This is a genomic window from Paenirhizobium selenitireducens ATCC BAA-1503 (genome assembly GCF_900492185.1).
Lineage (GTDB): Bacteria > Pseudomonadota > Alphaproteobacteria > Rhizobiales > Rhizobiaceae > Allorhizobium > Allorhizobium selenitireducens_A.
In genome coordinates this window covers 55081-111525 of sequence record NZ_UEYP01000013.1, presented here as the reverse complement: position 1 = coordinate 111525, position 56445 = coordinate 55081, and the positions used below count along the sequence as shown (strand labels likewise).

General features: G+C 59.3%; 51 protein-coding genes, 2 pseudogenes and 1 other annotated feature (2 of these 54 cut by a window edge). Of the genes and pseudogenes, 19 read left to right on the top strand and 34 right to left on the bottom strand.

Annotated elements, in window-relative coordinates; translation table 11 throughout:
• Window positions 1-1428, top strand: the 3' portion of a protein-coding gene (locus tag RHIZ70P_RS18350) for a sensor histidine kinase (RefSeq protein ID WP_181904067.1). 105 nt of this gene lie to the left of the window's left edge; the window shows 1428 of its 1533 coding nt (coding positions 106-1533); its start codon lies beyond the left edge, outside the window; its stop codon occupies window positions 1426-1428.
• 55 nt (window positions 1429-1483) lie between these two features.
• Here RHIZ70P_RS18350 and RHIZ70P_RS18345 read toward each other — a convergent pair whose 3' ends face one another.
• Window positions 1484-3385 carry a diguanylate cyclase gene (locus RHIZ70P_RS18345; protein ID WP_115671927.1) on the bottom strand — a complete coding sequence of 634 codons (1902 nt, stop codon included), beginning with the start codon at window positions 3383-3385 and terminating at the stop codon, window positions 1484-1486.
• A 287-nt stretch (window positions 3386-3672) separates the two neighbouring features.
• Here RHIZ70P_RS18345 and RHIZ70P_RS18340 point away from each other — a divergent pair, with 287 nt between their 5' ends.
• Window positions 3673-3876: a cold-shock protein gene (locus RHIZ70P_RS18340; RefSeq protein ID WP_035227053.1), complete on the top strand. Its 204-nt coding sequence runs from the start codon at window positions 3673-3675 to the stop codon at window positions 3874-3876.
• A 327-nt stretch (window positions 3877-4203) separates the two neighbouring features.
• Here the strand turns inward: RHIZ70P_RS18340 and RHIZ70P_RS18335 are convergent.
• Window positions 4204-5407: pseudogene (locus RHIZ70P_RS18335) on the bottom strand (IS3 family transposase).
• Window positions 5007-5123: a sequence feature (AL1L pseudoknot), on the bottom strand. It overlaps the preceding pseudogene by 117 nt.
• 51 nt (window positions 5408-5458) lie before the next feature.
• Between RHIZ70P_RS18335 and RHIZ70P_RS23300 the strand changes: the two are divergent.
• Window positions 5459-5812 (top strand): annotated as a pseudogene (locus RHIZ70P_RS23300) (cell filamentation protein Fic); the annotation flags it as partial.
• Window positions 5813-5981: 169 nt separating this feature from the next.
• Here RHIZ70P_RS23300 and trbI read toward each other — a convergent pair.
• Genes trbI through RHIZ70P_RS18270 form a run of 12 tightly spaced genes read right to left on the bottom strand, consistent with a single transcriptional unit; the run spans window position 5982 to window position 16368 of the window.
• Window positions 5982-7349, bottom strand: coding sequence for an IncP-type conjugal transfer protein TrbI (gene trbI / locus RHIZ70P_RS18325; RefSeq protein WP_115671926.1), 1368 nt, complete (start codon window positions 7347-7349; stop codon window positions 5982-5984).
• A gap of 13 nt (window positions 7350-7362) precedes the next feature.
• Window positions 7363-7836, bottom strand: a complete 474-nt coding sequence (gene trbH / locus RHIZ70P_RS18320; RefSeq protein ID WP_115671925.1) for a conjugal transfer protein TrbH — start codon at window positions 7834-7836, stop codon at window positions 7363-7365.
• Complete coding sequence (trbG, locus tag RHIZ70P_RS18315) at window positions 7836-8690, bottom strand: P-type conjugative transfer protein TrbG (RefSeq protein WP_115671924.1); 855 nt, start codon at window positions 8688-8690, stop codon at window positions 7836-7838. The genes trbH and trbG overlap by 1 nt, the downstream gene beginning before the upstream one ends.
• A gap of 17 nt (window positions 8691-8707) precedes the next feature.
• Window positions 8708-9385, bottom strand: coding sequence for a conjugal transfer protein TrbF (locus tag RHIZ70P_RS18310; RefSeq protein WP_115671923.1), 678 nt, complete (start codon window positions 9383-9385; stop codon window positions 8708-8710).
• A gap of 17 nt (window positions 9386-9402) precedes the next feature.
• Window positions 9403-10599, bottom strand: a complete 1197-nt coding sequence (trbL, locus tag RHIZ70P_RS18305; RefSeq protein ID WP_115671922.1) for a P-type conjugative transfer protein TrbL — start codon at window positions 10597-10599, stop codon at window positions 9403-9405.
• A complete protein-coding gene (gene trbK, locus RHIZ70P_RS18300) occupies window positions 10593-10823 on the bottom strand; it encodes an entry exclusion protein TrbK (protein WP_115671921.1) in 231 nt (76 codons plus the stop codon). The genes trbL and trbK overlap by 7 nt, the downstream gene beginning before the upstream one ends.
• A complete protein-coding gene (gene trbJ / locus RHIZ70P_RS18295) occupies window positions 10820-11629 on the bottom strand; it encodes a P-type conjugative transfer protein TrbJ (RefSeq protein WP_115671920.1) in 810 nt (269 codons plus the stop codon). The genes trbK and trbJ overlap by 4 nt, the downstream gene beginning before the upstream one ends.
• Window positions 11601-14069, bottom strand: coding sequence for a conjugal transfer protein TrbE (locus RHIZ70P_RS18290; RefSeq protein WP_115671919.1), 2469 nt, complete (start codon window positions 14067-14069; stop codon window positions 11601-11603). Before RHIZ70P_RS18290 ends, trbJ begins: the two co-directional genes overlap by 29 nt.
• Window positions 14070-14078: 9 nt before the next feature.
• The gene (locus RHIZ70P_RS18285) at window positions 14079-14378 is read right to left on the bottom strand and encodes a conjugal transfer protein TrbD (protein ID WP_115671918.1); all 300 of its coding nucleotides are present in this window, start codon (window positions 14376-14378) and stop codon (window positions 14079-14081) included.
• Window positions 14371-14775: a conjugal transfer pilin TrbC gene (gene trbC / locus RHIZ70P_RS18280; protein WP_115671917.1), complete on the bottom strand. Its 405-nt coding sequence runs from the start codon at window positions 14773-14775 to the stop codon at window positions 14371-14373. Before trbC ends, RHIZ70P_RS18285 begins: the two co-directional genes overlap by 8 nt.
• A complete protein-coding gene (gene trbB / locus RHIZ70P_RS18275) occupies window positions 14765-15736 on the bottom strand; it encodes a P-type conjugative transfer ATPase TrbB (RefSeq protein ID WP_115671916.1) in 972 nt (323 codons plus the stop codon). Before trbB ends, trbC begins: the two co-directional genes overlap by 11 nt.
• Window positions 15733-16368 (bottom strand): acyl-homoserine-lactone synthase, encoded by a 636-nt coding sequence (locus RHIZ70P_RS18270; RefSeq protein WP_115671915.1) that lies wholly within the window; start codon window positions 16366-16368, stop codon window positions 15733-15735. The genes trbB and RHIZ70P_RS18270 overlap by 4 nt, the downstream gene beginning before the upstream one ends.
• A 376-nt stretch (window positions 16369-16744) precedes the next feature.
• On the opposite strand from RHIZ70P_RS18270, the gene repA reads away from it, so the two are divergent.
• The 3 genes from repA to repC all read left to right on the top strand — a co-directional run bounded on the left by repA (window position 16745) and on the right by repC (window position 20416).
• On the top strand, window positions 16745-17935 hold the full coding sequence (gene repA / locus RHIZ70P_RS18265; protein WP_064334921.1) for a plasmid partitioning protein RepA: 1191 nt from the start codon (window positions 16745-16747) through the stop codon (window positions 17933-17935).
• Window positions 17936-18019: 84 nt separating this feature from the next.
• Complete coding sequence (gene repB / locus RHIZ70P_RS18260) at window positions 18020-19015, top strand: plasmid partitioning protein RepB (RefSeq protein ID WP_115671914.1); 996 nt, start codon at window positions 18020-18022, stop codon at window positions 19013-19015.
• Between the two features lie 156 nt (window positions 19016-19171).
• The gene (gene repC, locus RHIZ70P_RS18255; RefSeq protein ID WP_115671913.1) at window positions 19172-20416 is read left to right on the top strand and encodes a plasmid replication protein RepC; all 1245 of its coding nucleotides are present in this window, start codon (window positions 19172-19174) and stop codon (window positions 20414-20416) included.
• Window positions 20417-21068: 652 nt separating this feature from the next.
• On the opposite strand, the gene RHIZ70P_RS18245 is transcribed toward repC, so the two are convergent.
• Window positions 21069-22616, bottom strand: coding sequence for a Fic family protein (locus RHIZ70P_RS18245; RefSeq protein ID WP_115671911.1), 1548 nt, complete (start codon window positions 22614-22616; stop codon window positions 21069-21071).
• Window positions 22617-22924: 308 nt separating this feature from the next.
• Between RHIZ70P_RS18245 and RHIZ70P_RS18240 the strand changes: the two genes are divergently transcribed.
• Window positions 22925-23116, top strand: a complete 192-nt coding sequence (locus tag RHIZ70P_RS18240) for a hypothetical protein (RefSeq protein ID WP_235842273.1) — start codon at window positions 22925-22927, stop codon at window positions 23114-23116.
• A gap of 25 nt (window positions 23117-23141) precedes the next feature.
• On the opposite strand, the gene RHIZ70P_RS18235 is transcribed toward RHIZ70P_RS18240, so the two are convergent.
• Window positions 23142-24218, bottom strand: coding sequence for a tyrosine-type recombinase/integrase (locus RHIZ70P_RS18235; RefSeq protein WP_115671910.1), 1077 nt, complete (start codon window positions 24216-24218; stop codon window positions 23142-23144).
• On the bottom strand, window positions 24215-25420 hold the full coding sequence (locus RHIZ70P_RS18230) for a hypothetical protein (protein WP_115671909.1): 1206 nt from the start codon (window positions 25418-25420) through the stop codon (window positions 24215-24217). The genes RHIZ70P_RS18235 and RHIZ70P_RS18230 overlap by 4 nt, the downstream gene beginning before the upstream one ends.
• Window positions 25421-25659: 239 nt before the next feature.
• Between RHIZ70P_RS18230 and RHIZ70P_RS18225 the strand changes: the two genes are divergently transcribed.
• Together RHIZ70P_RS18225 and scpB are read left to right on the top strand one after the other, a co-directional pair.
• Window positions 25660-26622 carry a DUF1403 family protein gene (locus RHIZ70P_RS18225; protein ID WP_115671908.1) on the top strand — a complete coding sequence of 321 codons (963 nt, stop codon included), beginning with the start codon at window positions 25660-25662 and terminating at the stop codon, window positions 26620-26622.
• Between the two features lie 2 nt (window positions 26623-26624).
• Complete coding sequence (gene scpB / locus RHIZ70P_RS18220; protein WP_115671907.1) at window positions 26625-27314, top strand: SMC-Scp complex subunit ScpB; 690 nt, start codon at window positions 26625-26627, stop codon at window positions 27312-27314.
• Window positions 27315-27373: 59 nt separating this feature from the next.
• Here the strand turns inward: scpB and RHIZ70P_RS18215 are convergent, their stop codons facing one another.
• The 10 genes from RHIZ70P_RS18215 to RHIZ70P_RS23500 form a co-directional block, all read right to left on the bottom strand.
• Window positions 27374-27952 carry a PIN domain-containing protein gene (locus RHIZ70P_RS18215; RefSeq protein ID WP_115671906.1) on the bottom strand — a complete coding sequence of 193 codons (579 nt, stop codon included), beginning with the start codon at window positions 27950-27952 and terminating at the stop codon, window positions 27374-27376.
• Window positions 27942-28388 (bottom strand): DNA-binding protein, encoded by a 447-nt coding sequence (locus tag RHIZ70P_RS18210; RefSeq protein ID WP_115671905.1) that lies wholly within the window; start codon window positions 28386-28388, stop codon window positions 27942-27944. Before RHIZ70P_RS18210 ends, RHIZ70P_RS18215 begins: the two co-directional genes overlap by 11 nt.
• 141 nt (window positions 28389-28529) lie before the next feature.
• Entirely contained in the window at window positions 28530-30950 is a 2421-nt protein-coding gene (locus RHIZ70P_RS18205; RefSeq protein ID WP_147294020.1) for a hypothetical protein, read from the bottom strand.
• A gap of 317 nt (window positions 30951-31267) precedes the next feature.
• Entirely contained in the window at window positions 31268-33184 is a 1917-nt protein-coding gene (locus tag RHIZ70P_RS18200; RefSeq protein ID WP_115671903.1) for a hypothetical protein, read from the bottom strand.
• A complete protein-coding gene (locus RHIZ70P_RS18195) occupies window positions 33181-35547 on the bottom strand; it encodes a sensor histidine kinase (protein ID WP_115671902.1) in 2367 nt (788 codons plus the stop codon). The genes RHIZ70P_RS18200 and RHIZ70P_RS18195 overlap by 4 nt, the downstream gene beginning before the upstream one ends.
• An 82-nt stretch (window positions 35548-35629) precedes the next feature.
• On the bottom strand, window positions 35630-36484 hold the full coding sequence (locus RHIZ70P_RS18190; protein WP_115671901.1) for a phosphoadenosine phosphosulfate reductase family protein: 855 nt from the start codon (window positions 36482-36484) through the stop codon (window positions 35630-35632).
• Window positions 36474-39932, bottom strand: a complete 3459-nt coding sequence (locus RHIZ70P_RS18185) for an ATP-binding protein (RefSeq protein WP_115671900.1) — start codon at window positions 39930-39932, stop codon at window positions 36474-36476. Before RHIZ70P_RS18185 ends, RHIZ70P_RS18190 begins: the two co-directional genes overlap by 11 nt.
• The gene (locus RHIZ70P_RS18180; RefSeq protein WP_115671899.1) at window positions 39925-40875 is read right to left on the bottom strand and encodes a DUF4007 family protein; all 951 of its coding nucleotides are present in this window, start codon (window positions 40873-40875) and stop codon (window positions 39925-39927) included. Before RHIZ70P_RS18180 ends, RHIZ70P_RS18185 begins: the two co-directional genes overlap by 8 nt.
• A complete protein-coding gene (locus tag RHIZ70P_RS18175) occupies window positions 40868-42064 on the bottom strand; it encodes a cysteine desulfurase family protein (RefSeq protein ID WP_115671898.1) in 1197 nt (398 codons plus the stop codon). The genes RHIZ70P_RS18180 and RHIZ70P_RS18175 overlap by 8 nt, the downstream gene beginning before the upstream one ends.
• Window positions 42057-42338 carry a helix-turn-helix domain-containing protein gene (locus RHIZ70P_RS23500; RefSeq protein WP_419178314.1) on the bottom strand — a complete coding sequence of 94 codons (282 nt, stop codon included), beginning with the start codon at window positions 42336-42338 and terminating at the stop codon, window positions 42057-42059. Before RHIZ70P_RS23500 ends, RHIZ70P_RS18175 begins: the two co-directional genes overlap by 8 nt.
• A gap of 386 nt (window positions 42339-42724) precedes the next feature.
• On the opposite strand from RHIZ70P_RS23500, the gene RHIZ70P_RS18165 reads away from it, so the two are divergent.
• Complete coding sequence (locus RHIZ70P_RS18165) at window positions 42725-43426, top strand: hypothetical protein (protein WP_115671896.1); 702 nt, start codon at window positions 42725-42727, stop codon at window positions 43424-43426.
• A 221-nt stretch (window positions 43427-43647) separates the two neighbouring features.
• Here RHIZ70P_RS18165 and RHIZ70P_RS18160 read toward each other — a convergent pair whose 3' ends face one another.
• Genes RHIZ70P_RS18160 through RHIZ70P_RS18135 form a run of 6 tightly spaced genes read right to left on the bottom strand, consistent with a single transcriptional unit; the run spans window position 43648 to window position 49036 of the window.
• Window positions 43648-44802 (bottom strand): aldo/keto reductase, encoded by a 1155-nt coding sequence (locus RHIZ70P_RS18160; protein ID WP_115671895.1) that lies wholly within the window; start codon window positions 44800-44802, stop codon window positions 43648-43650.
• A gap of 47 nt (window positions 44803-44849) precedes the next feature.
• Window positions 44850-45845, bottom strand: a complete 996-nt coding sequence (locus tag RHIZ70P_RS18155) for an alpha/beta hydrolase (RefSeq protein ID WP_235842272.1) — start codon at window positions 45843-45845, stop codon at window positions 44850-44852.
• Window positions 45842-46225: a hypothetical protein gene (locus RHIZ70P_RS18150; RefSeq protein ID WP_181904064.1), complete on the bottom strand. Its 384-nt coding sequence runs from the start codon at window positions 46223-46225 to the stop codon at window positions 45842-45844. The genes RHIZ70P_RS18155 and RHIZ70P_RS18150 overlap by 4 nt, the downstream gene beginning before the upstream one ends.
• Before the next feature lie 14 nt (window positions 46226-46239).
• Window positions 46240-47166 carry an FAD:protein FMN transferase gene (locus RHIZ70P_RS18145; protein WP_235842271.1) on the bottom strand — a complete coding sequence of 309 codons (927 nt, stop codon included), beginning with the start codon at window positions 47164-47166 and terminating at the stop codon, window positions 46240-46242.
• The gene (locus RHIZ70P_RS18140) at window positions 47147-48004 is read right to left on the bottom strand and encodes an aldo/keto reductase (RefSeq protein ID WP_115671893.1); all 858 of its coding nucleotides are present in this window, start codon (window positions 48002-48004) and stop codon (window positions 47147-47149) included. The genes RHIZ70P_RS18145 and RHIZ70P_RS18140 overlap by 20 nt, the downstream gene beginning before the upstream one ends.
• Window positions 48005-48052: 48 nt before the next feature.
• A complete protein-coding gene (locus RHIZ70P_RS18135) occupies window positions 48053-49036 on the bottom strand; it encodes an aldo/keto reductase (protein ID WP_115671892.1) in 984 nt (327 codons plus the stop codon).
• 168 nt (window positions 49037-49204) lie between these two features.
• On the opposite strand from RHIZ70P_RS18135, the gene RHIZ70P_RS18130 reads away from it, so the two are divergent.
• The 7 genes from RHIZ70P_RS18130 (at window position 49205) to RHIZ70P_RS18100 (ending at window position 54690) form a co-directional block, all read left to right on the top strand.
• On the top strand, window positions 49205-50098 hold the full coding sequence (locus tag RHIZ70P_RS18130; RefSeq protein WP_115671891.1) for a LysR family transcriptional regulator: 894 nt from the start codon (window positions 49205-49207) through the stop codon (window positions 50096-50098).
• Between the two features lie 121 nt (window positions 50099-50219).
• Window positions 50220-51305 carry an alpha/beta hydrolase gene (locus tag RHIZ70P_RS18125; protein ID WP_115671890.1) on the top strand — a complete coding sequence of 362 codons (1086 nt, stop codon included), beginning with the start codon at window positions 50220-50222 and terminating at the stop codon, window positions 51303-51305.
• A 62-nt stretch (window positions 51306-51367) separates the two neighbouring features.
• Entirely contained in the window at window positions 51368-52471 is a 1104-nt protein-coding gene (locus RHIZ70P_RS18120; RefSeq protein WP_115671889.1) for an alpha/beta hydrolase, read from the top strand.
• 137 nt (window positions 52472-52608) lie between these two features.
• Complete coding sequence (locus RHIZ70P_RS18115) at window positions 52609-52965, top strand: carboxymuconolactone decarboxylase family protein (RefSeq protein ID WP_318281752.1); 357 nt, start codon at window positions 52609-52611, stop codon at window positions 52963-52965.
• A 41-nt stretch (window positions 52966-53006) separates the two neighbouring features.
• Complete coding sequence (locus RHIZ70P_RS18110; protein ID WP_115671887.1) at window positions 53007-53477, top strand: cupin domain-containing protein; 471 nt, start codon at window positions 53007-53009, stop codon at window positions 53475-53477.
• Between the two features lie 32 nt (window positions 53478-53509).
• The gene (locus tag RHIZ70P_RS18105) at window positions 53510-53983 is read left to right on the top strand and encodes a cytochrome P460 family protein (RefSeq protein WP_115671886.1); all 474 of its coding nucleotides are present in this window, start codon (window positions 53510-53512) and stop codon (window positions 53981-53983) included.
• Window positions 53980-54690, top strand: a complete 711-nt coding sequence (locus RHIZ70P_RS18100) for a DUF4405 domain-containing protein (protein ID WP_115671885.1) — start codon at window positions 53980-53982, stop codon at window positions 54688-54690. The genes RHIZ70P_RS18105 and RHIZ70P_RS18100 overlap by 4 nt, the downstream gene beginning before the upstream one ends.
• Before the next feature lie 25 nt (window positions 54691-54715).
• Here RHIZ70P_RS18100 and RHIZ70P_RS23070 read toward each other — a convergent pair whose 3' ends face one another.
• Window positions 54716-55090, bottom strand: a complete 375-nt coding sequence (locus tag RHIZ70P_RS23070) for a hypothetical protein (protein WP_181904069.1) — start codon at window positions 55088-55090, stop codon at window positions 54716-54718.
• A 321-nt stretch (window positions 55091-55411) separates the two neighbouring features.
• On the opposite strand from RHIZ70P_RS23070, the gene RHIZ70P_RS18085 reads away from it, so the two are divergent.
• Window positions 55412-55594 carry a hypothetical protein gene (locus RHIZ70P_RS18085; RefSeq protein WP_003501420.1) on the top strand — a complete coding sequence of 61 codons (183 nt, stop codon included), beginning with the start codon at window positions 55412-55414 and terminating at the stop codon, window positions 55592-55594.
• Between the two features lie 273 nt (window positions 55595-55867).
• Window positions 55868-56445, top strand: the 5' portion of a protein-coding gene (locus RHIZ70P_RS18080; protein ID WP_328588196.1) for a DUF3991 and toprim domain-containing protein. It continues 331 nt past the right edge of the window; only the first 578 of its 909 coding nucleotides appear in the window; it begins with the start codon at window positions 55868-55870; its stop codon lies beyond the right edge, outside the window.

Genomic DNA, 56445 nt, shown 5'->3' with positions numbered 1-56445 from the left:
TCTTATTTTACGACGATCAGTCGGGCTGAAGAGCGCGCCATAGCTTCTGTAAAAATCGTCGCAAGCCATGTATCCTGGATCCATCAGATGGGAACCCAGACGGTTCGTCGGATCGATGATGCGCTTCGCCTCACGGATCTGAGGTTCGACGGGAACATCCGTGACATGGACGTGGCGACCCAAGGCTTGCCAACCGGCGTTCAGGCCTATGTTGTCGATGCTGAAGGCCGAATCCTTTACTCCACCGACCCTGAGATCAAGCCCGTCGACATCACGGATCGCGACTATTTCACAGCCGTCAGGGATGGACAGACAGAGTATGCTTCCTCCCTCCTCATCAGCCGTCTCAACGGCGACCAGATTTTTGTATTCAGTCGGCGCATCGTTCGCGACGGAAAGTTCATGGGCGCCATAATGGTGTCGGTTCCTGCAGACATCACGCGGCCAATCTGGGAAATGGTGGATCTCGGTGGCGATTATGCCATCAGTTTTGTTCGCGATGACGGCATGCTGGTCGCGCGCTACCCGTTGCCCGAGACGACTTTAGACATGTCCGGCTACATCCTCTTCACAAAGTATCTGAAGGAAGCGCCGGCCGGGACGTATCGTGCAGAGACATCGCCAATGGACGGAGTGAGGCGCGTGGTCGCCTATCGGCGGGTGGAAGGGACACCCTTCGTAGCCGTGGCCGCCGCAGACTACGACTTCCTCATCCAACCGTTCAGGCAAACGCTGCTGATGTTGGGTGTAGTCGCTATCATGATCATCGGCGGTGCTGCTGTTGCTGGTTTGTGGATCCTGCACCTCCTGAGGGCTCAAGAACAGCAATCGGCGCAACTCGCCAAAGCGCTAGAAACCAACGAGATGTTGTTGCGAGAGATCCATCACCGGGTGAAAAACAACCTGCAATCCGTGATGTCACTGGTCCGTCTCCAGATGCGAGGATCCGACGGATTTGAAGCGCTCAACAGCCGGATCAAATCGATGATCGCGGTTCACGAGCAGATCTATAAACATGATGCATATGCGCAGATTGATGCGGCAGAACTGATCCGCGCTGTCGTCTGCAGCGCAGTGTCGGTCCATGATGCAAAGCTTCGTGTCGAATTCGATCTGCAATCTCAACCGGTCTCGGCTGACAAGGCAACAGCGCTTGCTTTGCTGGTGAATGAAGTTGTGACGAATGCCATCAAGTACGCTTACCCTGACGGTAATGAGGACAACTTGTCAGTTGCTCTGACGGCACAAGACGAGCTGGGAAAAAGTCTCCTGACCATCAGCGATGAGGGTGTAGGCTTCGACGTCGGTGAGGTGACACCTGGCACTGGTACGCGCCTTGTCGATGGATCGGTGCGCCAATTGGATGGCAGCTACGAGTTCCATTCGCAAGGTGGGACGCGGTTCTCGGCGACCGTAACACTGGTTTGAAGAATTGCCGTGGAACGTGGCGACGTGTCGTCCCGTCCTTCCCTGTCACCGACGGTCAAGCCGGCTTCTTGACGCGCTCGTCAGCCAATCTCTGAAACCCGACGCGGTCTCTCCCGGCATCCTTCGCCTGATAGAGTGCCAGATCGGCCCGTGCCACGAGCTCGGTTGGGTTGGCTAACCTTGAGTCCCGGGTGAAGACGGTGGCTCCCAGGCTGGCGGTGACCAGCCCATACTCGCTGCCTTCATGCAGCATGCCGAGCTCCCTGATCGACGTTCTGATCTTATCACCGATCGCGATCGCCGTGTCGCTGTCCGTATTGGGCAGGAGAACCGCAAACTCCTCACCCCCGAAACGCGCTGTAATGTCACCTGACCGACGGGCTGCAGCGGCGATTGCGCCTGCAACAGACTTCAGGCAGCCGTCACCGGCGAGGTGTCCGTAGCGGTCGTTGTACGCCTTGAACCTGTCGACATCGATCAGAAGCACAGACAAAGGCCGACCGGTCTGCTTGGCTACCTCAAATTCGCGCTGCAGCCTCTCATCGAATGACCGGCGATTGGCCAGTCCGGTTAGTGCGTCTGTTTCAGCCAGACCTTTCATCCGCTCTGCAAAACTCTTGAGCGAGAGTTCGGATTCCTTCATCGCTGTGATGTCGGATACCAGCGCCAAAACGTGTTGGTCCTCGGTCACCCGGGTCCTCAGAGCCAACCAGCGACCATCTGCCATCGGGATTACTTCGTCCTTGTCGACGAAGAGCGTCTTGGCGGCGGCCTGAATGTCTTCTTCGTCTAGATCGATGGGCAGATTCTGACGCTCGCCGTTGCGCACAGTGGCCCTGACAATGTCGGTTATGTGCGCACTATCCTTGCGGGCATAGGCAGATTTTGGAAACAGCGCCCGATACTGTTCATTGCAGAATACGATTTTTCCATCAGGCCCAAACATCGCAAGCCCGTCTGACATTTCAGCCATCGCCTGCGCCATGATGTTTCTGCTAGAACGGAGTTCCTGCTCGAGGAGTTTCTTCTCGGTAATGTCGACCGTGACACCGGCCAGGCCGACCATGTCGCCTTGGCGGTTTCTTAGGGGCACTTTTGAAGTCGAGTACCAGCGCGGCGGTTTGCCGTCTTCGATCAGGAACTCCTCGAAGTGGTCGAGCGCCTGACCGGTTCGCAAGACATCGGCCTCGGCTGCCATCAACTGCTCGGCTCGCTCCCTCGGCGCGAGATCATAATCTGTCAGCCCCACCATCTCGGACGACCGAGCGCGCCCATTGTGGCGTGCAACATTCAGGTTCGCGACGACAAACCGGTGTTCCAAATCCTTGACATAGTGGTAGTCGGGAGCCTGTGTGAGAGCAGCATGAAGAATATCACGTTCCAGCGTGAACCGGCGGAAATATGCCAGAAAAAAGCCAATAGCGGCTGTCGTTGCAAAGTTCAGAACGACGATTGGCAATCCCACCTGGTCAACAGCACGTTGGAAGTCTGCCTGGGGAAGAAGCGCAAGTACCGCGATCGAAAGGCAGCCCGCAAGCACCGCAGCGCTCAGGATCGACGGCGCATTATTCATCGGCTTTTTGCCAGCGAAGAACCAAAGCGAGCTTCCTAGAACGAAAACAATGGCGATAGCGGTCAATCCAGGCGCCACCCCTGCCCCACCAAGGTAGAAGCGGAAGCCCGCAGCCATGATGGCCGTGATCAAAGCAGCCCCCGGCCCGCCAAATACAGCGGCGGACTCGATGATCGCAAGGCGGAGGTCAAAGATGACACCCACATCGAAGCGCACCGAGAGTAGCATTGAGGCGATCGCCGCCAGGCCCATAGTGACTCCGAGGCCGGCACAGCGCAGCTTGGGCGGCAACTGGTAGAAGCGATAGGAGAGATGTGTCCAGATCGAGACGATCAATGCGACTGCGGCGAGATTGCCAGCAAGAACTTTCCAGACGTCATCCATTCTCAATCACCGTCACGCTACGCCCCGAACACTCAACCGGAAGAGACGACGCTGCGCTCTCGAACGCCCCAAGGGACGCGGTGACAAGCCCAAACCGTCAACACAGTTCATCCTCAATATCTGGCAAAAAGCTAAAGCAGCCGTTTATGAACAACGACATTTAACTAAAGTCTCATCTCGTTGAGACATCGCATCCGACAGCATATCTCTGGTCACCTGACAGGAAGCCGGTTGCCGCTCAACCGCCGAGCGGTTAGAGTCAGCCTCCAACTACGAACGAGGCAGACATGGCGACCGGTACAGTGAAATTCTTTGCTCAAGACAAGGGCTTCGGCTTCATCACCCCAGATGACGGCGGTCAGGACGTCTTCGTGCACATCTCCGCGGTCGGCTTCGGCGAGGCTTTGAAGGATGGCCAAAAGGTTCGCTACGAGGTGGGCCAGGACCGCAAGACGGGCAAATCAAAGGCTGAAAACGTCTCAGTGATCTGAAACGGTAAATGGCGAAGTCGTGCGCGGCAATTTGATGGATATCAATCGTCGCGCACTTTCATTTTGTAGGTATAACAAACAATTTATTCATCGATAGCTGAACCACATTGTGTGGATTTCTAGTCCTATCAATCGAGGCGTAATAGCTAAAGCGCGCGTGAAACCCTCTCTTAGGGAAACCTCTGCCCCGTCAGCATCGCCACCAGCTGGAACCTGCTTCGGATGCCACTCTGATATAGATTTATCAGAACCTTGGCGCTCTCTTGCGCCGGCGGCGATGTCTGAAAATGAACCGCCCCGGCTTTACCGGAGACCGTTTAGTTTAAGTTATGCGGCCATGGCTGGCACGTCCAGCATAGCGTAGTATCGTTCTTCTGCCTCGGCGGGCGGTACATTTCCGATGGGTTCCAGAAGGCGACGGTTGTTGAACCAGTCGACCCATTCGAGCGTGGCGAACTCCACGGCTTCGAAGTTGCGCCATGGTCCTCGCCGATGGATGACCTCGGCCTTATAAAGACCGTTGATTGTTTCGGCGAGAGCGTTGTCATAGGAATCGCCCGCCTCCGCCAGCCGCTCAGAATAGCGAACGGACACGTATTGCGAGCCGCGGTCGGAATGATGAACCAGCCCGCCGCGTTTGACAGGCCGCCGATCATGAAGCGCCTGGTCGAGGGCATCGAGCACAAAGCTTGCGTGAGCGGTCCTGCTCGCCCGCCAGCCCACGATGCGACGGGCGAAGGCATCAATGACGAAGGCCACGTAAACGAAGCCCTGCCAGATCGCGACATAGGTGAAATCGGATAACCACAGCATGTTCGGCGCTGGAGCGAAGAACTGTCGGTTCACTCGGTCGAGCGGGCATGGAGCGGACTTGTCCGACACGGTGGTTTTGACTGGCTTGCCGCGAATGACGCCTCGAAGCCCCATCTTCTCATAAGCCGTGCGACGGTGCAGCGTGCGACGTCGAAGCCTTCTCGCTGCAACTGTCGCCACACTTTCCGCACGCCATAGACCTGGAAGTTCTCGTTGAACACCCGGCGTATCTCGACTTTCATGGCAATATCATTCCGTTCGCGGGCCGATAGGCGGTCCACGTCCGTGCGCTTGGCGATAACCTCATAATAGGTGGACGGGGCAATCGGCAGCAGCCTGCAGATCGGCTCGACCCCGAGCACCGAGCGGTGTTCGTCGATAAAGGAAATCATCGCTTCAGTGGGCGGTCGAGCTCCGCCTGGGCAAAATACGCCGAGGCTTTGCGTAAAATCTCATTCGCCTGGCGAAGCTCCCGGTTCTCCCGTTCCAAAGCCTTCATCTTCTCAGCCACGTCACTCGGCAAACCTGCACGCTTGCCGCTGTCGACCTCGGCCTTCTTCACCCATTCATGCAGCGTATGCGCCGAGCAACCGATCTTGGCCGCTATCGATGATACCGCCGCCCAGCGGGAGGGATGTTCGGCTTCATACTCCGTCACCATCCGAACGGCGCGGGCACGAACTTCAGGAGAGAATTTGTTCGTCGTTTTGCTTGTCATAGACCCTACTTCTCACGAGTTGGGGTCTCCGGCAAAGCCGGGGCGGTTCACATCGATCTGACCGTGATCACCAAGCCTCGCATGATCGAGGCATCTATCGAGACCACGAACGACCCTTCTAGTCCGGCGATGAAGCATCTCATCCAGGATGCAATGGATCCTAACCGCCGCGAGGCGATCCGCAGCGCCATGTCGGATCTTGAGCAGGCTGGCGAGAAACCGTTCGAGCACAACATCCGTACGGCCCTCTCGGGCGAAGGGATCGAAGGACAGGTTCTCGGTCATGACAATCGCGTGGCGAGCCTCGTGACCGATACGGGGATTGTAGCCGTGGATCGCGCTGATCTTCCGGAGCAGATGCCTCCCGACGACGAGGAGGTGAAGTTCACCGCCCGATCTGATTTCAGGACGCTGGGTCGGCCGGAACAGGTCCAAGATGCCCGACCGCAGCAGCCAGGCGAACAGACCGCCCAAGAGCCTCAGTCGCAGCACCACAACGCCGAGCTTAAGGCTATCGAAGCGCAGCAGCTTTCGCAAGCCAAGGAAAGCTGGTCGATGCTGATGCACCTTGTGATCAAAATCTCAGACTTCGGTCCAAATGTCTCAAAGTCTCACGAGGCTGCGCGTTACTATCAAAGGCCTTCGGAAACACCATGTCCTGATCAACCAAGACATTGAACTTGTAACCCGGTCGGATTTCGAGCGTGGGTTGGACATTGAGATTGCGGCTGATCGTCTGCTCGGCGACCCGGCCGAAGCTCTCCGCGAAATTCCGCCGCGCCGCATCGGATGCCGTGTCCTGCGTCGCAAGTGTGGAGCTCTCCGGTATGGACGCATCGATCCCGGTTCCAATCAGTGCGATCAGCGCCGCCGAGCCGAATGTTCGCCAATAGTGGTTGTTCACCTTGTCGTGGAAACCGCCATATCCTTGCGCGTCCATTCCCGCCATCCCGCCAATCTGCAGCGTTGAACCGTTCGGGAAGATGATGTCGGTCCAGACGACGAGCATGCGGCTCTGCCCGAACGACACCTTGCTGTCGTAGCGTCCGAACAACTTCGCTCCTTGCGGGATCAGCAGGCGATGCCCTGTCGCGCTGTCGTAGACGTTCTGGCTGACCTGGGCGGTAATGCGACCGGGAAGGTCCGAGTTGATGCCGGTGATCAGGGTCGCCGGGATGACGGAACCTCGCTTCAGTTCAAAGGCCGATTGCTGCGGCACCACGCGATTTGGGAGATATCCGAGGTCCTTGAGATCTGCGTTGAAGAAATCCTCCTTGGAGGACTGTCCGTTCGGATCGGCATTCTGCCCGCCAAGCCCCGCCCGCAACGCGGCTGCATAGAGATCCGAGGTGCCGCCGGGGCTCATTGACGACGCCGTGTTTGTCGTCTCTCTGGCCAAGGTGGTCTCGTCTGTTCTCGCCTCCAGTTTGCTGCGGTCGATGGCAAGCGGCGCGTCATAGGCTGCGTCATTCGCCTGTAGTCGCGCCATCCGCTGTCGATGCCGCTCGCGCAGATACTGCTCCCGTTGCTCACGCTCGAGGCGGGCGCGCCAGACCTCTTCGGATTCCAGCTGCTGCCCACGCTGCTGCACCTCGCGTTGTCCGGGCTGCGGCGTGAAGGGATTGTTCGCCTTTTCCTCGGCCTGTTTTGTGTCGACAGGTGTCGGCTGGAACGTGGTCTGCTGCTGTGGCTCGCCGATGATGCCGTCCGTCACACCGCGCTTGATCTGGTCGGCGAAGGTCGATGCTGGATTGCCCGAGCTCGTTTCCGGGCCGGTGTCCTTGCCAAAGTAGAGACCTCGGGAGGCGAGCCCATAGAAAATGACGCCAAGGAAAGCGATGACCAGCACGATCACCACGACAATCGGCAGGCGATTAATCCGCTTGATGCCGGATTCTGCTTCGTCATTTGCAGCGCCACCGAGCTTGAGGGATTGTACCATCGTTGCCCTCCCCTCAGCCGCGTCGCATCAGCGACAGAGCGCTCGCCGGCGTCGCACCGCTCGCCGTTACGTTATAAGCCCGACCCAGTTCGACGTGATCGGTCGAAAGACGCGCCAGAATCTGGCCATCGAATGGCAAGACGACATAGGCGAGCGGGATGACCTTCGTCTCGCTGTCGGTCTTCTGGTCGGTGACCACGGCATAACCCCAACCCTTCAACGCCGCCTCCAGAGCCTGTCCGAAGGGCGAGGCGTCCGGTTTGAGGGAAACGGTCGCCTTGCCCGGTCCGATCTGCTCGGCAAGCCGGCTGACCATATCGCCGGCGATGGCGCTCGCCGCCGGGCCGGAGATTTCCGGCGGCGCGTTGCTGGCGACGAGACCATCGGTCCCCATCGACTGGCATCCGGAGAGGAGGATGGCGAAGGTGCCGGCTGCGGCAAGGGCGCGGATGAGGCGCAAGAGGAGATAGTGGGCAAAAGTTCGCATCACTGCCCTCCCCTTTTGATCGTCACCTTTTCCTGTTTCCAGCCAACGCCGGAGACCAAGACCGCGCGATCGATGTGATAATCGACCACCATTATGTCGCCCTTCATCCGGTAGTTGACGATGCGGTTCTGGCCGCCTGACGTGACAAAGAGCACCGGTGCATCCTGGCCGGAGATCGAGCGCGGGAACTGGATGTAGGTTTTCAGGCCATCGGAATAGACCCGTGTCGGCCGCCAGCCGGCCCTGCCTGAGACCGAATAGGAGAAGTTCAACTGCTCGGCCGGCACGCCGGCACCCGGGATCGTGCTCGCCTCGAGACGGGCGTTGATATCGGCGAGCTTGGCCGCAACATCCTCCGGATACTCGAAACCGACACGGGCCATATATTGGCTCGAATGCGACTTGAGCTGGATATGATAGGTCCGCCGCGACGTCGTCACCACCATGGATGTAACGAGACCTGGCTCCGACGGCTTGACGATCAGATGGATCGCCTGGCCGCCCGCCGCCCCTGACGTGGCCGGTTCGACCTTCCACCGCACAGTGTCGCCAACCAACACGTCGCGAACGACCTCGCCGCCCTGAAGCTCGATATCGCAGACCTGCAGTGGTGAGCAGACGACCGAGGGCTGAACCTCACCATAGAGAAAGATCACCTTCCCGTCCGCTCCCTTGGTCACCAACCCGCGCGATCCACGCCACTGGGTGGAAATCCCCATGCCCTTCGCCTCGTTGGCGGTGACGCCGTCGGCCGCAACGGCATCGAGAGGTGCAAGGACGGAGAACGCCAGCACCGCCGAAGTGATGGTGCCGGCGGTCAACGTGGCCCGTAGTTTTATGTGACGGGTATTCATGTTCGGGGCCATGCCTTTCAAAGCTGCGCTGTCCAGTCGAAGTCGCGGAGATAGAGACCGATGGGGTTGAGACGGATGACGTCCTCGTCCTGCGGTGGCGTGAGGGTAACGGTGGCGATGCCGCGGAAACGGCGCACCGCCGTCTCCTTGCCGTGGCGGTCTCGCTCGAACTCGGTCCAGTCGACCTGATAGGACTGGTTGGACAGTGCAACGATATTGTTGACCTCGATCGCGATGGTCGCAGTCTTCGCCTTCTCGAAGGGGGAATTGGAGCGGAACCAGGCATTGACCTTCTCTGTCGCAGGATCCGAGGTCCTGAGCAGGCCGTAGGTTCGGTCGATATATTGCTTTTGCACCACCGCATCCGGCGTCACGCTACGGAAATTCGAGACGAAGCTGCCGAGGGTGGCGCGCACCACACGCGGGTCGGCATATTCGATCTGCTGCGGGAAACCGGCATTGGAGGCCGTGCCGAGCTTGTCGACCTCGACGATATAGGGAACGAGCTTGACCTGCGTGCTCTGATAAAGCGCGTAGCCGAAGCCGATCACCGCCATGACCATGCCGGTGACGCCGACGATGCGCCAGGCCGCAGCCGCCTTCACATACGAGCCATAGCGCTCGTTCCACTCGTTGCGCGCAGCGAGATAGGGATTGGCGATAGGGGAGTTATCTGACGGATTGCGTCCGGCCATGGGTGATCAGCCTCCAGCTATTTGTTCTCGTTGGGGGGCGGGGGCGGAGGGGGCGGTGTTGACCGGCCCGACTGACGCGTCTGGTCGAGCTTTGCGTTGGCGAGGCCAAGCAGCGATCCGGCATAGGCTCCAGGGGCGGCGATCGCCTTGTCCTTGGCTGCCGATCCGGCAGCGTGAGCAGCATTGCCAATGCCCGATGCCATGCCGCGAAGTGCCGCGCCGGCCATCGACGAGCCCCCTGCCCGTGCCGAGCTCGCGGTCTGCGCCCCTTTCGTTGCGGCGCTTGCACCGAGGAAAGCGCCGCCAGCCGCGAATGTCGCGGCCTGGCCGCCGTGGCGGATCGCTTCCATGCCGCCGGCAATCGAGACGCCCTGCACGACGCCCTGCAGGATCGGCGGGACATACATGGCGATCACGAAGACCACGACCGAGATCCCGGCGATGGCAAGTGTGGTGATGAACTGTTCGGATATGGCCGTCGGCGCTTCGGCCAAGCCCAGCAGAATGTCGGAGCCGATCTTGGCGATCATCACCAGCGCCATCAGCTTCATGCCAACCGAGAAGGCATAGACCAGATATTTGACGGCAAAGTCCTTGGTGAAGGACGAGCCGCCAAGACCGAGCATGATCATGCCGGCGAGCAGACCGACATACATCTCGACCATGACGGCAACGAAAATCGCGGCGACCAACGAGAAGGAGACGACGACCACGACCATGGCGAAGACCGCGGCGATCGCCAGCGCGTTGTCTTCCCATAAGCCGAACTTCGCCTGTTCCGACATCTTGGTCGCGACCCGGATGCCCGCGTCGAAGATGTTTGCGGGTGATGCCGAGCCGCCGCCGGCGCCGATCTGATAGAGACTATCGACAACGGCCTTGGCGAAGGACGGTCCCTGGTCAAGGATGAAGGCAAAGAGGCCGATGAACATGATCCGCCGGACGAGCTCGGCGAACCAGCTGTCGAGCGAGGCGGCGTTGATCGCCAGCCATACGGCGGCGATCCCGACCTCGATACCGGCAAGGATCCAGAACAGCGAACGCGCCGCGTTCATCACCGTTGTCTCCCAACCTTTCGTGGCAGTGACGACGGAGTTTTCGAGCGTCGTCAGGACCGAACCCTGTTGGGCAAGCGCCGGCGTCGCCGCCAACAGGATGAGGCCGATCGAAATGAACGCGAGCTCCAGCTTCCTGGAGGGACGGACGATCACCATCGCGGCTTCATCTCCTGGCCGCCACGGACGTTTCGGTCCGGATCGCCGCTGAAGAATTTTTCGCGATGCTCGCGGCGCTCGGTTTCGGATGCAGGTCGCGCAGCGGCGGCGCCCGATCCGGACACGCGGGCCGGACGCGGCTGCACCACGTTCCAGGTGACGATGCCGGCACTGAGCGCGACGATCCCCGTCAATACCAGGATGACCACCAGACGCGGGCTCACCAGCGTGGCTCCATGGCCTGGCCGCCGCGAATGTTGCGCTCGGTTGCGCTGAAGAACTGCTCACGGCGCGCCTGGGCCAGATCCTTTTGGGCCTGTTCGGATTGAAACCATGTGCCCATCATAGTCATCTGCTGGGAGACGAGGCCGCGCAGCTTTTGCATCTGCGCGACCTGCTGTGCGGCGATCTGATGTCCAACCTGCAGCGCCTTCATCTGTCCGTCGGCGGATTCCGACATCGAGCGCAACGACGACATCGTGCTCTCTTCGCTGGAAAACTGCTCGGCAGTCAGGTTTGCCGCCTTCAGCGTTCCGGCGATCGTGTCGCGGTTGGTGTCGGACCAGTTCTGATAGGTCGCGGAGAAGCTGGCTCCATCAGGCAGATTGCTCTTCATCTCGGCAAAACTCTGGAAGCGCTGTTTCAGCACATCGTCGATATTGCCCATCGAGAAGGCGACGCCCCGCCCCTGCGCGACGACGTTCTGCAGGTTCATGAGGTCGTTCTCGACCTGCCCCCAGATGTGGTTCGGAAGCTGCGCTGTGTTCTGCAGGAGATTGTTGTAGATCTTCAGCTGGTTCTGGATCTGCTCGGCAAGTTGGGAGATCTGGGTGATCTGATTGTTAACTTGCTCGGCCGATTTGCCGACCAGCGACACGAGCTCGGCATTGTTGGCGAGTTGCGTCCATTCGGTGGCCTGCCCGGTGACACCGCCAGCATAAGCCGGGACCGGTAGCGCGGCGGAGAGAATGATGGCCGCGATGACCGCGGTGCGTGCCGTTTCACGCGGTGGGAAAGAGTGTATCGGCATGAGCGATCCCCCTTTGCTTGAGCCAGTGGAGAGGCCATGCGGCCCCGTGTTCGGAATGAAGGGTGCGAATGCGCTTGAGGTCTTCCTTGCCGGACGCGCCGACGAAGGAGAGCGCGACGGGACCGAGTGCCATGTCGAACAGGCGGCGGCCTTCCGGTGAAACGACGTAGTATTCGCGCTTCGGAAGCGCCGTCGCGACGATCTCGATCTGCCGCTCGTTGAAGCCGATGTGCTCATAGAACTCGCGCGTGCCCGGCTCCCGCGCCGCCCCGTTCGGCAGGCAGATTTTTGTCGGGCAGGATTCCTTCAGCACATCGATGATGCCGGAGCGCTCCGCATCCGAGATCGACTGGGTAGCGAGCACGACGGCGCAATTGGCCTTGCGCAAGACCTTCAGCCACTCGCGGATCTTATCCCGAAACACGTGGTGGCCGAGCATCAGCCAAGCCTCGTCCAAGATGATCAGGCTAGGGGCGCCGGTCAGGCGTTTCTCGATGCGACGGAACAGGTAGGTGAGGACGGGCACGAGATTGCGTTCGCCCATGTTCATCAGTTCCTCGATCTCGAAGCACTGAAAGGTGCCCAGCGCTAGGCCGTCCTCCTCGGCATCGAGCAGTTGCCCCATTGATCCGTCGACGGTGTAGTGGTGCAGCGCGTCCTTGATCTCGCGCATCTGCACGCCCGATACGAAATCCGAGAGCGAACGGCCGCGCGATTCCGCCATGAGCCCGATCTGCCGGGAGATGGCGTTGCGATAGTCCGGGTTGATGGTCACACCTTGCAGCGCCACCAGGGTCTCGATCCATTCCGACGCCCAGGCGCGGTCGCCATCGGTCGAAAGCTCGGCAAGCGGGCAGAAAGCCAGCGCCTTCACTTCGCCTACTGCCGAAGGACCGATATCGCCGCCGATTTGGTAGTGATCGCCATTGAGTCCGAGCGTCAGCGGCAGCATCGAGCCACCCTTGTCGAAGGCGAAGACCTGGGCTTGCGCATAGCGCCGGAACTGCGCGGCGATCAGCGCCAGCAGGGTCGATTTGCCGGAGCCTGTCGGCCCGAAGATGAGCGCGTGCCCGACATCATCGACATGCAGGTTCAGCCGAAACGGCGTCGAACCGGAGGCGACCTGCATGAGCGGCGGCGAGGCTGGCGGATAGAACGGGCAAGGCGCGGTCGGACTCCCCGACCAGACGCTATTAAGCGGGATAAGGTCGGCAAGATTGCGGGTGTTGATCAAGGGCTCGCGGATATTGGCGTAGGAGACGCCGGGCAGGCTGCCGAGAAAAGCGTCGGTCGCATTCAGCGTCTCGATACGTGCGCCAAACCCTTCCGCCTGGATCAGCCGGCGGATCGCCTCGCAATTCTCCTGTAGGCGGGCCTGGTCCTCGTCGAAGATGACGATGACAGGCGTATAGTAGCCATAGGCGACGAGCTGGGACGAGGCTTCGGCGATCGCATCCTCGGTTTCGGCAACCATCACCATGGCGTCCTGATCGACTGAGCGCGACTGTGTCTGAAACAGCTGGTCGAAGAAGGGTCTGACTTTCTGTTGCCATTTCTTGCGGGTGCGTTCCAGCTTTGCCCTCGCCTCCTCGGCATCGAGGAAGAGGAAACGCGATGACCAGCGATAGGTGAGCGGCATCAGGTCGAGGCTGTTCAGGATCCCCGGCCAGCTTTCCGCCGGCAGGCCGTCGATCGCCACGACGCCGAGAAAGCGGTTCTCGACCAAAGGCGTGAGGCCATGCTGCAGCTCGGCCGTCACCAGCCAATCGAGATACATCGGGATCTCAGGCAGACGGACCGGATGGTTCTCGCCGGTGATGCAGAAGCGGATGAACTGGAACAGTTCGTCATAGCGGGCGACGCGGAAACCGCCGTGCTCTTGCGCCTCGCGTGTCATCATCCGCCGGATCGACACGACATTGGCGAGATATTGCTCGACCTCGCGGATCGAGGTCAGAAACGTCTCCAGCGCTTTGTCGGCATAGGTTGCGGAACGGCTTGCCGCATCAGAATAGACATAGCGGGTCAGACCCGAGCGCCGCGGCTCGGGCGGCCGCCAGGTCAGGATCATTACGTGCCGGCTCTCGAAATGCCCCCTCTCCTTCTGGAAATGCGCCCGCCGTTCGTCGTCGATCGCTCGCGTGACCGGATCCGGAAAGTGGGATTCGGCCTCTGTAGGATATTCCCCGGTCGGCACCCTGATGGCCTCGACCTGGATCATCCAACCGGATCCGAGCCGCGACAGGATCCCATTGATCTGTCGCGAGACTTCGTTGCGCTCGACGGACGTCGAGCTCTCGCTGTCCGGCCCGGCAAAATACCAGCCAGCCATAAGAGAGCCGTCCTTGAGCAGGATTACGCCGTTTTCGACGAGGCCGGCATAGGGTACCAGATCGGCAAAGGACGGACCGGAATGACGGAATGACTTGAGGGCAACCATCGAGAACCCTCAGAACCTGCGCCAGGGCGACGACGTCGCGCGATAGAACGTCTTGTACGAGATATGGCGGATATAGACCCGCCGCATCAAAGGATCGGCCTTTGCCATCATGCGCAGTGCCGCGACAGCGATCAGCCAGATCGCGAGGCCGAAGAGCGCCGCGTACCAAGTCAGCACGACGAAGATCAGGATGACGGCGGCAAGGGCGGTCAGCAGCACCAATTCGCGGTCGGCGCCCATCAGCAGGTTCGGACGCGATAGCGCCCTGTGTACAGGCGAGCGGGAAAGGTTGGAGCCAGGCTCAGCCATGGGCTCCCTCCCCTTCCCATGAAGGCGTGCGCGTCGGCGTGGCGATGTCGGTCGCTGATGGCGTGTCGACCGCTCCGATTGATGCACCGGTCGCGCCAAACAGGGCGACGATCTGTGTGGAGCCAAGCAGGATCCCGCCGACAAGGGCGATGAAGCAAAGCCGCCGCGCGAAATCGTTCAGTTCGCCGCCGAAGATCAGCATGCCGCCGGCGATGGCGACGGCCGCCAGTGCAATAAAGCCGGCGACTGGCCCGGTGATCGATTGCTGGATCTGCTGCAGCGGTGACTCCCATGGCAGGCCGCCGCCACCAGAAGAGGCGAGTGCCGGTTCTGCCAAGGCCAGCGCGATAGCGGCGATGCCCAGGGTGGCGAGCTTTATCCTTGTCTCATGCGGCATGGCTGTCCTCATCAATCTGGGCGTAGTGCTCGGTCCGATAACGGGCATTGCCGAACCCCTCGACATGGATCACGTCCCGGACCCGCCTGCCCTTGCCCGTGCGCTCGATGGAGACGACCAGATCGACGGCTTCGCCGATCACCTCCTGCATCGGCTGCTGGCTCGCTTCCGCCGTCAGTTGCTCAAGCCGGCGGAGTGCTGACATCGCCGTGTTGGAATGGATCGTGGTGACGCCTCCCGGATGACCGGTGTTCCAGGCCTTGAGTAGCGTCAGTGCGGCGCCGTCGCGGACCTCGCCGACGATGATGCGGTCGGGTCTGAGACGCATCGTGCTCTTCAGCAGCCGGGCCATATCGACCGTGTTGGTGGTGTGGAGCGACACGGCATTTTCTGCCGAGCACTGGATCTCGGCGGTGTCTTCCAGGATGACCATGCGATCGTCGGGGGCTGTTGCGACGATCTCGGCGATCACGGCATTGGCAAGCGTCGTCTTGCCCGACCCGGTTCCGCCTGAGATGACGATGTTCATGCGCGACGCGATGGCGCTTCGTAAAACCGAGGCCTGCGCTTCGGTCATCACCTTCGACTTCACGTAGTCGTCGAGCGGGATGAGGCGTGACGCGCGACGACGGATTGTGAAGGCAGGTGCCGATACCACGGGGGGCAGCAATCCCTCAAACCGATGTCCGCCGATCGGCAGTTCGCCGGAGATGATCGGTCGTTCATCGTCTGCTTCCGACTGCAGCGCATGGGCGACGCTGCCGATGACGATTTCGGCCGTGGCGGCGCTCATAGCGCCGGCCGGGGCGACCCCGTGCCCCAGCCGTTCGATGAACAGCCTTCCGTCGGGATTGAGCATGATCTCGACGACCGTCACATCGTCGAGTGCGACACACAGTTGGTCTCCGAGGGCGTCCTGCAGTTTGCGCACGAGGCGTGGATGGGAGCGGAGTTGGGTCACGCGGCGCTCCTGAAGAGGCCGGAATCGTTGCGCGCGATCGCCAAGCGGTAACCTGGCGGGCAGACCTGTTCGAAACTAGGGCGATCAGCCGGCAGACTGCCCGCGACGGCGACGGTGTTCCCGATCGCAACCGGATTGCCGAGGCGGTGCATTGGCCAGCCCGCACGCTTCAGGATACGTTCAAAACGAAGATCCGTCGCGGTGACGATCTCCTTGTATCCGTTGGCCATCGACCATTCGATGATGCCGGCGAACATCGTGAGCGTCACCTGATGCAGAACTCCTCCCCTCCCCGCTTGAAGCGACGTGTCGACGCAGAAGCGTGAGCTCTCGACCATCGCGGCATGGGGGGCGAGCGAACCGCGCTCCAGCAGTTGCGGGAATGTCTGTTCCAGCATCGTCGGGCCGAATGCGGGTAGCAGGCGTGCGCAGCCGACGACCTTCTGGTCGGCCGAGATCGCCAGGATGTAGGTTGGGCGGAGATCATCGTACTGATCCCGCTCTCCCTGTTCGGTGATGCTGACATCCCACTCCAGGCGACCGCCAAACACGGCGGCCCGAAGACGGTGCATCTGGTTCAGGTAGTTGTGGTTACTCGCGTAGTGGTCGGCCGAGACGCTCAGAATCTGCATGGTGATCTCCGCATGAACTGGTCAGGCGAAGGGAAATCATCTCGTGCTGCGTGTGGCTATGTGCAGATTTGCACCCGGTGATTCTACCGAATCGGCGCTATACGTCTCAAAAGCCGGTTGGGAACCGGGTTCTAGGATGTTGATAAGAGGTGCAGATTTGCATTTCGCTGTCAGTGGTGCTGGCGGACAAAGCCGGGCTAACATGCGGAAGTCTTTGGATGAATCGATATTCTGTTAGCCTCTCCGGCAGTTCCGTTAACTACTTGTTAACTTTAAATCTCTTGCGAGGATGCCGGAATCGCAGGATAGTTTCGCAAATGATGGCGTTCGAGCCATTTTTTCGAAACTGACGACCTCCGGGGAAATAGTTCGCAAAATGAGCAATATGCTGCCCAACAGATTTGATATTGAGATTGCCGAGCAAGGGGCGAAGATCTCAAGCGCGTTGCATATGTTGCGCAGCCAACAGTACCCGCCTGATGCTCGCAAGGGGCTGCGCAAGTTTCAGCTTGCTGAAGTTGCGGACTTCATGGGTGTCACGCAGACGCACCTGAGGCAACTCCATTCTGACGGGAAAGGACCGGAGATTGAGTCCATCGGTGGGCGCCGATACTACACGGCTGACCAGATGCTCGAGCTTCGGGACTATCTCGAGGCAAACAAGAAGTCCGACAAGCGATACTATGTGCCAAGGCGGAAGGAAGGAGAGCCGATGCAGGTTGTATCGGTCGTCAACTTCAAGGGCGGAAGCGGCAAGACCACCACTGCCGCACACCTTGCGCAATACCTCGCCCTCACCGGCCATCGTGTGCTGGCGATCGACCTTGATCCGCAGGCTTCACTGACTTCGCTTTTCGGCATCCAACCGGAGCTTGATGATACTGCCTCTCTTTATGAGGCCCTTCGATTTGACGACGAGCGGAAGTCAATCGCTGACGTCATCCAGCCGACCAACATTCCTGGACTGGATGTTGTGCCCGCCAACCTGGTTTTGCAGGAATACGAATATGACGTGCCACTGGCGATCTCCTCCAAGAAGGGGGAGGATGGCCGACTCTTCTATATGCGGATCGCCAGCGCTCTGAAGCAGGTGGATGACAAGTACGATGTGGTCGTCATCGATTGCCCTCCTCAGTTGGGCTATTTGACGATTACCGCCCTCATGGCTTCGACCGGAATCCTCATCACCATTCATCCTCAGATGCTGGACATCATGTCGATGAGCCAGTTTCTCATGATGCTCGGGGGGATCATGGGGCCGGTTGCGGAGGCCGGGGCCGAAATGCGTGTTCAGTGGTTCCGGTATCTTATCACCCGCTTTGAGCCCACGGATATTCCGCAGGCCCAGATGGTCGGGTTCATGCAGTCGATGTTCGCACAGCAGATGCTGAGAAACCACGTTCTGAAGTCCACTGCGATTTCCGATGCTTCGATAAAGAAGCAGACATTGTATGAGGTTGAGCGCGGTGAGTTTGTTCGGGCAACCTACGACAGGGCAATGGAGAGCTTGAACGCCGCCAACGCGGAAATCGTTGAGCTCATCCACGGTGTCTGGGGGAGGAAATGAGGCACTTGTCAGCCGTTTTTTTTATCGTTTTGCAAAGTGATGTCAATGATTTACCGGCGTTGACAGCAGGTTGGGAGAGCACTTATGTCCCGTGAAAATCCTTTCGCCAAACTGGATATGGCGTCGATCTCGGCAAACCAGACGCCGACAAAACCCGGTTACGGCATGACAGGAGCCGCCAAGACGGTTGTTCGCTCCATTGAAGATATGGCCGAGAACACCAAGAAGCTCATGGAAGGTGAGGTGATCGTGGAGCTTGATCCGCGATTGATTGACGTGTCCTTCGTGGCCGACCGCCTTTCAGACGACGGAGAAGAGTTTCAGGAACTGCTTCAGGCAATCAAGGAATCAGGACAGACGACGCCTATCCTTGTTCGCCCCAGTTCCACGGATGCCAAGCGATACATGGTCGTGTTCGGTCACCGTCGTCTCAGGGTGGCTCGCGAACTGGGAGTTCCGGTCAGGGCGATCGTAAAGAAGCTCGACGATATCACCTCGGCGATCGTGCAGGGACAGGAAAACGCAGCCCGTTCAAACCTGTCTTTCATTGAACGCGCCTACTTCGCTCAGAACCTGATCGTGTCTGGAATGACCAAGGAAACGGTTCGTTCGTCGCTCGCCATCGATGAGGCGATGCTGTCGAAGATGCTTGCTGTCGTCGAGGCGGTGCCAGCGCCAGTCATTCAGGCCTTGGGTGCATCGAAGAAAATTGGGCGTGACCGGTGGCTCAGCCTCCGGCAGTTGGTACTTGCCCCTGCCCTCTCCAAGGTCGCTGTTGAGCATGCAGCGTCGGCCGGCTTTCAAAAGCTTCCTGAAGCAGAGCGGTTTGATGAACTCCATGACTACGTGAAGCGATACAAGGCCAAGTCGGCTGCGAAAAAGCCCAAAGCCGATACCGCAGCAAAAGACTGGATCTCGTCTGATCGCTCGCTGAATTTCGCGATGACCGCCAAAGCGAAGAAGGTTGCCATCGAGCTCACGAATGTCGAAGCCAAGCCCTTCAGCGAATGGCTGTCTTCTCGCATGGATCGCTTGTACGAGGAGTACAAGGGGTCGCAAAACGAAACCAACGGAGACTAAACCGCAAAAGAAAAAGGCCCCCAAACGGCGAACCGTGGAAGCCTCTCTCGTCATCTCTAGCAGGATCGAGAATCGCATTTCCCGGAATCACAGTCAAGAGTCTTGGCGCCATTTTGGTGAGCGGATTTCTTTTGCCTGAAGAAAGGTGAGAGAAAAATGCAAACAGGAGATGTGACGACGCCCTTTGGGCGGCGATCGACGTCGCTCGCCCAGGTCAAAAGACAAATGGCAATCAAGAATCCGGATCAGAACACGCGGATTGAAAAGTGGAAAGTGTTTCGCGATGTCTGCGAGGCGCGAGAACGCCTTGGACTGCAAGATCGGGCCTTGGCCGTTCTCGATGCCCTCCTGACGTTTTACCCGCACGGGGAGCTCGATTCGAGCCGCGGGCTTGTCGTTTTCCCATCCAATGCGCAGCTATCGGTTCGCGCTCACGGGATCACAGAGAGCACACTTAGGCGGCAGCTCGCGGCGCTAGTTGAGGCCGGGCTAATTCTGCGCCGCGATAGTCCGAACGGGAAGCGATACGCGCATCGCAATCGTGACGGTGAGGTAGAGCAGGCCTATGGCTTCGATCTGACCCCTCTACTGGCTCGCACCCATGAACTTGCGCATATCGCACAGGACGTCGCTGCGGAGCGAACGCGGTTCCGGCGGACAAAAGAAGCTCTTACGGTCTGCCGGCGAGACGTGCGAAAGCTCATCTCAGCTGCGGTGGAGGAGGGTGCGTCCGGCAACTGGGGGCAGGTAGAGGCGGTCTATGTCGACATTCTTGCACGCCTTCCACGCTATCCGGACAGGGTTCAGCTCGCACTCGCACTCGATGAAATGCAGCTGCTTCGGACAGAGATCCTCAACACCCTGGAAATGCAGCTAAAACCTGAGAATATGCATGGCAATGCCGTCCAGAATGAACGGCATATACAGAATTCAAATACCGAATCTATCCATGAATCTGAACCTAGCTCCCGAAAGGAGCAGGACGGAAGCCTGGAGGATGAACCTCAAACCAAGCGCGGGGCGAACGGACGAGAGAAGGCGAAGCCTGAGCCAATAAAGGCCTTCCCACTGGGGATGGTTCTTCGGGCCTGCCCGCAGATTGCCGACTATGGTCCCGGCGGACGTATGGAAAACTGGCGCGAGCTCATGAAGGCCGCCGTCGTGGTGCGCTCCATGCTGGGCGTCAGCCCCTCAGCTTACGAGGAGGCATGCAACGCCATGGGGCCGGAAAATGCCGCGGTGGCTATGGCCTGCATTCTCGAACGATCGAACTTTATAACATCTGCCGGCGGCTATCTTCGGGATCTCACCAGGCGCTCCGAGCGTGGGGAGTTTTCACTTGGGCCGATGCTGATGGCTCTTTTGAAGCTTAATGACGGCGGAGATCGAAGAACCGCTTGATGCTGGCACTCTGCAGTCAACGACATTGAACCTTGTCAGGATCGATTCTGTTCGCATCGCTGGATTGGGCTCGCCTTGTCAGCCGTTTTTTTTCCTGATTTTCTTTTGTAAGACAGGGGCTTATCAGCGTTGAGGGGCGAATATTCGACGGGGGAGGATGCAACACAATATGTATTACAATGCGACTACAGTTGAGTCGCAAAGCCGCTAAGGCCGTTCCGCGAAGGCACCCGTCCAGCTGTGCTGCCCTTTGATTGGGGGGCACTTTGATAACAAAAGTGGTCGCTTGGCATTTTTGGCTACGGCCCGCGTCCGGGGGATGCTATGCCCTCCAGCAGTTCAAGTAGTTTGTCATTGAACTTGCAGGACCCAATGACGACCAAGCGATTTCCAAGGCTGAGTTTACAACAACCGTCAGGGATGTTCACTAAGAACAAGTTGGTCAGTATCTCGATCGGAAAGACGGTAATGAATTGCATCGCGCGGTTATTCCGTGCGCTAGCTTTGAAGTCACGCTTTCAATCGATGCGTGAGAGCACACCGATCGTTTGAAAGCGTCTCTAATGGAGTTTGTCCAACATCAACATCTCGTTAAGGCCGGGTATTTCAGCGCCAACGGCTACCGCCGCCAGACGTGATGGACGACATCGCGTCATCCTGTTGATTGGCGGATTTCGGCGTAAATTGTCTCGATCCGAGCGGCCTCTGCGTCGCTGAGCGCCGAAAACTCCTTGTCGCGAGCCCGCTTTGACAGTCGCCCTTCGTTCTGGCGTAGGAACCGGAACAAGAGGTCCAGCAAGCGATCGGGCATATCGATCATCTGCTGCACTTCGATCTTGAACGCGTCATAGATGCGTAGGAATGCCGTCTCGGCCGGCAGATCCACATCGATCGTTCGGGCTACGCATTCGAACAGGAATTCGGCGTGCGGCGTTGCGTCGAAGTAGCGGTAGAAGTCGGCGGTGTCATTCAGCACCGCGACATTGCCACGATCGGTTGGTTGCCAATGAACAAGCGGCAAAAGGCGGCGTGAGTAGCTTTCCAAGACGGTTCGATAGGCATCGATGCGGTCTAGGATGACGGACGAGACCGGAAAGACGAGTCCCGGAGGGTTGAACCCGCGCTCGGCGAGAACATGATGGATCAGATAGCGGTGCAGTCGGCCGTTTCCGTCCTCGAAAGGGTGGATGTAGACGAAGCCGAAGGCGAGGGCTGCTGCGGCGAGAACAGGATCGAGGTGCTGTGCCGCGCTGCGGTCGAAAGAGGCCAGGCCGTCGATCAGCGAGGGCAGGTCTTCATGTCGGGCGCTGATATGATCGGGGATCGGCGCGCCCGACAGGCGATCATGCTCGCCGATGAAGCCACCCTCAACGCGCAGGCCGAGATGGACGAAGCGCGCGTCGCCGATGACAATCCGTTGCAGCCGCTCCAGTTCAGCGCGGTCTATTGGCCGGCGACCGGCTTCACCGATCACCTGGCTCCAGCGTTGGATGCGATCTTGCGGTGGATCTTCTCCCTCGATCTGGAAGCTCGAGCGCGAATCCTTGAGCAGCAGGAATGCGGCGGTGCGTGCAAGCAGATCCGCCGGCACTTCGGCGATCAACTGCCGCGCTTCGTCTCCAAGCCCGCGCGCAACGAACGCGTCGAGCGCGGGCGTGCGGAAGATCATCGGGCAGAAAGCTGGTGTGCCGGGCAAGTTGTTCTTCACCCGATGTCTTGTCGAACTCGCTCCACCCACCGCGAATTGCCGGTCGGGATCTACGACAAGGGCATAGGTGCCCTGTGCCGCGTCGGGCAGATCGAGCCGTATACCGAGCAGCCATTCGTAGAGAAACCACAGCCGTCGCGCATAGGCGCCAGTAGGCGCCGCGCGCACCATGTCAGCGATCGGTTCAGGCCCAATTTTCCGGAACAGGGCTTTCAGAACGGCAAGGTCCAGGCCTTCATAGCGCAGCGCGAAGGTCAAGTGTCCGGCAAGGTCATTGCCCGGCTGGTGGCGCGGGGTGTAAATGTTCCAACTCTCGGCCTCATAAACTTTGTGACGTGGGCCGATCGCTGACAGGTTGATTGGCACAGGCACGGGTAATTCAAAGGCATCGATCAGCGCCGCATAGCCGACAGGGATGGCGGTTTCCGGCATCCAGCGGCCGTGAAAAATGCTGACCGCGCCTGAAAACGGCTTTCTTCGTCCCTGCTCCATGAATCCTGATATCCGCTTCTGAAAATTAGTTTCGGTGCGAAACTCTCATGAAATTCGATTATCGGCAATGAATTTCGATGACAATGAGGCTATATTTACGAAGATTGATTCTGAAGAGCGGTGTGAGCCAGAAGCTCTTCTATAAACGGCTGATCGATCTGGCGGACAAGCGCTATGACGAGCATCTGAGCGTGTTGGAGAAGAAACATGGATGATCTCGATAAGCTGATACAGATGCTACCTGAGGATGAACAGCGCGGCACAATCTGCGTGAATTGCGGGCACTCGCTGGTAGGACGCAGGAAGACGTGTCCGCCGGGACCGGTTTCAAGCAGACCAACGTCTCAAAATTGGAGAAGCGCGCCGACATGAAGCTCTCGACGCTTCGCGATTATGTCGAATCCCTCGGCGGCACGTTGAAAATTGTTGCGGATGTCGCGGGCAAGAAAGTCGATCTATCCAGCATCGCGGAGCGCTCCCGACACGGTTCAAAGGTCTGAGCGAGCCATCGGTAGGGGAGGGGGTCTACAGCCCGGCCGCTTTTGTCAAGTTGACGCGGAAGCGATCGCGCCGGCGCTGGTAACGGCGGGTCATTTCGGCGCTGGCGTGGCCGAGCTGTTTCTGGACATAGCGCTCATCGACCTCGGCCGAGGAGGCAAGGCCGGCACGCAGCGAATGACCTGAGAATTTCAGCCCCCGCTCGATTTCAGGAAGGTCGCCACGAATGCCGGCGGCGACCGCCGTCTTCTTGACCAGGCGGGCCACCTCCTGATCGTTGAGCCGGTACGGTCCGACATTCTTGCCCTGGCCAGTGACGCGACGGAAGAGGGGGCCTTTTGCCAGCTTTGCGAATTTGATCCAGGTCTCGACCGCGGCGACCGGACAGGTGCCATCGGAGGAACCGCGGCCGATCTCTACCTCCCGCCAGCCGGTCTTGCCGCGCAACGTCACCATCAGGCCCCTATCAAGGATCTCGATCCATCCGCGTCCGTCTTCCGTTTGATCACGGCCGAGATCGAGCCCGGTGATTTCCGATCGGCGCAGGCCGCCAGCGAAGCCGATCAGCAGCATGGCCCGGTCGCGCAAGCCGCGCAGGGAACCGCGGTCTAGGGTTTCCAGCATGGCTATCAGGTCTTTCGGCAGTATTGCTTCCTTCTGCCGGGGAGGGGCGGCGTGCTTGTTGCGGATGCCGGCCATGACGGTGGCGATGGCGCGATCCTTGCGATCGAGCGGCATCCCGCGTTGGGCGCAGTTCCAGCCAATCGCAGAAAGACGCCGCTCGATGGTCGACACGGTATTAGGCTTCATGCCGCGCGTCGCGGTGCCAATGGCACTGCCGGAGGCGCAGGCGGTGATGTAGAGTCCGACGACCTGAGGATCCGGGGGGAGGGGGGACAGGTTCTGGCGCCGGCACCAAGCGGCAAAATGCTTCCAGTCGGCGGCGTAGGCGCGGCGGGTGTTGGTGGAGCTTGCCGCCTCGACATAGCCACGCGCCCGATTGGTAAGCTGTTCCAAGTGCGCGGGTAGGGGAGGGGAGGTGGACTCCGCATGAACGGGGTTGACCGTTACGGCCGATTGGATGTGCTCATCGTCGTTGTTCATCTACCCTGCTCCGTCACCGCATAGAGATGACCGATAGCCGGTTCGCCACGGTCCTGCCGCACGAGCACCGGGCGAATCCAGATCAGGCGTCGCTCGCTGAGGCCCGTACCGTGCGCCTGCCGCCGCCAATGGCCGCGGCGCCAATGCGCGGCCACTTCGCGGCCGGGAAGGTGAGGGGCTATTGTATCGTCGGTGCGGTGCTCGACCGCGCCAAGGTGAAAATCCAGCCGGCGGATGGAAAAATAGCCATCTTCCGCGAGACGGCCGGCTGCGGTTCGACGACGCTTTGGTGTGCTGGCGTTGACAACTGCATCGACGAGCGAGGGGGGCGCTTGTTTCGGCCATTCCGGCGTGCCAAGCGCGGGTTCACTCGACAGAAGGCACAGTGCGTTGCAGAGCAAGGCTAGCACGCCGCTGGCGGTGGGATATGCCGCCTGATTGAACAACGCGGCGCGCTCGTAGCCGGAAAGCGTCGGGCTGCCGACCGGAAACCCGTCCTTGCGGGCATCCTCGACACCTTCCCGAAGGCTCGCCAGGGCGTCGAGGTCCGGGCGAAGGCCAATATCGTTCGTGGCGACCGCTTGGTCGAGTGCCTTCTGCAAGGTGTCGTCCGGTGAAGCGAGTGTCAGCGGCGCAAAGAAGTGCGGTTCGTGGCCGATGATCCAGGTGCCCGAACCGCGATGCGGACCGTCCGTCCGCCGGCTGGTGATATAGAAGGACAGGCTTGGCGCAGTATCGTTGTCGGGGCCGCGCGCGAAACTTTCGACATAGGCGCCATCGATGACGTTCGGCTCGCCGGGAAGACCGACGTCGAGCCCGCCGGCGAAGCCGAGATAGAAGCACCGGAAGGGCAAGTGCATATCCGAGAGCCGGATATCGCCGAGATCGGTTCTCCGGAGAAGCGCGACCAATTCCGCTGGCAGCCAGAAGGAGTTACGGCCGCCGGCCGCGAAAGCCACAAGATGAGCGACGGTGCTTATCGTACCGGCGGCCACGTCGGTCGTTGTCGGCCGTTTTTTGAAGGGGAGCTTGTCCAGCGCCCGATTATAGGCAGTCATGCCTGCGTCGGCGACACGCTGGAAGGCATCGGAGGTCAGCAACCCGTTATGGCAATGATTAACCTCACGGCGGACGATCTCCCGCGCCTCGGGGAACTGGCGCAGGAAGCGCATTGGATGCAGATCGTCGGCATCGAAAGCCATGTGGATTTCCCTCAAGAACGGCGCATCTTTCCTGATCGATCATGGCGAGTCCGGAGCTGAGATAGAAGCCTATCTGTCGCGACTTCCGACACTTTGTCGCACTGATTTGGACCATTCTCTATATTAAGAGCATAATGAACGATAATGCAATCTTATCAGTCATTATTAGATGAAGACAAGGCGTGCGGTTAGGCAGAAATATATGGCAAAAACTGCACGCGCAGTATATACTTCGCGGCATGGATTCGCTCGCCCGCACCGCTGCTTCAACGCCCGGCCCACCTGCCCAGTTGCCGGCTTGGGCTCTTCCGCGCGGGCGTGATCTCACGGAAGTGGACGCTGCCTTTTCCGCCGGTGTCGCCTTGAAATCGCTGGACGATCTTGTTCGTTCCGCGCCCGTTTGGGCCGGCTGCTGGCGCGCCCGCCAGGCTTTGAAATGCGCCGCGGTTGCCGTCCGGCTGATGGGACGAAACGAGGACGAAAGGGTGCTGCGTGACGCCGTCCTTCTCACCGCGTCCGGCGACGATCCAGGGCCTGCCGGGAAGGTGTATTTGGCCTACAAAAGGCTGGTCAGCCGAAAATCCGGGCTTTCCTCGAAAGCTGTGGCCGATCTGGCCGATCTGGCCGATCTGCTGGGGCTGGCCTGGGATGACCGGCTGGCGGCCGCCGTCGATCATGCCGACGGCGCATTGCAGTCGGGCCGGCCGGCGCCCTTCGCCGCGGCGGACCTGGTGACGGCGATTGTTGCCGCCCGCCCTGAAGCCGAGCCGCTCGCCTGGGCGCTCGCCGATATGTTGATCGCGATAATACTGAGATGGGAACGTCCTCTACCGCTGCTGATGGCGGAACGGTATGGTTCGGCGTTCAGCACGCTTGGGGGCAGGGGACGGGTGCGGCCGGGCGAATCCGGTTTTCCGCGCGCCGTCTGCCTCGCCCTCGTGGAAGGGACGAGCAGCGCCCTGCGTTCGGCGAATGAGATCGCCCGAAGGGCGGACGCGCTGCTGGCCGTGGCGCCGAAGGTGCGGACCAAGGGCGCCGGCGCGGTCATTCAAAAACTGCTCGAGGAAGACGCCGTACAGGCCTCGGCGCCGGGCAGCAATCTCTCCCGCTGGGCCGCGACCCGGCTGTTCGAGCGGCTGGAAGGTTTCGGCGCCGTGCGCGAGCTCTCCGGCCGGTCCTCGTTCCGGATTTACGGGCTGTGACGATGGCTGGAGCGAGCACCGCGAAAACCAGGCGCCGACCGTCGGACAAGGATCCGCAACACGATGTGTTGTATGACCGGGAGCTCGAGGATTTGCCGCCCGATCTGCGCTGGCGCGAATGGATGCTGCGGGTCGAGGCGGTGATCTTTGCTTCGGCCGAACCGGTGACCCGCGAGACGCTGGCGCGCGTCGTCGGAAAATATTGCAGCATCGACCTGCTGATCGATGATCTCCGGGAAGAATTGCGCGACCGGCCCTACGAGCTAGTCGTGGTCGCCGGTGGGTGGCAGCACCGGACCCGACCGCGGTTCGCCGAGACGATCCGGGCGTCGGCGGCGCCGACGCGGGGAGGCGCCGCGGCGCTGTCGGAGTTCGAGGCGATGGTGCTGATGGCGGTGGGATATTTCCAGCCGGTGACAAGGAGCGACTTGTCGAAAGTTTTTGGCAAGGAAGTCAGCCGCGACACGATTAGCGCGCTCCGCGGCGCTGGCTTCCTCGCCTCAGGACCGCGCAGCCCGACGCCCGGCGCGCCCTACACCTATGTGACGAACAGGCATTTCCTCTCCGCCTTCGGCATGGAGACGCTACGCGATCTCCCCGACATCGAAGCACTTGAGGATGCGGGGCTGCTGAACAGAGCTGCCGTGCGAGAGGAGCGGATTTCAGCCGAGGCGGAAGGTGAGGAGGAATAAGGCTGCTGCCGTCGGCGCGAGGGTATTCGGTTGTCGATCTCTGTATGGATCACGCCGGCTCACTTCAGTGCGGCGATGTTCCGGCGAAGCACGTCTGAAAATGTCTTCAACCCGCCTTGCTGAAGTGCGTCTACGAACGCTTCAACCGATGGCGTTGTTTTGCGCAGATTATGCCGCGCACGTTTGACACTGGAAACGAGCGCTTCGGGAAACGCCGCATGCAGATCGGTCAGGAAATCATCCGGCGACTGGCTGGTCACGCCATAGGGGAGGAGGTGTCTTGCTGGAAAGTCCTTGAGGTTCCAGGTGACGATAACGGAGGCTTTCCCTGCGATGGCGGCTGCGAGAACATGCCGATCGTCAGGATCAGGTAGTTCGAGGTCGGCGACCAATGGGCGATAGTCCGCCACGTCCGCATCCGGCAGAACGGCCTTCATCCTGTCGCGCGTGGTGATCAGCCGTTCGATGGGCAACGCCGATGTGTTGGCATCAAGATTGCGGATCCACTCGTCGTGAATGTCGTCCGTCCAGCGTGCTTCGACGAGGCCGTCGAAGGCGCACTGGATCAGGACGTTGCGCAGGTGGAAGGGATAGAGGACGCAGGCATCGTAGACCGCGACGGGCGGGTTAGAGGCCATGGGTCTGGATCAGATCCTCAGTGTCTTCGGCAAGCGCGTCCATCGCGGCCTGCCGGGTGTCGAGCCTGGTCTTCAGGGCGAGCACGTCTTTCAGGAGTGCGCGGCGGTGCTTGCCGACATAGCGGAATGGCAGATCGCCCCGGTCCATGCGCAGGACGACGAGAGGACGAGAGATGCCTAGAACGGCCGATATCTCGGTTGGGCTGAGTTCCTGGTCTTCGGCCAGCACGGCGACGCGCTCGCCGCGCAGCATGTGCGCCAGAAGGGCTTCCACTGCCGCGGCAGCCAAGGGCGGAATCGAGAGCATATGCTCCCGGCCGCCCTCGTGACGAACATGGAGTTCCAGTCTGTCGCCCACGGCCAGCTTCGGCAGGGGTGACGTTGCCTTGCGGTCGCGATCCGACAATCCGGCGAAGTAAACGATCTGGCTGGCCATGACGATATCTCCTTGGTCGCCAATATAGTCGGTTGGGGCCGTAACTGCAATAATTGAAATTCTCAGAACGGTGCGGTCCGGGCAGCTACGTGGTCGCCAGATAGCACGGACAGCTGCCGTCAGCTGTGCTGTGCCCAAGCTTCAGCCAATGGCCTCAATCAGTTCGCTGGTGTCAAAACTCAAAAGAAACTGGGCATATGACGAGGTGAAGAGATCGGACACATAGTCTGCAATTTCGACATCCACCATATCTAAATCATTTTGGCCACGCATCACCACATACTTGCGCGATTTCGTCGTAGCGAACAGGAACAGCGTGTGGAAATAGATTGTGCTCACGTATCGCCGCTCGGCGAGTTCGATCGCATCAGCAGAACGATTGCCGCTTTTGAAATCGCGCAGAACGCCGCTGTCTAGGTTAATGTAGATTCGCGATAGCTTGTCTTCCTCGACAAAGGGATAAACGACGACGTCGAAATCCATCTGCAGACCGGCCAAGGCAAGTTCGTCCCAGGCTTTGGTGTTATTGGCGCCATCCCGCGAGCAAAGAACAAGGTCAGGGATCCCGAGCGGCGGGGTTGGTTCGGGTTGTGGCTCGATTGTCTTGCGCTCAGGGTCGGTCAGCTGGACCAGTACCGTTTCGACAAGGTCGCCTGCGGGGCTGGATAAGCTTGCGCGAATTTCGATCGTATCGCCGACATTCATCTGGCTTGAAGCCTTTAATCCGATCTTGATCGTACCATCCGCAGGATTTGACCTGCGAAGGTCCAGGAGATCGCTTTGCTGCGACGGCGCGGCCAGCGGGCCACCCGTACCAGCACTCCGGCCTTGTTGCAGAACCGACAGCCTGAGGTCGCCTGGATCGTCACTTCGATCAAAATATTCGTTCTCGACATCCGTCGCGAAGGAGATCGTCCGCGTCCCGCCCATCGGCAGCTTGAAGAGCTTGATATCTCCCTGCTTGCCATCACCGCCCCTGACCTGGAATGTCGAGGGATAGCGCTTGGGATCGAAAGGAGTGGTCTCCCGAGGCTCGCGCTTCGGTCGCTCCTCGTCCTGGCGCTCCTTCTTCGGTGCCTCACCTGGCTTTTGCACCGACAGCTGAAAGGTCTGTTGGAGGATCTTCGTCAACGCATCGTTCATCGGCAGGTTTCGGGTCAGGTCGCGCAGCATTTGCCCCGTATCTTCGCTGCCAATCGTCAGGCTCGCCTTTCGCCGTTTGGCAATGTCTTTGAGCTCGCCGGTCGACAGCAACTCACGCAGATGTCGCCTGAGCGCTTCCGCCGTCTCACTGGCTTTCAGGCGATCCCGCGATGCCATGAAGAGCTCGTTGCGCACCTCAAGATGAAGATTGGTGCAATCCACATGGATAAGCAGATAGTCCTTGAGAAGCGGCATCTTCAGACTGCGGGTAACGAATTCCGATGTATAATGCCCCTGCACCTGACCGTTCAGGGAAAACAGGACGGTCATATTGTTCTTGAAATACTCACGCTGGATATATTGCTTTGTCTCTTTGACCGTGTCCCGGGACAGAGCCTTGAAGACGTAGGTGGTGACGTTCATCTCGCCGAATTCGGCCGTCGACGATGTTTCCGAGAATTTGGCCTCGATAGTTTCTTTGTCGGCCTCTAAGCGCCGCTTTAAACCGTAGACCGCCGTTATGGGCGCGCGATTGTCAGGGTAGCGTTCATTGTTGTCGACCGTCAGAAACGGCAGGGCGGGCTCGAAAAGATATTCGTTCAGGCTGACGTTCAAGTCACGCGAAATGATCGATCGCGCACCTTCCGGCAGTCGATATGAGTATAGTTTCAGCAGCGAGCCATTCTTGAATTTGCGCCCTTCGAGTCCAAGGTCTAGTTTGTCGACGTCAACGCTTGCGACACCGTCACCGAAGACTAGGTACTCGTACCAGGTGTTTTTCTTGCCGGCCGCTTCGGCGAGTTTCGGCGGGTGACGGCGCAATAACGTGAATCCAAGCGGGCTCTTGCCGTCAAAACGTTTACTCGCCACGAGCTGGTAGCGAAGATCACCGCAAAAGGCGATCGCGCCAGCGCCGCCCATGTTGTATTTGCCCTGCACGAAGTGCACGTCGTTTTTGTTACCGCGCAGAAGAGACAGGAAGGTATTGGGAAAATCCCGGGGGGCTTGACCGATGCCGTTGTCGTAAATCAGGAGCGAGGTGTCGCGTCGCGGTCCTGAGGCCACGATCTGAAGGTCGCGGGCCTGCTGTCGCCTGAAGTCGCCCAGATCCCAGTTCCGGTGATTCGGAAAATAGCGATCGAGCGCCTCCTTGACACTCTTTGGCGCAAGATCCGACCGAACGTCGATCCCGTCTTCAACGACCTTCTTCTCCAAGATGGCGTCGATGCCATTCATAATCTTCTCGACTAGTGCGGGGACTGGATGTGCCTGTTGGTTCTCGACCACACCGTAAAAGGATTCATTGTCCCCATAGGGTCGCCACCTGTCGGTGTTTTCCAATAGTCCTTCGGCACCCAGAATCTCCTGGACCTCGTTTTCGGTACCAGCCGACAGAAGGCTCTCGAAAAGTTTTCGCATTTTCCCAACCTACCCCAAGCAATAGAAGTCGCAGATTCACCGGAATCATGTCAAACAGAAATGATACTCTTGGTTGCGGCGGTCGAGCCTTGCAGTCCGTATAGATTCAACCTCACACTGCGATTTTAAGATCTGCCCTCTATCCAGCGAACACCGCCGCCGCCCTGCCGGGATCGCCGTTGTGTTCTTTAGCCGGGGGCATAAACCGCGACGACGGCGGACTAGCAAAAAGGCGCCGGCGATCTGCGTTGTCCAATTTTCGTGAAGCCACCAGCTTCCGCAGAGCCGGCAAGCCAATGACTTCGACGGACGTATCGTCAGGCCTCGTGGATCATTTCGACGCTGATGCCCAACCAGGTTTTGGTAGCCGTCATCTTGTCTGTTACGATGAATTGCGCTCCAAGATCGACGTCGAGTTTCGCTCCACGGCTTAGCGACGAGCGAACCTGATCGAGAGTTGCCCGCTTGCGCAGGGCTTTCAGCATCACCTTGTCTTCGGCCGAAAGGCTTTCCGGTTCAATCGCGTCTATTTTGGCAACAACGTTTTCGGCCGCCGAGCGGTGAAGATTGATGCGGGTGGTGTCCGAACCGCCGCGACTTGGATAAACCTCGCAGGCACACATCCGTCCGCCGCCGAGATCGATCTCGTGAAGCTTTCCGTCGGATCTACGTACCGACAGTTTGATGCGGCCATCCATCCGTACGACGGGCGCCACGGCCACCCCGACCCTCCCTAGCTCTTCAAGAACCTGGCGCTGCAGATCCTGCGCGTAAAGAGGTCGCAGACTGCCGCAAAACTCCAAGTTCTCGAAATCCGTCCGAGTCTGCAGGTTCTTCAGCTGCCAATCGATGCTATACTGCTGGTCTCCCACAATTATGAAGTCGGCCAATGAGGATTTTGGCGCATGATAGGGTAGGAGGTTTCCACCGACCGTCAGGAGGTTCTCGGCTGCCCGACCGCCATCTCGCTCGACCAGATCGCAATCAGGTGTCATCAGCGCCCAAATGACCGCCGGTTGGCCTGCTATATCCCTCTGAACGTAAAGGTCGCCCATGCGCATGACCTCGGGCTGTGGCTTCGTATCGATCCGCGCGCGGTGGTAGAGCTCGGCAATCTTTCTGGTGCGACCATCATAGGCGCCTTCGATGAGCTCGGCATGCAGGTCGAGCTTGTCGCGGCTCGGCCGCCGGAATTTGTCCGCCGCTGCATGACCGATCGATCCGAGAAGACACTCTCCGAAAAACCATTCGAGATAGTCGAAGAGGCTCATGCCCTCCTGAGCCAACCTATAGGTGACTAGATAGGCGAAGTCCTTAAGCTCGAGCTGGTCGATTTCTTTCTTCATTTCGTCGACGGCTGATTGCGAACTTTCGAGCCAGAACAGCAGGGCCTCATGCAGCTTATGCCCGAAAGGATGCGACTGGATGATATCGAGCAGAACATCGGCCGCGGGTCGTGCCACGGTAATCGGCTCGGGTTTGCCCTTCGGAGCCTCGGCCTCCAGTTGTCCAACTTGGATATCCGATTTGCGGATGAAGCCGAACCGGCTTGCGAAAACCTTGCCGTTTTCGCCGGAAGCCTTGCGACGGTAGCTTTCCGCCTGAGCCGCAACGTCCATCGAAGACATCAATATGACAGACGGGTGTTTCTTTTTCGCTGCTGCCGCACCCAGAAGTTGATCGAGCCGGTCCAGGGAGGCTCTGACCGCTGCCTCGCTCATTTCCTCACCGGGGACAATCTCCGATGTGATGTTCTCATCGAGGTAAAAATCGGCAAAGACAAGATCTGGAATGGCGTCGGCCAAATCGGGCGCACCAGTCATTCGCCCCACAAGCTTGACCTTCACATTGGCCCCGCAGCGTCTCAAGAGCTTCAGCAGCGGATCGACATCGGCAAGGTTGTTGCTCGCTTTAGTCGTGAAAACCGAGGTTGGGTCGAAGCGCACGTCGCGCGTTACTAGAAAGCGCTGGTGGAGCTCTGTCAGGATTTGATGAAGTTCTTCGCCAGTCCAAGTCTGCGACTCGATTTGGCCTTTTGCGGCAGCTATCGCGTCCTCGTCAATGCCGAATTCCGCAAGGAGTACGCCAGCGGCCTCGCTGTCTAGGAAATCATAGACCTTACTGTAGTCTGCCTCAGTGAGGCGCGGCAGATCGAATGCATCATCGAGAAGCGTAATGTTCTTGATGCCGCTTGTCTTGATGGCATCGATAAACCGGCGATCCTGCAGCGTCATGCGTCCCCCATATCGATTACGAACATGTTCAGCCTTCCGTCCCGCTGAAGCCCAACTGTGCTGTCCATGTAAAGCTGCCAGCCATTGTATTCCGCAAGCTCCCGGGAAATGTATAGGCCCAGGCCTCGGCCCTGGCCGGCCGGCTTCGATGTTATGAACGGCTGAAAAATCGTTTCCTTGCGGCCAGGGTCGACCCCCGGGCCATTGTCTTCGACGGTGATTGATTTCGTCTCGGGATCGATCGTAACTTCGATTTGCGGCTTGAAGCCGGATTGATAGGAGGCCTGCAGCTTAAGCCAATACGTCGAATTGGCGATCAGGTTTTCCAGTATCTGCACCAGCATGCCGCGAACGGCCTTGACCACAAAGCCCTTGCCCTGAGGTTTAACAATCGTGATTGCATGTCTGCCGAACTCATTTTCATGCTGCTCGAGCACGTAGGCGACCACATCCGCGACGTCGAATGACGACTTCGTCTGACGCTTTTCGCCGGTCAGCTCGTCGAATGCGGAAACCCGCTTTTGCAGGGTAACAAGCTGGTCTTCAAGCGCACGAAGAGCCGATTGCTGCTGGCTCGCCTGCGCGTGGACGAGTGCAGAGATCGTATGACGGACCGCCCGGTCGAGTTCATGGAAGATGAATTCGGTAATGAGGCCAATACCGGCTAGGTGCAGAAATTTTTCGCGGTCGTCAATTGTCTGAGAAACCGAGCTATCCAGTTTGCGAACAGCCGCCGCGCATTGGGTGACGAGTGTTTCGACAGCGTCACCCAGCCGGTTGCCGTAGGGGATCTGGTCGGCGGTGAGGTGCAGCCGCAGTTCGTCGAGAGCCGTTTCGACCTCGACCTGCGATTTGCGAAAATCCATCGCAGATTCTTCGGCTTCTCGCTTTTTTATCGTTTCCAGCTGATCGGCAGCATTGATCAGCCCACGCAGCTCAACATGCAGGGTCACCATCAGCATTTTGCGCAGCGCGGCCTCCGCGTCCGACTCGATCAGACCCTGCCGGTTGGTTTGCTCACTCAGCGCCAGATGGGACGAATGAATGAGAACTCGGCCAAGGACCTGCTGGCGATTGAGTTTGAAGCCGGATTCGCCAAATGCGTTGCGATCGAGCGCCAGCCAGTCGTCGCCCGGCTCTCCGTATGGTAGGACCCGAAAACCATGCCTATAGAGCATTGGGCCGCCTGACCAATGGGCGATCTGATCACGCGTTTCCTGCTGTTTTTCGGTCAGCCCATCGATTGCCCTGACTACCGCACGATTGAACCAGTAGATCTCAGCCTCGAATGGCCCCAGGTCCTTCAGCGCCTGCGGGCGGATCAGAATGTTTTCAAACGCGGCATGCCCGCGTTTTCCACGCCGCTTGGAGTCCTTTTGCGCCATAGAAAAGATCTCCACTCCACGCCATCGCACAAAGCTCTTCTTCTCACGAAGACTATAATTGAGGTCGGCTTCCAGGATCGGCTCGTCCGTCTTGGGGTCGAAATAGAACTTGATTGTGCAGCTCGCATGGGCGGCCTCAAGCAGCTTTCGCGGCACGACGGGGATCACCACTCGGTTACCGTTATGACGCACGAGCATAAGCCCGTTGCCTCTTGCCTCGAACGGATCGACGGTGCGTGCAATTCTCAGGCGAATGACATCCTCGAAGCGTCCGGGTGTCCAGTCTGCATTCAAGGACGAGATACGGATCGTCGTCCCCTGCATGGCTGGCGAGGCTTTCGGCTGTCCTTTGACTGGTTCGACCTTGATCTCTTCGAGTGGTGTCTCGTCATCATGCGAGAAGCGGTTCCAATCGATCCTGAGCCGCCCCCAAAAGGGTTGATCGGCCGTCGCCGAGAAGACAAGAAGGCGGTCGCCGAGCCGCATCGTCGACAGGCGACCTACACCTTTGTCGCCAAGAAAATTGGCGCCCTCGATATTGTCCTTGCGCCGTGACCGCGTTCCGACGGTCAGAAAGACCTCGTCAAGTTCATTGATCGTCATGCCCTTGCCCTGGTCGCGCACATCAATCCAGTTATCGCGTGCGTAAAGGGCGACCAGCGTTCTCCTGAAACTGTCACGATTACCGAGCTTGCGCTCAAGCGTTCGAAGAAACCGGTCGCAAAGATCCTTCGGCGCGGTGCTGACGAAGCCTTTCTGGATCGTGGCCAGGATATCGCGAAGGTCTGCGCCTTCTGCCAAATATTCAAGACAACGAGAGTAGACGCTATGTGGCAGCAGAATCTGCGCAACGATTTCAACCTTGGCGGAGCCCGCATCAACCGCGTTCTTAATCAACTCGTATAGCGCGACCTCGTCGGAACTTATGAGTTCCTTTCCGAGCTCGAGAAGCGTGCGCGCTGCAAATCTGAATGCCATCGGCGGGTCTCTTTAAATTCATCAATAAGTATTCTTAAGGGAGGCTAAGATGACCACCGAAGGCAAAAACCCCCGCTTCATATTAGATCGAACATACTAAACAACCGTCTCTAAGATGGCTGTCATCTTCTACTTCGAGACCACCTAGGGTTTCAACCAGGGACAGCGACTTTCGATTTGCCTTTTTCCTGGCCTGTGCCTTTTCCCAGTCCGACTTAATCTTGGCGACTCGCTCCGGCCTTGCAAGTTCGCGCAAGGACTCACTCTGGCACCAGTAAAACTGCTCGCCAAACTGCACAGCTCGTTCCTCATACTCCATAGCAAGTTCGAAATAGGACGGGTGGGTTTCCAGCAGCCGCACCCATTCGATCTTTTGCTGATAGAAACAGAAGAAGCAGCCAGAACGCGAGCGGCCCCAATCCATGTATGGCGGCAGTCCCAGGCCGGAATCCTCTAGGATACGTATGATGTCAGCGCGCACCAATCCGTCATCCTGGAACGGATAGACGGCCAGAATATTAGACTTGGTGCTGATATAGCCGGACCGGTTTTCGTCGGCCCGCAGACCGACGTAATTGATGACCGGACCATCGCCGACATAGGCTTCGAACGGCTTCAGCTTCAGCATCTTGGTGCACCAGCGCCGGTGGTTCGACGGCAGCATGCCCTTGTACACCGTCAGCCAATGATCAAAACTGTCGGTGGGCGTGGTCCTATGAATGCGTTTGCCGAGGATAGCTTCCAGCCTGCCGATATAGTCGTAGGTCTCTGGCAGTTCCTTGTCTGTGTCATGAAAGACATATTCAATTTCAGGAATGCGGTCGCGCAAATAGATCGCAAGCGCCGCGCTATCCTTGCCACCGGAGAGGCTGAGGATATGCCTGGGCGGCTCCGAACCAAAGGAGGCCGAAATCCTGGGGGCGTAATCAGTGATCATGCTGTATTCTCGTCGAAGCGGCATCAGACGCGGGTTCGCGTTGCGGCTCGTTTTCCTTTGACTTTTCAAGCTCTAGCCAGAGAAGGTTTGTCAGGATTTGGACACGCTGAGCTTCACCTTGTGGAAGCCGCTTTGCAAGCGTGCGCATCAAATCCTGATCGTCCTCATCTAGTGTCACGGGATGCAGGACACGCAAGAGATCACGCCCATCGCCCCGCGTCAGGTTGAGCCTGATCGCATCGATATCCGGACGATCGTCCGAGGTAGAAAACACCGTGCTCTCCACTTTTGCGAACACCTCTGCAAGCGCCCCCATCTCTTCCATGAAACGCACCTCATCGCCCGGGAGCCAGCGCCCGGGCGGCTTCGATACGACAAAACTTGCAAGCGACTCTGCCCAAGCTTCGTCATGCAGGGCCGGATCTCGCAACCGCAATGCAAAGGCGCGGAGCCGCGGCTCACGGGCGGCCAACGAAACGCGCGCACCGCGGGATGCCAGCGCGACACGGTCGAACTGTTCGGGCTTTTGTCCGATCGCAACAGCAGTCCGCTGCACAATACGCTTGATCAACTCGCCATAACTGTTTTGGAGCTCACCTACCGCATCCGTGAAACGTTCAATGAAAGTTTCTACCATCGCTTCTTCTACGTCTTCGCCATGAAATACTGGCAGCCCGCAGGCATGCGGCAGATCAGCAAACAGCAGCGTCGCCGGCTCGCGAGCCGAGAGTAACGCGTCGCGGACAGCAAGTGCGACTGGTGACAATGACTTCGTTTTGTGCGTGAATTCCGGGAGCTTGGCCGCAAACAGGCAGAGCTCGGTGACGACATCAAGCAAGGCGGGCTTGCGCCCTTCAATCCCCCGGGCAAAGAGGTCGGCAAGACGGATGAAGACGTTCGACCGGACCCCCTCAACACTGCAATGCTGTATCTCGAAGGATTGTGGCGCCTTGATCAACCTTAGGAATTCCATGTCGCCGAATTTGGCTAGGAAGGTTCCGTTCTCATAGAGAGCTAATTCGTGAGCGTGAACTCTGACGACGATGGCTAACAAAATCGGAGCGAGACCATGGCGCACACCGAACGGACGACCGGCGAGAACCGCCAGAATGTCCTTGATAGCGACGCGGCATCCCTTCGCTTGATGAATAAGCTTCAGGACTTCGACAAGGCTTGGGCGCAGATACAGTGGATCCTTGTCTTCCGGCGGTATCCGCAGGGTGAAGCTCTCGCCGTCGGCTACATGCAGTGCGCCTCGCTGTAGAACCGAGAGATACATCGATTTTTCAGGCGGGGCCTTTCGTTCGTCCATCCCCAGTAGCCGCTTGTCAGGTGCGCGGAAAATACCCTCGATCAGCCGCATACGGGCGGCCGCAGCCGCACTACTTAGGGCGTTTCGGTTGACGAGTTCATTGGCGATGCGCGGGGCAAGGGGATAAAGATCCGAGCAAAGTTGCGAGACTATCTGCGGTAGATTTCCGGCTACATCGAAGGCTTCGCCGCGGTAGATCCAGTCGATCCCCGATCCGGTATCGGGATTTGATAGGGCGTCGAATTCGCGCTTGAGTGCCTGTTGAGCTTGTCTGACCTGCCGGCGAACTTCAGCCGCAGCAAAGTCGTCACTGGCAAGGTCGGGGGTGTTTGCTTCGACCCATCGCCAGATCATGACATCGCGCAGATAGGAGGCTAGGTGCCAGACCGGCCCGAGCATGCCGATCACGAGTGCCGGATTGTCGGCGATCTCTTGATCCGACGCCGCAGCCTTGGCCGCAACCTGTTGCTCCTTACGATCGGCGAGCGATACAACGATGACGCCATCCGCATCGGTTGGGGCCGCGGCGACTTTGGCGAGGTCTTCGGCAAAGGCGTAGCGAAGCTCGAAGTACCGCATGGTACCGGTTTCGAGATAGTGACGGCGTGCCAGAATCATTTCCCGATCCAGAAAGCTGCCGAGTACGGGTGCCACTTCCTCAATTGGGCCGACAGCGCGCTTTGCCAGCTCGACATAAGTGTGCAGATTGATGCTCGAATTCGGCCATAGCCGGAAAGCACCCGTGCCACCACGGTTGAACAGCAGGCCAGCCCGCGTTAATCCGTCGATCGCAGTGTCAACGGTTTTGGCACCAAAGGTAGATAGTGACGCGGAAATGCTTTGGCTGGTCGGCAGGAGATCATCGGCATCCAGGAGGTTGAGCAAGCCAACCGTCTTCAAGATTTTCAGCGCGAGGGGATCGACATCAACACACGCATCAATCGTTGCTACAATTTTCTGCCACTGGCTCTGATGGTTCGCTGAGGTCAGACGGTGGCCAAACGAGGTGCGAACATAGTCGTAGAACCGCGATAGGTCGAACGTGTCAGAGCCGACGGGCGTGACAGACGCAAAGGCCTGAAGCGCCATCGGCTCGCTCGACAGGAGAAAGCCAAACAACGATCGTTCACTCTGGCCGAATTGCGAGAAAAACCGGACCATCACCGGGAGGAGCGCCGGATGCAGCGGATAGAAGCTTACCGGATCCACTGAGAACCCGCGTCCGCCGAGCCAGCCGATCCGCGCAGTGCCGTCGATTGCGGAGCGCGCCTGCGCAACGATTGTGTCACTGAGCGCGCTGGTATCGATGCCCAACGCGCCGGCGGCAAGCGCTGCGGTATGGACGAGCGGCTGGTCGAAGACGACTTCCTCAAACCTGCCTGCGACCTTGTCCCACTCATGGCGTTGCGCAAGCGGGAGGCGTTCGGCGTAGGCTTGGAACCCCTGATGCAGGATACCGACCAGTAGCAGCGGATGGTCGCCGCTTCGGGCGGCGTATTCGCTCAGACGCTGCAACGCGAACACGTCCTCCCGATCAGGATTGAGCGCCGCATGTTCCAGAAGCTTGCCCATCTCATCGATGATAAGGAGAACGCCGCTATCGCGCTTGGCTGCTTCCTTTGTCAGTTGTGAAACCAAGTGCTCAATCGACCGCACGGAGCCTTCGACTTCGCATTCGAGCAGCGCAGCATCCAGGGACGGCCCCGAAAAACCTGCGTCATTGTGAAGATTCAGAGCGTCCCGCACTCCGCGGGCGATTGCTGCGGCAATACCTTCGCGCGCACCGGTGACAAGGACTGGGAAGAGCTTCTTGGTCCGTTCGTGCGCAGACCAGCCGATGGCCGCTGCAATCCTATCGGCATCCTTTCCACCGGCGCCGCTTAGCAGCCGCGCGAGGACAAGCGCCATGCTTGACTTGCCGACTCCATAGTCGCCGGTGACGCGCCAGGCGCGGCGCTTTGATCCCGGGTTTGCACTCTCGATGATCCGCCGCAAAGCCTCGACCATTGGGGGCGTGACGATATATCCCTCGAGCGCCGCCTGATCGCGGAAGTCTTTTTCGAGCTGGACGGATCTCAGGAATCGACCGGGAACGGAAATAAGTTCGGCGATCACGCCGTTGGTCTCCTCAACCATGAGATATGGCTCCCTTCGTATAGATAGCCGCAATGTCGGGTTTTATGTCGCGATCGCGGGTAAGAAGACCTTGGATTGCCGAAGGGCGGTATGTCAGACCGTGAACGCCCTGTTTTGACAAGGCCTCAAGACGAGAGCGAACGTCCTCTTCGGGCAATTTGAATACCTGCCCCGGAGCGCCCGGCGCCGAGATGACATTGCGAACTAGCATCGTCTTTTCGGTTGGGGCGGTCCTATCCCAATAGTCGAGCAAGGCATAGGAAAACAGGGTATCCGACACGTCGGGTTTGAATTCGCGCCTGAAGGCGTAAACCGGCTCCCATCGGCCGGATTCGCCGCGGCGCTCACCGCTCTGCTGCAGCAGGCGCAGTTCGACAAGCGGCCCGTCAAGCGAATCCTCTACACCGACGCGGGCGCTACGCGACGAATGATAGGTGTGGAGGAAAACGTCGAGATGTTGGCCAAGGGTGACGCTGGAATGACTGTAGCCCATCCGCTGCGATTGGCGCATGAAGGCTGCGAGCGCCTCGGAATGGGAGAACTCTGAATAGGGCCACGCCCCAAGTAGATAATGCCATGCAAACAGGCCAGGCGTCGCAGAGGATGAAAGGTTCCAGTGTAGCAACCAGAGTGTCCTGATATCTTCCAGAAACGGATCGGCGCCATTATTCCCGAAAATGAAATGACCAATGTCGGTGATGGTGTGCGTCCTGTCGGCAGCCGGTCGCGCGATCCCCATCGCATCCACCCAAAAGCGCAGCGAGCGCACCATGTTTTTGCCGATGCCGAGCTCGACCATGGCGGCGTCTTCATCGAAAAAGATGCCTGGGTTGGCAGAGATTGCGCGGTAAGCCTTCGGAAGCCAAGCGTAGCGGCAGGCAAAGGTCTCATGTCCGGAAAAGCGGTAGGACGGCTGGTTGTTACCAATCGCAAGGTCAAGCATTGTTTACTCCAGACAGCGTTTTTCGGACATCGTTGATCGCATCCGCAATTTCGATCGCAGCACGATCGACGTCCTCTTCCGAGGTGAACCGGCCAAGTCCGATTCGCAGGCAGGTTTCTGCAACATCCGGCGCCAGTCCCATGGCCTGCAGAACGTGGGATGGCTCCTGGGCACCTGCGTTGCATGCAGATCCTGTCGAGATCGAAACTCGTCCGCGCAGACGAGCAAGCACCAAGTCGTTCGGCGCGCCGGGCGCCGCGACGTGAAGATTATGGACTAGGCGGTTGTTTTCGTCGCCGTTGACTGTCACGGGTCCGGCAAGCGCGATCAGCTTTTGCTGTAGGCGGTCGCGTAGCGCGCCGAGACGCGCGCTTTCGGCGTTCCCTTCCTCCTTCATAATCCGGCAGGCCATACCAAGAGCGGCAATTCCCGCTACATTGGGCGTCGGCTGATGCGCCCCTTGAAGACCGAATTGGAGCGTAGGATCGAAGGAATGAGATATCAGTGCACCAACGCCTTTCGGCGCATAAATCTTGTGCCCGCTGAGTATGAGGTAGTCCCATGAGAGCGCGGTGGCGCTGAGTTCAATGCGCCCGATCGCTTGGGTCGCATCGACAAGGAGGGCTGCACCGGCGGCGTGTGCGCCATCTGCGATCTGCTCCAGCGGATAAACCGTCCCGACTTCATTGTTAGCAGCCATGACGCAGAGAAGATCAATGCCTTGGTCAAGGACGGCATTCAGGCTGGCAAAGTCAAGGCGAGCATGCTGGTCCACTTCGACCCAGAAGACCTTGGCAAGTCCAAGCCGTTCCGCATGGCAGACCGTGTCGATAACCGCCCTGTGTTCGACGCGGCTCATTGCTACGCGCAGAACTCCGTCTTTGCTGGCAACCGCATGCGCGAGCGCAAGCTGGATCGCCTCTGTTGATCCCGAAGTGAAATGCACTTCATCGGGCTCGACGGCGAGACTATCTGCAACTTGCTGCCTTGCCCGGGCAACGAGTGCTGCCGCTGTTTCGCCATGCACGTTTTCGATGCCGTTGGCGTTGCCGAATTCCGAAGTCATTGCATTGACTGCAATTGCAAGAATCCGCGGATCGACTGGGGTCGTGGCATGGTGGTCGAGATAGATTGCGGACTTGCGATCAGTCACGACCCGCGACGGCATTGTCTGAGTAAACTCATTCATGGAGGGTCGCCTTGATGTTCCCAGGCGACTGCTGCCGAGGGTGGACGTTGATCTCGATTTGACATCCAAGCACAACCATCCACCGAAGCATCTGATCGGCACTGACGCTATCACTGCGCCCTGACAGAAGTTTCGAAAGCGTCGGCTGATCCGTGCCGCAACGCTTGGCCGCCTGGGTCTGGCTGAGGCCCGCATCCGCAATGATCCGACGAAGCACCGCGCGAAGACAACCGCGCACGTCTTGGCCGCCTTGCGGGACTATGCCGAGAGACATCGCGTTGGGTTCGATTTGCCGCACGACCTGCTCCGGACATGATTCGCTAGCGCCACTATGGGAAATTATCCATAGAGGGAGCAAGGTTAAACACTCGTTTCTACGCCTGCAACCACAGCTTTTATTTAGGTGCCGCGTGTGGCTCCCGGCAGCATGAATCGACTTGATGTGCAGGGCAGACATCTACCGGACGCGCACGAACTGGCAATGTGTCTGACAGGCCGCGGTTATCCTGTCCAAGGTATGCCGACCTCCCGAGTGGGTGCCACCCAAGTGCCGCTCTGCTCGATCGCTAAACGGCCGCCACCTGATCCACTCTTCAATCCTGTTGGTCAAATCCTAAGCCTTTGCGGATATTGCGCTCATGATTGGACAGGAGAAGGCAAATGGCTCGGAAACACATGCCGGCGGACAATGTAAAAGCGACACTGATCGAAAGCCGCAGGCGCTGCTGCATCTGCTATGCCCTCGAACGCAACAGCCAGGTTCGAAAGGGACAGATCGCGCATCTCGACCAAGACAATTCCAATCATAGCAAGGGCAATCTGGTGTGGCTGTGTTTCGATCATCACGACGAGTATGATGGTAAGACGTCACAAAGCAAAAACCTCACGATGCAGGAAGTGAAACTGTACAAGAAGGAGTTGCTTGAGTGGGTCAACGGGTTCCTGGTCCCGGAGCTGTCGACCGAAGAGCCGCCTAAACCGGAAGAAGCTGGCCACGACGATCAATATGCCGGCTTATGGCTTCGGATAAACAGCGACGACAACCAATCCGAAATACAAATCGTGCTCTTGCCTCCTAATATGGATGGAGATGTACGATACTTCGTCTCTGGTCTGGGATTCCGAGGCATCAATGAAGGTGTAGGCAGCGTGGGTGAGTTCGATTTCTACGCGACTCTCTCTTACGATTTCACTGGCAGCGGAGACTTTCTCAGATACATGCGCGAGGGCGATGTGGCCCTTGAACTGACATTCACATCCGATGGCCACCTTGTTGTAACTGAAAATACCAAGAAGACCCCTTATGGTACCGGTGCTAAGTTTGCTGGCTCCTATTACCGCTCGGTGGAGTCCAAGGAGTAGAAGCCCTTTCTATAAGCGGCCGATTGCGCCACGCGCTCGGTGTCGCATCACCCGTAGTCGCATAAAGCAGCTTACGCCTGAGAGGTCGGTAAGCTCTTAGAAGTCGCATTTTTTCCAAAGGCTCAGCGAGATTGACGCTCGAGCCGACGGTTCAATTCCTTTCAAGACCTTTGATTGCCTGTTCGCAATCCGTTTGACCGCGAACAGGCTACTTGCAGTGACTACGACTTCGTAGGCGCCTCGACATCCGAATAAGCCTGGACGACGTCCGGAAGCCTTGCGCCCTTGATCTCGATGGCGGCCACAGACTGGTTCAGCTCGGTGATTTCGGCTGGTGTGAACGACACGGCCGACGCGCCGATGTTCTCGATCATGTGCGCCATCTGGGTCGTTCCGGGGATCGGAACGATGAACGGCTTCTGGGCCAGAAGCCAGGCGAGCGCGATCTGACCGAGACGAGCCTGCTTGCGTTCCGCCCAGACCTTCAAGAGTTCGACGAGCGCCAGATTGTTCGGAAGGTTCTCGGGCGCGAAACGGCCCTCTATTCCTCTGATGTCGCCCTCGGCGAAGCGGGTGCGCGCATCGATCGCGCCGTTCAGGAAGCCAACGCCGAGCGGGCTCCATGGAACGAAACCAATGCCAAGTTCTTCGCATACCGGGATTGCCCCGGTCTCCGGGCCACGCCACAGCATCGAGTACTCGCTTTGCACTGCGGTGATCGGCAGGACTGCGTGCGCGCGGCGAAGCGTGTTCAGCCCCATTTCAGACAGGCCCCAATGCAGGACCTTGCCCTGGTCCATCAAGCCCTTGACCGCGCCGGCAACGTCCTCAATCGGAACCTGCGGATCGACGCGGTGCTGATAAAGCAGATCGATACGATCGGTGCGCAGGCGCTTGAGCATGCCTTCGACGACCAGTTTGATATGCTCCGGGCGACTGTTGAGGCCCGGCTTCCGCTCGCCCGTCTCAAGATCGATGTTCCAGCCGAACTTGGTGGCGATGACGATCTGGTCGCGGAACGGCTCCACACCCTCGCCAAGAATGCGCTCGACTTCGTGAGGGCCATAAGCTTCGGCGGCATCGTAGAAGGTCAGCCCGTTGTCGAAGGCGGCGCGGATGATGTTGTGCATCTCGGCGCGCGTCGGGATCGTTTGCTGGTAGGTGCGGCTCATGTTCTGCACGCCGAGACCGACACTGGAGACCTCCAGCGCTCCGAGCTTGCGCCGTCCGATGGCGGTTGTGGACGCCGCCGCAGAAGCCGTCGGCTGCGCGGCTGTCTGGGCGCTTGCGACGTCGACGGTTGCCGCAGCAGCCAGGCCTCCAGCGGCGAGCAACAATCCGCGCCGGTTCAGTTCAGGTCCATGTTTTATGGTCATATCCGTTTTCCTTACGTTGGTGGTGAATGTGTCGAAGTTTTCAGTGGTCATCGCGACCGTTCCCAGAAGCGCGTGGCTTCGGTGATCCAGCCTTCGGCGCTGGTGCCCGTGCCGGTCCCGAAGCCGTGGCCGACGGCAGCGAACTTTCGGTACTCGACCTGTGTCCCGAGCCGCTTCAGTTCGGCGATCCTGCGTTCCATGGAGGAAGGGGGAGCGATGCCGTCGTACGATCCCACGACAACGAATGTCGGCGGTTCAGTATCGGAATGGTCGGAATGCGCGGTATAGGCCATGACGATGGCTGCAGGCTTGGACAGGTCATCCCCTCCGAACGCGGTGACCCCGTGCGACCCGATCGATGCCGCCATCCGTGCGCCAGCAGAGCTGCCCCAAAGCGAATAGCCGTCGGTTGCGACATCAAGGGTTTCGCTATTCCGGAAGACGTAGGACACGGCTGTCGCTAGGTCCTCGGTCGCGACCCTACCGCCTTGGCCGACGCGATATTTCAAGACGAAAACGTTGTAGCCCTGCCGGTTGATCTCGAGCGCATAGGGGAACCCCTCATGCACGGAACCGACATAGGAGAAGCCTCCACCAGGGGAGACGATTGCGAAGGGTGCGCCAGGCCGGCCGCGGAAGAAGAACAGACCTGTGTTCTCCTTGGTCGGGTCGTCACGCCTGTCGGCTTCGGAATAGAGGTCGTAAAACACCTGACGGCCGGTGGCAACATCGTCGATCATCCGGTTCAGTCCGCCGAGCACTGTGCCGGTGTCGACGGCGCTGTGATACGGAAGCAAGCCACCGATGTCGCTCACCCTCATCGCCTCGTCATAGCGGCGATCATCCCAAGGCAAGATGTGGCGTGCGTATCCGGAGAATGCCGGATGGCGCAGGATGTCACTGACCGTGCTCGTCGCGGATAGCTGCCACCGCTCGGTGGTTTCGGCACGCTCGGACTGCGGCATGGCGGTTTCGGTCCTTCCCCCGGCGGGATCAAACAGGAATGGCACCGAAGCCAGAAGGACGGTTTTCATCTTGATCATCGGACTGCGGCCTGGGTCCTGATCTGCCGGATCGCGTCGTTGAAGCCTTTAGGCGTGCTACTGGAACCTGCCAGCTTGCCGACCCTGACCTGATCGATACGCTTGCCGACCACGACCTTCGGTACGGCGGCGGCAAATGCACGCTGTAGTTCAAGCGAGCGGGGGACATAGGCATGTGGCGTCACCGTCACGGCGGTGACGACGCCATCCCTGAGCGTTGCCTTGACGGTGATGTGGGATGGCTGGCCCCCGTATTCACCTGTCGCGGTGTAGACGCCATCTGCAAATCGGGCGGGCCTGGCACCTTGCGCTTCCGCAGCACCGGCGAGTGCGAATGTCATGGCGCTGGCCAAGAGAATATTCCTCGTCTGGTTTTGCATCGTGTTTCCTTGTCTCAAGTGAAGACCTCGCCGTCGAAATTGTCCGAGACCTCGACGCGCCCGTCGGCGAACATGCGCAGATAAGAGAAATCGAACACCGCCATCAGGCGCGAGGACGCGTTGAAGAACAGTGCGGTCGCAAGCCCGTCGGCGGTTGCCGTGTCGGACGCGATTGCCCAGGTGGCGATGACTTCGGTGGTTGGCCGCCCGGTGCGGCCATCGAGCACATGGTGGAGGCCGTCGCCCCACGCCCTGCGGTTGGATGCGGAGGCGCAGATGGAACCGTCTTTCAGATTGGCGACCCCGATCACCAGGTCCGGATCGAGGGGATGTTCGAGGCCGATATCGAGTGCGATGTCTCCGCGATGGCAGATATCGCCGCTGCCATCGACGACGAAGTCTTTGAAGCCTTCAGCCGTAAGCAGGTCGGATATCAGATCGACCAGTCTTCCCTTGCCGACAGCACCGACATCAACAACCAGCGGCCTGCGCGTCGTGATCGTGGTTCCCTCGCGCTGCACATCCCGACGCCAGACAGGACGGTGCGCTACCGTGGCCGCGATACCCTCGTGGTCAGGCATCAGCGCGTAGTCGCCGTCATATCCGAGAAGCTCGAGAGCGCGGCCGACAAGTGGATCGACCGCCCCGTCCGTCGCATCATGAAGGTAGTCGTAGAGGTCGAACATCGCGGCCGCGTCGGCCGGAAAGCTGAAGGCTCCGCCATCGGCAGCCTTCGCAATCCGCGTCACGATGGAATCATGACGAAACCGCGAATAGATGCTGTCGAAGCGCTCCACCAGGTCCAGGATTTGCGCTCTGGTCACCGCTGCGAGCGGCGCAGGCGTGTTGATCTCCCAGGACGTGCCTATGGCATCGAACTTAAAACTTGAGGTCAGCACGCTGTCGCCCGATGCCATCAGCTTAAAGCTTTCGCGTGCCAAGCCACTTCACCATGGCCGGATCGCGATGGTCGAAGAAGCTGCTGGCCTTCTGGTCGAGTGAGGCGATCGCTTCAACGTCGTTCTGATCCAGCGCGAAGTCGAAGACCGAGAAATTCTCGGCCATGCGCTCCTTGCGCACGGATTTCGGGATAGCAACGATGTTGCGCTGGATCAGCCAGCGAAGCACGACCTGCGCAACGCTTTTGCCATGCTTCTTGCCGATCGACTGCAAGAGGTCGTTCGTGAACAGGCCGTTCTTGCCCTCGGCGAATGGACCCCATGCTTCCGGCTGGACATTGTACTCCTCCAGTACCTTCTGAGCGTCGTCCTGCTGATGGAATGGGTGGATTTCGATCTGGTTGACCGCAGGCACGACCTCGTTGTGAAGAACGAAGTCAGTCAGGCGGTCGGGATAGAAATTGCTGACGCCGATCGCGCGGATGCGCCCGGCCTTGTAAAGCTCCTCCATCGCGCGCCATGCGCCATAGACATCGCCATAGGGCTGGTGAATGAGCCAGAGGTCGAGATATTCAAGCTGCAGCTTGTTCAAGGAACGTTCGAAAGCAGCCTTCGCACCCTCGTAGGTCGCATCTTCGATCCAGAGCTTGGTCGTTACGAACAGCTCGTTGCGATCGATGCCATGGTTGCGGATCGCCGTGCCGACCGCCTCTTCGTTGCCATAGGAGGTCGCAGTGTCAAGAAGGCGATAGCCGACATCGATCGCATCGCTGACGCTGCGCTCGCACTCGGCTGGATCGGGCACCTGAAACACGCCGAAGCCAAGGATCGGCATCTCGATCCCATTGTTCAGGGTGACTGTGGGGAATTCGCTGGTCATGTCATTTTCCTTTCACGGAGGCGGGAGCGCGGGGCTCACCGCCTGTTGTCACTTGCCCACGCGGGCCTGAAGGTGTGCGGGGTATCTGTCACCGACGATGTCGATCTTCGCGAGCGCGGTGGCGATGTCCGTAGCGTCCTGCGCCGACAGCTCGACGGTCGCCGCGCCAATGTTTTCTTCGAGGCGATGGAGTTTGGTGGTGCCGGGGATGGGCACGATCCAGGGCTTCTGCGCCAACAGCCATGCGAGAGCGATCTGGGCCGGTGTCACGCCCTTCGCTTCTGCGATCTGTGTGAGGGCGGCGACAAGCGCCTTGTTGGCCTTCAGGTTCTCCGTCTGGAAACGAGGAACAATGCTGCGGAAGTCGCCGGGGCCGAACGTCGCCGTCTCGTCGATCTTGCCTGTCAGAAAACCTTTGCCGAGCGGGCTGAACGGGACAAAGCCGATACCGAGTTCCTCAAGCGTCGGAATAATTTCCTTCTCCGGCTCGCGCCAGAACAGCGAATATTCGCTCTGCAGCGCGGTGACAGGCTGAATGGCATGCGCCTTGCGGATTGTCTGCGAGCCTGCTTCAGACAGACCGAAATGCTTGACCTTGCCCTCGGCGATCAGATCCCTGACGGTTCCTGCGACGTCCTCGATCGGCGCGTTCGGATCGACACGGTGCTGGTAGAGGAGATCGATTACGTCGGTGCGCAGCCGCTTCAACGAGGCTTCGACCGATTGGCGGACATAGTCCGGGCGGCTGTTCAAGTGCTGGCCACCATCGGCACTGGGAGGCTCGAATCCGAATTTGGTGGCGATGATAACCTCGTCGCGGATCGGCTGGAGCGCTTCGCCGACCACGTCCTCGTTGATGAACGGCCCATAGACCTGGGCGGTGTCGAAGAAGGTAACGTCGCGGTCGTGAGCGGCGCGGATGAGAGCGACCGCATCTTTGGTGTCTGTCGCCGCACCGTAACCATGGCTCAGTCCCATGCAGCCAAGGCCGAGAGCCGAAACTTCAAGGGTGCCGATTTTGCGTGTCTGCATGTCATTCTTCCTGATTGCGCCGCGCTCTTTACGGGCGCGCGTCGTTCCGCGCGTTGGGCTCATGCCGTCTTCCACGGCGGGGCCTCTCTGCATGATGAGAAGATATCCCTTGCCGACCCTTTGGATTAGGGGCAGTAATCGGGATGAAGCTATAAGGATACCTAATGAATGCCGCAGGAGAACTTCAACGACCTGGTCGCTTTCGTGATGGTGGCGCGCGAGGAGAGTTTTACGAAAGCGGCGGTCAAACTCGGTGTGTCGCAGTCGGCGCTCAGCCAGACAGTGCGTGGCCTTGAAGAGAGATTGGGGCTTCGGCTGCTGACGAGAACAACGCGCCGCGTTTCGCCGACAGCGGCGGGCGAACGTCTTCTGAAGACAGCCGGACCGAGGTTCGAGGAAATCCAGGCGGAACTGTCAGCCCTCAGCGAAATGCGGGACAAGCCCGCGGGAACCGTTCGCATCACTTCCGGCGAGCATGCGGCAATTTCCGTCCTCGCACCCGCGCTCGAAAAATTCCTGCCAGACAATCCAGACGTCAACGTCGAGATTACCGTCGACTACGGTCTTACGGACATAGTCGCCGAGCGCTATGACGCAGGTGTGCGGCTTGGCGAGCAACTGGCCAAGGACATGATCGCCATTCGGATCGGCCCGGAAATGCGCATGGCTGTTGTCGGGGCCCCCTCCTATTTCCGGCAGAACCCGTGGCCCGAGGTGCCTCAGGACCTGACCAGGCATAATTGCATTCAGATCAGGATGCCGACCCACGGCAACATCCTCTCCTGGGAGTTCGAGAAGGACGGACACGAACTCAAGGTGAGGGTCGAAGGACAACTGGTATTCAACAACATCGCGATGCGGCTTGACGCTGTCCGACGTGGACTTGGCCTGGCCTACATGCCTGAGGATCAGGTTGCGGAATTGATTGCCAGTGGCGAAGTGGTGCGGGTGCTGGAAGACTGGTGCGAGCCATTCCCGGGATATCATCTCTACTACCCGAACCGCAGACACACCTCTCCCGCGTTCGCCTTGGTCGTAGAAGCCCTTCGCTATCGCGGATAACGCGCTAATCAACCGTTTGTGATTAATAAGAGAGGCTAATGGCTTCAATCGGAAATGGGTGGCTAATCATCTGAGTGCTGGCCGCATACCCTGCTCGCAACTTAATGATTGTGAGATCGACATGCCCCGCACACTCGCCAAGACCCTATCCGTCCTCGCCTTCTCAACCGCCCTCGCGATCACGAGCATGGCCTTTGCCCAATCGGCTTCAAAGCCTGAGCCGCTCGTCATCCAGGATCAGGGCAGCTTTGCGGTGGGCGGTACGGTCTCGCAGACCGCGGGCACCTACAACAACAATGCCCCGACTGCCGAGGGGCAGTCGCTTCACGGCGACCACGCCTACGTCTTCTATCAGGTTCCGCAGGACCCCAAGCCTCTCCCCATCATCATGCTGCACGGAGCTTTTCAGTCCGGCCGTAGCTGGGAGACGACACCGGATGGTCGTGAAGGTTTCCAGAGCATCTTCCTGCGCAAGGGTTTCTCCACCTATATAGTCGACCAGCCGCGTCGTGGCCGCGCGGGCAACAGCACCGTTGCGACCACGATCGAGCCGACACCCTATGACCAACTCTTCTTCGACCAGTTTCGCCTCGGAAAATGGCCTGACTATTTCGAGAACGTTCAGTTCGACCGTAGTCCCGCAGCCCTTGATCAGTTCTTCCGTTCGGTCACCCCGAACACCGGGCCGTTCGATGCGAACGTAATCGCAGACGCGATGTCGGCCCTGTTCGAGAAGACCGGACCGGGCATTCTGTTCACCCATTCTCAGGCAGGTGGTCCCGGCTGGCTGGCGGCGATCAAGAATCCGAACGTCAAGGGCATCGTCGCGATTGAGCCCGGTAGCGGTTTCATCTTTCCGGAAGGCGAAGTGCCGGCCGACATGCCGAGCGCCGCTGGCACGCTCAAGGGTGAGGTCGTCCCGGTCGCTGATTTCGAGAAGCTGACCAAACTGCCGATCGTCATCTATTACGGCGACAATTTCCCAGTCGAGCCGACGACCGAGCGCGGTCAGGACAACTGGCGGGTTCGTCTGGGCATGGCGAAGCTCTGGGTCGAGGCGGTCAACAAGCATGGTGGCGACGCCGCACTCGTTCACCTGCCGGAGATCGGCATCAAGGGCGGAACCCACTTCCTGATGTCTGACCTGAACAATGTCGAAATCGCCGACGTCGTCTCCAAATTCCTGACCGACAAGAAGCTCGACTGATCCACAGGCGCACTCGTGCGACCACCCGCTGCGCGCTTGCCGAACTGAGAAGGAGCCTGACTATGGCCAATGAGATCATCAACACAAAACGACGCGAGTTCCTCGGAGCCTCCGCCCTCGTCGTCTCCGGTGCACTGCTTGGCGTTTCAGCAATGACGACCAGAACCGTCGCCGCCGACTACAAGCAAAACCCGTTCACGCTCGTCTATGACGGTGCGATCACCGCGAACGAGCCGGGCAAAGTGAACATCCATCCGGTGAAGTACAAGCTGAACGGCCTCGATATCGTCGCCAACGTTTACACCCCGGCGGGCTACGATCCGTCGAAGACGTATCCAGCCCTCGTGCTGGCACACCCGAATGGCGGCGTGAAAGAGCAGACGACGGGTCTCTATGCCCAGCGCCTCGCGGAGCAGGGCTTCATCACCATCACCGCCGACGCCGCCTATCAGGGCGGAAGCGGCGGCGAGCCACGCAGCACGGACAAGCCGCAATACCGTGTCGAAGATATCCACGGCATGGCTGATTTCATCAGCGGCTTCCCCGGTGTCGATACGGCACGTCTTGGCCTGTTCGGCATTTGCGGCGGCGGTGGGTACTCGCTGTCGGCCGCCAAGACCGACAAGCGCTTCAAGGCCGTGGCGACGCTCAGCATGTTCAACTCCGGGCGCGTCCGCCGCAACGGCTTCCAGGATAGCCAGATGGACACGATCCAGAAGCGCCTGCAGCAGGCATCTGCAGCCCGTGCACAGGAAGCGGCCGGCGGTGAGGTCCTCTATTCCGGAGACGCCAATTTGACGGACGCGCAGATTGCCGCCCTTCCGTTCGATCTCTATCGCCAAGGTTATCACTACTACTGGCGCACCCACGCCCATCCGGGCTCCACTTTCAAGTACACGACGAGCAGCCTGATGGACCTGATGCGATGGGACGCGACGGACGAGATCGCGCTGATCGACGTGCCGTTGCTGATGATCGCGGGCAGCGCCGCCGACACCCTCTACATGACCGAGGATGCGTTCTCCAAGGCTACCGGAACGACGAACAAGGAATTGTTCAAGATCGAGGGTGCGAAACATATCGAGACCTACTGGGTCCCCGAATATGTCGATGCGGCCCTGTCCAGGTTGAAGCCGTTCTTTGACCGTCACCTCGCCTCCGCATGAGGCGCACCTCCGCGCGCGCGGGCCCTGCGCGGCCGTCCCGCCTTGGGTCGATGCCGAAGGCCCGAATTATGAAGGAAACGAACTTGAAAAAGCTTATGTCGGGAATTTTTGTCGCAGCCATCGTCATGGCAACCGGAATGGAGGCCAGCATGGCACAGGAACCAGCCTCAAACCTTGATTCCGCGAAGTCGCGGACACAGCAACTGATGGGCGATATCGCACCGAAGCTGGCGGAACTAACCGATGACGTCCTCTACGCCGACATCTGGGAGCGGCCGCAGCTTTCCCAGCGCGACCGAAGCCTGGTGACGGTATCGGCCTTGATCGCTCTCAACCGTCCGGACCAGCTCCGCTCGCATCTCGTGCGCGCAAAGGCCAATGGCCTGACGGAAGAGCAGCTCGTCGAGACCATTACCCATATGGCGTTTTACTCCGGCTGGCCGAGCGCCGTGTCGGCAGTGGCGATCGCCAAGGAAGTTTTCGCCGAAAAATAAGCCGCCGAAGACTTCCCAACTTCCATGAAGACAGGTGCACGATGAACATGAAGTCCGTATTGACAGTAGCCTTATCCTTGGGCGCTTCCGCTGCGTCTGCTGAACCCGACAAGGCTGTGTCGGTGACACGGGTCGGGAACAACCCGTCGACGGTGGGTCCATCCAGCAATTTTACCGGAGCCGTGCGGGTCGATTCACGTTTCTCAGCAACCGCGCCAGCCACAGTCGGTGGCGGGACCGTAACCTTTGAACCCGGCGCACGCACCGCGTGGCACACCCATCCTCTTGGCCAGACGCTGATCGTCACGGCAGGTGTTGGCCTCGTCCAGCATTGGGACGGCGAAATCCAGGAAATTCGCCCGGGCGACATCGCGTGGATCCCGCCGGGCGTAAAGCACTGGCATGGCGCGACGGCGACCACAGGAATGTCCCATATCGCCATTTCCGAGACGCTTGATGGCAAATCCGTCGAGTGGATGGAACATGTTACCGACGAACAATACACGCGGTGACGTTTCGTACCCCGCTGATCAGAGGAGTTTGGATGAAGAAGATCATTGGCAGCATTGGCGGCGCGACGGTGGCAGGACTGGCGGTCCTGCTCGTCGGCATGCAGGTCCACGCCGAGCCGACGCGCGCGACGATGCCCGACATCGCGAAGCTCGTTCACTACACGACGGTAACGCGCGGTGAAGTCACCGAGCACATCATGACGACACGCGAGGCGATCGAGGCCGTCAAGCGCGGTGACCCGATCCCCAACGGCACTCATGTCGCGCTCGTCGATTACCGCGACGGCGAAGTGTTCCGGTACTTCATCATGGAGAAGGGCGAGAACTGGGGGCAGGACTACGACGAAAACCGCCGCACCGCCGACTGGCAGTTCCAGTGGTTCAAGCCGGACGGCACGATCAACGAAGCAGAGAATACCGCCCGCTGCCAGAGCTGTCACATGTCCCGCGCGGATCGTGACTTCCTCTACACCTTCAACGAAATGCGGCGGTTCGAATTCGAATGAACGTCTTCCGTATCCGCCTGCTACTGGACTTCCTGGCCGTAGCTCTCATCATCGCTTGCCTGGCATACTGGTGGCTCGACAATCTGTCCCACGAGCTTCTCGGTACTGCCCTGTTTGCTCTCGTAATCGTGCACAACGTCTTCAACAGGCGCTGGTATGGCAGCGTAACGAAACGCAAGATGGATGCCACCCGTATCGTCAACCTGGTCACCATCTTCTGTCTCGCCATTGGCATGACGGTCATGCTGGTGACCAGCTTGCTGGTCTCCCGTGATCTCTTTCCGTTCACCGCCCTCAGCGGAGCCTTCGCAGTGCGGGAAATCCATATGTTCGGCGGATACTGGGTCCTTCTGATCGTCGCGATCCACCTTGGAACGCGGTGGGAAGTGGTGATGAATGTGTTTCGGACGACATTCGGCATACAGCAAGCGAATTCTGTGCGGGCATGGGCCGCCAGGATCCTTGCTCTGGTTGTCGCCGCCTGGGGTGTGAAGAGCTTTTCGGAGATGGCGTTCGGCTCCAAGCTTATGCTGACCTATGCCCTCGATATGTGGGACTTCAATGAGTCGACATCAGATTTCTTCTTGAACTATGGATCGATCGTTGGGTTGTTGGCGGTCGTCACTCATTACGGCCTGCTTTCCTTGAAGTGGGTTGGAACGGGTCGATATGTGGCTGCTTATGGTGAGAGAAGACCGCGCGGTTAAGGATCGCGCCGGATCCCTAGGGTAATCAGCATCTTGGATAGTTCACGCGGAGCTGAATGACGGTCGCCGTGGTGGGCAGATCGTCGTGGTGATGCGCCATGGCAATGGGCATTGCGGTCGCGGCGAGCTTAAGATGGATAGGGATATCGTCGTCTATTGCCGCGAGCTTTACTGCGTCCTCTCCGTCGAAGCGGCTGTTAAAGCCAGAAAACTGTTGTAGTTCAGCGCCATGTGGTCTGCTTTCAAGGGCATTTGCGGCGACCAACGCCGCAAATGGCTCTATCTGAGAATTCAACAGCCGGGCGCAAGGGAATGCCGGTGAATACTGGCATTGTGCCAAGGTTGCCAGCGAAGTCGCCCGCATCGAACCGCGTGCCAAGATGGACTTCGAGGTCGTCAAGGCGATTGCCGATCAGGAAGCCGCCCGTCGCCGCTGAACACCTGCCCGGTGCTTGGCGGAAAGAAGCAGGGCGAAGCTGTAGCTGTGGCGCAGGTGAAAGACCTGTGCCGGAAGACCTCTCGGCCCTCCGAAGCAAACCAATCCCGCTCTTTATGGATGGCGTCCTGGACCAGGTCCGGATCTCCGTCGATCAACCCGTTGAGGGTCCGCTAGCAAGCTGCGGCCGCTTGGGCATTCGCCTCAAGCGGTGATCGCGACCGTCCCTGGTTCTTCGAGGAGCCATCGAGCGGGATTGGCCCGCTCCGGACGGAGGTTTCTCACATGGCACAGGATCTTGCACTCGCTCAACGCCACGCTTTCGCGCTCGCCCGGACCCTGATGGTCCCGGTCACGCTCTTCAGGTCCGGAAACGAGTTCGGCGTCCTGCCGAGCGACGAACTCGATGACGGCGAGGTCGAGACCATCGCCGAATTCGATCCCTTCGAATACGGGCCGGCTCATTGAGCCGGCTTTCCCCTCTTTCAGGTGCCGCTTGCGAGCGGCAGGCGGCAAGGGAAGCTTCGCCGCGGCTGGCACGGCCAGTTCGGCAAGGTGCAGATCTGCACCTTGCCGGCCGTGCCCTTACCCCCTTTGCTCTTCGCGGGCCGCCGGAAAGGGGTACCGCAAACTGCGGGGAGAAACGAGAAACGGACAAGAAGGGCGGACGTGTGAACGCCGACAGAAAGCATGGAGAAAAAAGAACTGGAAGGCCTGCGGGACCGTGTTCTCTGCGGCGTCGTGTTGGAGCAGTCCGGCTTCGCGGTCGACGTGAAGGAGAGCACCCGCAAGGCGATAAAATATCGACGCGGGGCCGAGATCGTCATCGTCATCCATGACGGGCGGGGTTGGTTCGATCCCCTGTCCGACGCGAAAGGCGACGTCTTCAGTCTCGCCGCGCATCTCGAAGGAGTGTCCTTCGTCGAAGCGCTCGACCAGGTCGCCGCATTGGTCGGTTTTGTCGCCAAAGAGCCAGTATGGACCCGAAATGTTCGAGATTCCGTTCCGGCCGAGACCATCCCCGAGCGGTGGGCAAAACGCCGCCAGCCTTGGCGAGGGTCGATGACGTGGCGCTATCTGCGTACTGAACGCTGCCTGCCTGAGAACATCATCCGTGCCGCCCTCCGGCGCGATGTACTGCGGGAAGGTCCCCACGGCAGCATGTGGGCGGCTCATATCGATGACCATGGCGCCGTCACCGGCTGGGAGGAGCGCGGCCCCGACTGGCGTGGCTTCTCGACCGGAGGGTCGAAGGTTCTGTTCCGCCTCGGCTCCCTCGATGCTCCGCGTCTGTGCGTTACCGAGGCAGCGATCGACGC

What these genes read in the sequence shown, in the direction of transcription:
- RHIZ70P_RS18345 (WP_115671927.1), bottom strand. Translation starts at nt 3,385, where the DNA reads ATGGATGACGTCTGGAAAGTTCTTGCTGGCAATCTCGCCGCAGTCGCA.
- RHIZ70P_RS18340 (WP_035227053.1), top strand. Translation starts at nt 3,673, where the DNA reads ATGGCGACCGGTACAGTGAAATTCTTTGCTCAAGACAAGGGCTTCGGC.
- trbI (WP_115671926.1), bottom strand. Translation starts at nt 7,349, where the DNA reads ATGGTACAATCCCTCAAGCTCGGTGGCGCTGCAAATGACGAAGCAGAA.
- trbH (WP_115671925.1), bottom strand. Translation starts at nt 7,836, where the DNA reads ATGCGAACTTTTGCCCACTATCTCCTCTTGCGCCTCATCCGCGCCCTT.
- trbG (WP_115671924.1), bottom strand. Translation starts at nt 8,690, where the DNA reads ATGAATACCCGTCACATAAAACTACGGGCCACGTTGACCGCCGGCACC.
- RHIZ70P_RS18310 (WP_115671923.1), bottom strand. Translation starts at nt 9,385, where the DNA reads ATGGCCGGACGCAATCCGTCAGATAACTCCCCTATCGCCAATCCCTAT.
- trbL (WP_115671922.1), bottom strand. Translation starts at nt 10,599, where the DNA reads ATGGTGATCGTCCGTCCCTCCAGGAAGCTGGAGCTCGCGTTCATTTCG.
- trbJ (WP_115671920.1), bottom strand. Translation starts at nt 11,629, where the DNA reads ATGCCGATACACTCTTTCCCACCGCGTGAAACGGCACGCACCGCGGTC.
- RHIZ70P_RS18290 (WP_115671919.1), bottom strand. Translation starts at nt 14,069, where the DNA reads ATGGTTGCCCTCAAGTCATTCCGTCATTCCGGTCCGTCCTTTGCCGAT.
- RHIZ70P_RS18285 (WP_115671918.1), bottom strand. Translation starts at nt 14,378, where the DNA reads ATGGCTGAGCCTGGCTCCAACCTTTCCCGCTCGCCTGTACACAGGGCG.
- trbC (WP_115671917.1), bottom strand. Translation starts at nt 14,775, where the DNA reads ATGCCGCATGAGACAAGGATAAAGCTCGCCACCCTGGGCATCGCCGCT.
- RHIZ70P_RS18270 (WP_115671915.1), bottom strand. Translation starts at nt 16,368, where the DNA reads ATGCAGATTCTGAGCGTCTCGGCCGACCACTACGCGAGTAACCACAAC.
- repA (WP_064334921.1), top strand. Translation starts at nt 16,745, where the DNA reads ATGAGCAATATGCTGCCCAACAGATTTGATATTGAGATTGCCGAGCAA.
- repB (WP_115671914.1), top strand. Translation starts at nt 18,020, where the DNA reads ATGTCCCGTGAAAATCCTTTCGCCAAACTGGATATGGCGTCGATCTCG.
- repC (WP_115671913.1), top strand. Translation starts at nt 19,172, where the DNA reads ATGCAAACAGGAGATGTGACGACGCCCTTTGGGCGGCGATCGACGTCG.
- RHIZ70P_RS18245 (WP_115671911.1), bottom strand. Translation starts at nt 22,616, where the DNA reads ATGGAGCAGGGACGAAGAAAGCCGTTTTCAGGCGCGGTCAGCATTTTT.
- RHIZ70P_RS18235 (WP_115671910.1), bottom strand. Translation starts at nt 24,218, where the DNA reads ATGAACAACGACGATGAGCACATCCAATCGGCCGTAACGGTCAACCCC.
- RHIZ70P_RS18230 (WP_115671909.1), bottom strand. Translation starts at nt 25,420, where the DNA reads ATGGCTTTCGATGCCGACGATCTGCATCCAATGCGCTTCCTGCGCCAG.
- RHIZ70P_RS18225 (WP_115671908.1), top strand. Translation starts at nt 25,660, where the DNA reads ATGGATTCGCTCGCCCGCACCGCTGCTTCAACGCCCGGCCCACCTGCC.
- scpB (WP_115671907.1), top strand. Translation starts at nt 26,625, where the DNA reads ATGGCTGGAGCGAGCACCGCGAAAACCAGGCGCCGACCGTCGGACAAG.
- RHIZ70P_RS18215 (WP_115671906.1), bottom strand. Translation starts at nt 27,952, where the DNA reads ATGGCCTCTAACCCGCCCGTCGCGGTCTACGATGCCTGCGTCCTCTAT.
- RHIZ70P_RS18210 (WP_115671905.1), bottom strand. Translation starts at nt 28,388, where the DNA reads ATGGCCAGCCAGATCGTTTACTTCGCCGGATTGTCGGATCGCGACCGC.
- RHIZ70P_RS18205 (WP_147294020.1), bottom strand. Translation starts at nt 30,950, where the DNA reads ATGCGAAAACTTTTCGAGAGCCTTCTGTCGGCTGGTACCGAAAACGAG.
- RHIZ70P_RS18200 (WP_115671903.1), bottom strand. Translation starts at nt 33,184, where the DNA reads ATGACGCTGCAGGATCGCCGGTTTATCGATGCCATCAAGACAAGCGGC.
- RHIZ70P_RS18195 (WP_115671902.1), bottom strand. Translation starts at nt 35,547, where the DNA reads ATGGCATTCAGATTTGCAGCGCGCACGCTTCTCGAGCTCGGAAAGGAA.
- RHIZ70P_RS18190 (WP_115671901.1), bottom strand. Translation starts at nt 36,484, where the DNA reads ATGATCACTGATTACGCCCCCAGGATTTCGGCCTCCTTTGGTTCGGAG.
- RHIZ70P_RS18185 (WP_115671900.1), bottom strand. Translation starts at nt 39,932, where the DNA reads ATGGTTGAGGAGACCAACGGCGTGATCGCCGAACTTATTTCCGTTCCC.
- RHIZ70P_RS18180 (WP_115671899.1), bottom strand. Translation starts at nt 40,875, where the DNA reads ATGCTTGACCTTGCGATTGGTAACAACCAGCCGTCCTACCGCTTTTCC.
- RHIZ70P_RS18175 (WP_115671898.1), bottom strand. Translation starts at nt 42,064, where the DNA reads ATGAATGAGTTTACTCAGACAATGCCGTCGCGGGTCGTGACTGATCGC.
- RHIZ70P_RS23500 (WP_419178314.1), bottom strand. Translation starts at nt 42,338, where the DNA reads ATGTCTCTCGGCATAGTCCCGCAAGGCGGCCAAGACGTGCGCGGTTGT.
- RHIZ70P_RS18165 (WP_115671896.1), top strand. Translation starts at nt 42,725, where the DNA reads ATGGCTCGGAAACACATGCCGGCGGACAATGTAAAAGCGACACTGATC.
- RHIZ70P_RS18160 (WP_115671895.1), bottom strand. Translation starts at nt 44,802, where the DNA reads ATGACCATAAAACATGGACCTGAACTGAACCGGCGCGGATTGTTGCTC.
- RHIZ70P_RS18155 (WP_235842272.1), bottom strand. Translation starts at nt 45,845, where the DNA reads ATGATCAAGATGAAAACCGTCCTTCTGGCTTCGGTGCCATTCCTGTTT.
- RHIZ70P_RS18150 (WP_181904064.1), bottom strand. Translation starts at nt 46,225, where the DNA reads ATGCAAAACCAGACGAGGAATATTCTCTTGGCCAGCGCCATGACATTC.
- RHIZ70P_RS18140 (WP_115671893.1), bottom strand. Translation starts at nt 48,004, where the DNA reads ATGACCAGCGAATTCCCCACAGTCACCCTGAACAATGGGATCGAGATG.
- RHIZ70P_RS18135 (WP_115671892.1), bottom strand. Translation starts at nt 49,036, where the DNA reads ATGCAGACACGCAAAATCGGCACCCTTGAAGTTTCGGCTCTCGGCCTT.
- RHIZ70P_RS18130 (WP_115671891.1), top strand. Translation starts at nt 49,205, where the DNA reads ATGCCGCAGGAGAACTTCAACGACCTGGTCGCTTTCGTGATGGTGGCG.
- RHIZ70P_RS18125 (WP_115671890.1), top strand. Translation starts at nt 50,220, where the DNA reads ATGCCCCGCACACTCGCCAAGACCCTATCCGTCCTCGCCTTCTCAACC.
- RHIZ70P_RS18120 (WP_115671889.1), top strand. Translation starts at nt 51,368, where the DNA reads ATGGCCAATGAGATCATCAACACAAAACGACGCGAGTTCCTCGGAGCC.
- RHIZ70P_RS18115 (WP_318281752.1), top strand. Translation starts at nt 52,609, where the DNA reads ATGGAGGCCAGCATGGCACAGGAACCAGCCTCAAACCTTGATTCCGCG.
- RHIZ70P_RS18110 (WP_115671887.1), top strand. Translation starts at nt 53,007, where the DNA reads ATGAACATGAAGTCCGTATTGACAGTAGCCTTATCCTTGGGCGCTTCC.
- RHIZ70P_RS18105 (WP_115671886.1), top strand. Translation starts at nt 53,510, where the DNA reads ATGAAGAAGATCATTGGCAGCATTGGCGGCGCGACGGTGGCAGGACTG.
- RHIZ70P_RS18100 (WP_115671885.1), top strand. Translation starts at nt 53,980, where the DNA reads ATGAACGTCTTCCGTATCCGCCTGCTACTGGACTTCCTGGCCGTAGCT.
- RHIZ70P_RS18085 (WP_003501420.1), top strand. Translation starts at nt 55,412, where the DNA reads ATGGCACAGGATCTTGCACTCGCTCAACGCCACGCTTTCGCGCTCGCC.